The organism is Amycolatopsis sp. NPDC054798 (assembly GCF_053611505.1).
In genome coordinates this window covers 115,344-170,935 of sequence record NZ_JBSHAM010000005.1, presented here as the reverse complement: position 1 = coordinate 170,935, position 55,592 = coordinate 115,344, and the positions used below count along the sequence as shown (strand labels likewise).

Sequence of the window (55,592 nt, the reverse complement as noted above, 5' to 3'; positions counted from 1 at the left end):
GGTGCCGCAGCGCGCGGCCGTCAGGTTGGGTGCGGCCGGCGTTGAGGTCAAAGATCGCGGGCCAGGCATCCGGGTCGCCGAGTTCGCGTTCCGCGATGGCCGAGAGCGTGTCGGTGGGTTCGACGGTGACGGTGCGCCCGCTCGCTGTGGTGATGTCCGAGGGATGAGGCAAGGCGACGGCGTCCGGTGGCAACAGCAGCGTCCATCCCGGTTCCAGGTCTCCGGGGCTGTCGGCGAGCAGGGCGGGGTTGAGCCGCACGATCTCGTGGTAGCGGGTGCCACGGCCGAGGTGGCGTTCGGCCAAGTCCCACAAGGTGTCGCCGTGCACCACCGTGTAGGGCACGGCGTCGTCCGTTCCCGCCGCCGCGGGAGACGGCGTGGTCGGGGTGCCGACGGTCTCCGCAGTCTGGTCGGTCGCGGTGTCCGTTGCGGAGACCCGGGCTGCCGTGACGGGGTGTTCGTGGGGCCATGGCGGCGCGGTGGCCGCAACCGGTGTTGCCGGGGCTGTCGATGCCCCTGCGGTACTGGCGGAGGTGGCCACGAGAACGGCGGCCACCAGTCCGGCGATCCATCGGCCACGCGGCACCCGGCGCAGCAGACCGCGGGCGGTACGGACACCGTGCCCCGTCTGGCGAATCAACTCGACCACGACGGAGAGAGTCAGCAAGAACCAGCCGGCCCACGCCACCGCCACGACCAGCCAGATCACGAGGTCGCCGGTCAGCCACGCCCACCGCAGTGTGTTCCAGATCCGTTCGGGCCATTGGCCGATCGGAGCCGGGTCGGGCCAATGGTCGGGAAGCAGGCGGGCGGGGTCGGCGCCGAGCGCGAGGAGTCCGCACGGTATCCCGGCAATGAAGGCGAGCAAGGCCAGCGCGGCGAGTGCCCCGCGAATCCGCTGTGCTGGTGCGGTGGTCATGGCAGGTCGCCGGTCCGGGTGCCGACGCCGAGTTCGGCCAACGCGGTGCCCGTGGCCTCGGCGGTACCGCCAAGCAACCCGATGGGAGTGGGCTCGGCGACGGTGACGGTCACGCGGACCGCGCGCGGTCCGGCGACGCTGACCTGACCGGGATACCCGGCACGGGCGAGGTAGTCGGCGGCGGTGCGCGCTGCGGTCGTCGTGTCGATGCTGACCGCGGGGCTGCGGGTGTCCACCGCGGTGTTGGCCGCGCGTGCGGCTTCGGCAGCCAGCGCGTCGGCGCGGGCGATGACGCGCAGCCGCGCAGAGCCATCCACCACCAAGGCGAAGACGAGCAGCAGCGCGGGCACCAGGACGGCAACTATCACGCTGACCGAACCCGTGTCCCGCGGCGTTGTCCGGGGCGTCATGGGATGCCTCGGTAGGGGTCGGTGGGGCTGGTGAAGGTGCTCGTAATCGTGTCCGTGCCGCCGGGGACCGGAAGTGCGAGATCGCTCAGCGCGACCTGACAGGTCAGGCTTGCCCGGACCTGTCCGGCACGGCCGACCGCGATCTGGCTGGCGTCGACCGACACGCTGGAGGTTTGACACGTCAGGCCCTCGCGGTCGAGCCGTTCACGGGCGACGCGGGCTCCGGCCTGTTGTGCCGCGTCGGGGCTGCGCGCGATCGAAGCAGCTCGCGCTGCTGCGGCGGCGGCGTTGTCCACCGCTTGCTGTGCCGAGCTGACCCGGGCACCGGCAATGATCAGCAGCCCGACGAAGAGCACAGCAGGCACTAGAACCGCGGCTTCGACGCTGACTGAACCCGTGTCACTCCAGCAGCGCGACCACCCATGGCGTGTCCGGCTTCGGGACCTCATGGGCCGTCTCCAGCCGCCAGCGCGGGCACGGTAAAGCGCTCTTTCACCGCGTGCGCGGATGCGGCGACGCGGATGTCCAGGCCTGGGATGGGTACCAACCGGATGGCGGTGCCCGACACCTCCACTTGCACGGTGTCCGCGGTGACGGTGGCGTGGATCTCGGGGGCGGTGAGGACGCCGCGGCCGGCGCGGGTGGCGAACGAGCGCGCGGCCTCGGCCGCTGTGGCGGTTGTGCCACCGACCGGACGTCCAGCCTCCACTCCGGCCTGGGCGGCTTGCGCGGCGACGGCATGGGCGTGCCACCACAAGCCGCCCTGCACTGCCGAGAGGATCAACACCAGGGCAATGGGAAACAGAATGGCCAAGCCGACGGACTCTGCTCCGCGGTCGCGGATCTGAGCTGTGCCGGTGCTTTTCGTCGCCTGTGGGTGTCCCCGGTAGCTGAGCCCGCTGGTACGCATCACTGGGCCGCCGAGCTACTTGCCGCCAGTGTGTCCGCGGTGGGTGGTGGAGCCGCAGCGAGGGGACGTGGCGTGGGCACCGTCTTCGCGGTGGTGGTTTTCGGCGGCTGCGTGGTTTTCTTCGCGCGGGAGCCGCTACTGGCGGGCTTCTTTCGCTTCGCAGGCGCCGGTTTGCCCGCATCGAGCCAGCGGGCGAGGTCGGTGACAGGCACTTCGGTGAACTGGGCTAGCTCGTCAATATCGATGACGTCGCTGGATTCGGCGAGGACCTCGCCGAGTTCGCGTTCGACGTCGTTCAGCTGGGCAGCGATCTCGGCGTGACGCGTGGCGAGATCGCCGATTCGTTGTGCCGCAGCGGATCGCTTGGCGCTGCGGGGTGCGTCGGCCTCTGCGACACGACGTTCGATCTCCTCGCTGGTGGGCATTGCGGCTCCTTCGTCTCGTCACTTGATCTGGCCTTGGAACTGCTGCACCACGGCGCGGATCGCGACTCCGAGTCCGATGGCCACAGCGAGCCCGATGGCCACCAGGACGGCCTTCTCCACGCTTTCCGATCCGCGATCACCGGTGGTGCGCACACGCTCCCAGCGGGCCGTGACGGTGACGAACAACAGCATCACTGCGCCGCCGAGACTCAGCGCGAGCTGTGCAAGGCGACGCCGCGCCGTGGTGAGGTAATGTTCCAGGATCTCGGTCATGGATGTTCAACTCCTTGGTGTGCAACGTTTTTAGGCGATCGTCTCTGGCTGCGCGGCTAACCACCGGCTGTCAGCAGCCGGAGCAAGGCTGGATAGATGGCCAGCAGGAGAAACGCGACCAGTAACAGGGCAACTGGGAGCGCGAGCCGCTGGGAACGCCCGTTGGCGTCGGCCTTGTCGGCGGCGAGCGCGGCCGAGCGCAGCGCGCTCGCTTTCGCGATCAGCGTGCTGTAGATGGCAGCGCCGTCAGCGGCGGTGGACAGAATGTCGGCCAGGTCGGCGAGTTCGACGACACCCATCCGTTTGCCAAGCCGGGATAGGGCTTCCCACGGGGTGTGCCCGGCGCGCATTGCCCGGCCGAGTGTGCGACTGATCCGCGCGAACACCCACGAGTCCGCCACTGCGGCAGCTTCGGCGAGTGCTTGGCTCGGGGCGCGGCCCGTCGCACGTTCCTGGGCCACCAGGTCGAGATACGCGGCGACCCCGCGCCGGAACTCCTCTCGTGCCCGAGTGGCGTCCTCGCGCACGGCCAGCACTGGCACCAGCGACCCGGCCACCGTAGCGACCAGCACGCCCAGGATCACTACAGTGCCGGGGAAACCGACGCCGCCGAACCACGCCAGCCCCGCCACCGCCACGACGCTTGCTGCGGCGCCGCTAGCCCATGCCAGGCGTCGAACGATGTAACGTTCGGCAGTCTGGTCGAGCACGTCGAGGTCGCCAGCCGGAATGCCCCACCACCGGTTCGATGACCGCGCCGAGTACCCGGCCAGGCGGTGCAGTCGAACCGACCAACGACCCAGCGGCGCAGCTCCGTCTACGCGACGCGCGGCACGGTCGTCCAGCTCCGCGACCGCGGCGGCCAGGTTGACCGGTGCTGGCCGTACCAACGCCAGAATCACGCACACGAGCGCGATCCCGGCGAGGGCACCGAGAACAGCGGCAGCGATACCCGGGCTCATCGCAGGGCCTCCGCGTCGGGCTTGGTGACCACGGTCAGCGAGCGCTTCGGCTTCGGTGCGCCGACTGGGGTCCGGGAGGAGACGCCGAGCAGCCGGGCGGGACGGCGAGTGCGGATCAGGATGTTCATCCACCACCCGGCAGCGCCGAGCAAACCCCCGATCCCGGCCATGACCACCTGGCCCAGCACTCCGTCGAAGGGCGAGAGGAACTCCCGCGCGAACAACACCAACCCGACCAGCAAGACCACGGTGATGCCGAGGATCGCGCGCACATCGGTGCGCGGTTTCGCACGGTCGGCTTCGATGTCCCGGCGGGCCACAACCTCCCGTTCGAGGGCGGTGGCTTTCGCGTCGAGAACATCGACCAGACCGCGTCCACCGGCGCGGGCGCGCAGGATCAGGGCGAGGACGACCTCGTCGGCGGCTTCGTCGCCGACGTCGTCGGCGAACGCGCGCAACGCCTGCTCTAGGCCGCGGGTGCGCAGCCGCACTGCGAGGGTCTCGACCTCGGTGGCCAAGGCGTCAGGGGCGGTGCGGGCCGAGCTGGTGATCGCCTGCTCCAGCCCGCCCGCGCCGGAGGCCAGTATGTCGGCCAGCCGCCGTACCCAGCTTGCCAATGCGTCCAAGCGGGCGATCAGTCGCTGCGCGTCGTGTCCGCGGGCCAGGATCGGCACGGTCACCGCCCCGGCGACGGCCACCATCGCCGCAACCGGCCAGCCAGTGGCCCACCACACCACCACGCCCCCGACCACCGCCACAGCAACCCGCCGCAGCGGAAGCCGCGCCAGGCGCTCCCGCCAGCCTGCCGCTCGCTGCGGCACGGAACCTCGAACGCCACCACCGGCTTTCCGCGGGGCAGGAGGCAGCATCGCCGCAACCGCGCACGCGAGGGCCAGCACGGCGACGACGCCGAGCAAGCCCGGCCACACGTTCGTCATCGCCGGCCTCCTTCCGGGAAACCGGTGATGTTTCCGGCGCCTGCCCCCGCACCGGCGGTGTCGAGCTGGGCGCGGTCGAAGCCGTGCCGCTCCAGGCGCTCTAACAGGTCACGGCTGGGGGCGTACGCGGGAACCGCGCGACCGTCGGCAGGGCGCGGGGCGAAGATCCTGGTGGTGTCCGGGTGGCCGGAATCACCGACCGGACCGACCTCAATGACCTCGGAGACGAACCGCTGTCGGTGGTGCGCTCCGAGGTGAGTGTGGTCGGTGCGGGCGACGTGCACGACCAGGTCGATCGCCGAGGCGGTCCACTGGTGGGCGGCCTCGATCGCCAGCGGCGGGCTAGCCAGCTGCCCGAGCGCCCCGATCCGGTCGAAGACGGCGGACGCATTGGTGGCGTGCAGGGTGCACATCCCGCCTGTCGCGCCGTTACCCAGGGCCCGCAGCATCGCGGTGACCTCTCCGGCGCGGACTTCCCCGACGATCACCCGGCTCGGCGAGTGCCGCAAAGTCTGCTTGAGCAGATCGTCCAGAGTGATTTCGCCGATCCCTTCGCTATTGGCCGGCCGGGCTTCCAGCGGTGTGACCAAGGGGCGCGCGCCGATGTGCAGGCCGAGTTCGTACTCCTCCTCGACGGTCACGACGTGTTCGTAGTCCGGGATCTCGGTGCACAACGCGCGCAGCAGCGTGGTTTTCCCCGCGGCAGGACCGCCGGAGACGATCACGTTGCAGCCCGCGCGCACGGCCGCACGCAGGAACGACGCGATCACCGGATCGAGCGTGCCGTTGGCCACGAGGTCGTCGAGGGTGACGTCGACCAGGCGGTGGCGGCGGATCGCCACTCGCGGCCGGTCGCTGACTTCCATCACGGCCGCGACCCGAGCACCCAGCGGGCCGCCAGCACCGATGCGAAGATTTCCCAGCGGGCGGCCAGCATTGAACTCGCGCGACGTTTGGCCCTGGCGCGCGAACATCGCCGCGAGCATCTCGACCAGCTCGGCGTCGGTATCGGCCACCGGGTGTGGCCACGGCTCGATCGATCCGTCGGCCAGTTCGAGCAACACGCGGTCGCAGCCGTGAACGTGGATGTTCTCCACGTCCTCGCGCTCCAGCAACTCCTCCAGCCCGCCCAGTCCGGACAACGCGGCCACCACCGCGCGAGTCAACCGGCGTTCCGCCTCCACCGACAGCGGTGCCTGTCCGGCAGTGGCGCGACGCTGCACCCAAGAAGCGACTTCCTCGGCCACGTACGCGCGCATGCGTGTCTGCTGCTCCTCCGCAGACAGGGGCGTGTCCAGATGGGTCTCCCCAGCGGCGACGCGTTCCAGCCGGGCCGCGACCGACTCCCGGATTTCCCTTACAGCGTGCGGGTCCAGGTCGCCGCTCGCCGCGTGGTCCTGCGGTTGCCCGAACGCCTGCGGCGGCCTGCCGCTGCCCCTGGTGACGCCGCCGTGTGGCGGTGCCAGCGGCACCGGGTGTGGGTAGCTGGTGGGACCGTTCGGGAGGCGGTATCCGTTGTGTGGCAACGTCATCGTGTTCCTCCGGTGAGCGCGCCCGCGGAGACCGGCGGTGCCGGCGCGCGCAATTCGGCGGGCGTGTAGTTGTGGTAGGTCCCGTGCAGGCGGCGCGCCGCGCGGCGGCCTGCCCGCAGCAACGGCGACCGACGGGGCGGGGCACCTCCGTCTACCCCGTCCGAGAGCACCACCGCCGTCCGCGCGTCCGCAGGGATCTCAACAACGGCGTCGCGGCCCAGCGCCGCGCGGACCTCACGACTGCCGGCAGGCGTGGTCGCGCATACCGCCAGCCCGAGTCGCTCCGGGGCGATCCGTTCGGCGAGCGCGGCCAGCACCGGGCGCGCGGCCAGCACGTGCCGCTGGGTTGGGCGCACCGCGAGCAACACGACATCGGCCGCCAGCAGCAACGGCCACGGCGTAGCCGTGCCGTAGCGGCCGACATCGACCAAGGAGTCGGCTGGATGACCTGCCACGGTCCTGAACGCGGCCAGCGACGCGGTCAGGCGCGTCCATCCCGCAGTCCCGACCGCGGCGTGTTGTTCCGGCGACGTCAACCCGGCCAGCAGGCCTACGTGCTGTGCGGGCGGCACGGTCTGCACGTGGTCGATCAGTGTGGCCGGGTCACCTGCTGTCGCGTGGCGGGTCGCGGTGGCGTGCGACAGGACGCCGAGATCGGTGCGAACCGTGCCGTCCACGAGCCACTGACCCAGCCAGCCCGGCGCGAGGTCGCCGCCAGCCGGGTCGCAGTCGGCCAGCAGCACCGGCGCCGGCCACGCCGCCGCCAACGCGGCCAGTGTCGTGGTCGCGCCCGGTGCTCCCTTGCCCGAGACGATCGTAATCATGGCCAACACCCTCACCGCCCTTCCAGACGAAGACTTGCTTCTATGCGCCTGGTCCGAGCTGGACCACGACAACCTGGCCCGCCGCGGCGCTGGTCGCGGCCTGCGCGGAATCCGCGCCGACGACGACATCGACCGTGACCGCGCCGGTCGAGTCCGGCGGGCCGGTGCCCACCACCCGCGCCCGAAACGGCCCGGCAGTACTCGCCGAGGCTTGTCCCGCATCGGTTCCGGTGCCGCCCGCGACGGCACTGACCTGGACCAGATCGCCGGGCGACAGGCCACGCGCGGGCAGGCGTCCCGGCTTCACCGCGAGCCCGACCAACCGCTCACCCTGCCCAGGAACCGGTTGCGCGGACACCTGTCCGGGTGCCAGCACAGTGCCCGCAGGCAACGCGGAGCGAGCGACCTGCCCCACCACCCCCGCGCGATCACGGGCCGGGATTGAGGACACGCCTTGGTCCGGGACCGCCTTCGCCACCCCGAGATCGCCGTCGCTGATCCGCTGGCCCCAGCCCACGTCCCGCGTCAGCACCACAACATCGATCCGGGCATCCTGGCCCGCGATCAAGGCGTAGTTGCCGAATGCGACGACGGCGGCCAGCACGACCGCGACGCCCAGCAGCCACCACCGCCGCCGCCGCGGTACCCGCGGGCCATCACCGTCGTTGGGCAACTCGATGTCAGCTGAGCCGCCGCTTGCCTGGCGTGGCCCGGAAAAAGACACAGCAGTACCCACTGGGCAACTCCTTACCCATTTTCGGAAATGCAGTTTTCTTATGTCTGACAGAATGCGTCTATCGCATTCTCGGTCCGCTAATTCGCGCGCAGAGCCTGTACCTCGGCAACCGCGAAGCTGGCCCTGGCCCTCGACTGCATCTGCGGGAAGTCCCCACCGACGTCAGCAGTTCCGTCCGATCCGATCCAGCTCACCGACCACTGGATCGCCCACTCCGCGCTGGCCTGATCGTTGGGTTGGCCCACCGAGCTGCGGGTGTAGACGAATCCGCAATCTGGGCTGGCCGCGTGCAGACCAAAGGAGCGGTCGTACGGTGTGCCCGGTCCTGAACATGTCATCGAACCGCCCGTGCCCGAGTTAAACGTCATGCCCACCGGGGTCGCGGTCACCTCGGCCCACACTGGTCCGACCTGCACTCGCTGCACGGCCGGATGCCACACCCCCCGGTCGGTCCATATCCAGGTGTTCTCGCCGACGATCGTGGCGTCCCGTCCGTCCGGCAGCCGCACGTCCGGTGAATGCCGTGGCACCGGCAACGGCAGTTGCAACTGCTCGAACGCCTGTGCCGCCAGCTCAGCCGGAGTCGGCAAGGGCGGTGCCGCAGGCGCACCCGGCGGCGCCGGGGCGTCCGCAGGAAGCGGCGGCAGGCACCGCATCCCGAACGCGCTACCACCCGGCCGACCAGCACCGGGGGCACCTCCGACACCGAAACCACCCAGAAAGCATCCCGGAGGAATCCCGCTCGGCGAATCGGCAGCATCGCTCGAACCGGCCGCGGCCTGCCGATCTTGGCCGGTACCGGCCGATTTCTTCGCCGGACCGCCCGGCCGCACAGGCGCCTGGCCTCGCTGCTCCAAGGCTCGCATGTCGATGTGTGGCGGGGCGACCAGACCGGAGAGGTCACCCGGAACGACGATGACCTGACCATCGTCATTGCTGGGCGGAGGCGGATCTGCCTGGGCTGGTGACGGCAGGCCCGCCACTGATATCCCGCCCAGGCACAGCACGCCTGTTAGGACTTGTGCGACATGTCGGCGGAACATCAGCATGTCCCGCCTGGGAACGTGACTTGAGCGACCTTCCACCGGCCGTCGGTGCTGTCGCGTTTGAGGTCCGCATTGACTGGATTCCGCGGTACGCCGACGGTCTTCCGATCACCCGTCTTGGCATCCGCCTGACCTGCCCTTGAACCGTCCTGGCAGTCGACTACTTTCGCGGAAGCGCCGGTGATCTGAACTGACACGATGCGCGCAGTGACATCGCCGTAGACCTTGATCCCGGCCTGTTTCTGAGATTGCATCGCATTCAAGGTGGTGGTGAGCTGAGGGTCGACTGCTACCGCGGCCACTACGTCATGCCAGGTGTTCTCCGGCTTGTCGCTGGCGTGGAACGTGCTGACCCAGAATTGGGTGTAGGCGGTTTCGACCGCGGGACGTTCGTCCTGGGCGGAAGAGGTCGCTGCCTGTGACGGCGCGGACAGGTTCGGCGAAGACGATGGTGACGGTGCCGGGTTGTTTTCGCCGCTGCACCCCGCCAGCAACATGGCGAAGGCGCCAGCCAGGATGACGTGCAGTCGCCGACGATTGGTACCGATGTTGCTCACAGGGTCCTCCCCAGTGCTCCCGATGCTAATGTCCATGCCGACCCGCGCCTGTGCAGGCCGCCATGCGCCTATGTCAACAGGATGCTTACCAGCGCGCCAGCGAGCAGAGGTGGACCTGCGGGGAACCGCGAATTCATACTCCTGGACGACACTGCTACCGCAAGCGCGACCAGGGCGGTAAGCCCGCTCGCGACCAGCAGACCGCGCAACAGGCCATCCCACCCGAACCAGCCGAGATACAGCGCGAGCGCGGCATACAGCGCGGTATCGCCGCCCCCCGTGTGTTCCGGCGCGCACATCTGGACCAGCAAGGCAAGGCCGAGCACGGCCACCATTGCCATGCAGGCGAAGCCGAACCGGAACCAGGTTCCGTCGATCACCGTGGACCAGAGCATGAACACCGCACCTCCGCCCGCCAGCGCTGCCACCAGCGGAAACGGTAACCTTCGGCAACGCAGGTCCGTGAGCGCCAGGCCGCATCCCAGTGCGCACGCCCAGCACCATGCCAGCCAGATCGGCGTCGCGCCGAGTCGAGACAACCCAGCCCAACACAGCACCGCAGTCATCAGCGACATCGCCGCGGGAAGTGCGAGGCGTGCCAGCCGGCCAGTGACAACCACCGTGCCCGTCGTTCGTTCCGTGGCCGCGAGCAACACTGGTCCCGCCGCGATACTCGCGGCTCCGACCGCAGGCACCAGGATCGACATCGTCAACACCTCCAAGACGAGCACGAAGGCGCTGGCGTAGACCGCGGCATTCGGCCCGGCTCGCGTCGCGGTTGCGCTGGTCCTCATCGTGGTCGACAGACAGATCGGCCTTGATCGTGACGATCCGCGCGTACGGGGTGCCTGAAGTCATCGCGCGTACTGCTCCGATCGGGAAGAGCTGCGGTGTCGTCCGGCGGTGGGTGCCGTGGCAGACGCGGACGCCCCCGCGTCCTCCACCCTGGGCCCGGGTTCGGGGCCAGCAGTTCCCGGGATCTCGTCGAGGCGTGGACCGGAAACCGCCAGGCCGGTCCTCGCCGCGGTGGCAGACGGATCGGTACCGGGTTCCAGGTCGGTCGCTTCGACAAAAGCGTGGAGATTCGGAGGCGGGGCGGGCGTGGTGACAAGTTCTGCGACGGGCTGCCAGGTGACGCACCGATCGCACCAGGCATAGCTGGGAATGGCCTCGGGGTTCTCGGCGAGTTCGGTGAGTTCGGCTTCGCCGATCTCGTCGAGTGCACGCGTATGGGAACAAAGAAGGAGGAAGTGCGCCATCGGTGTGCTCCGTCCAGGACGGTGGGGGCTCGGGATGGGGCGGCGGTGCGGCGGACGCGGAGGCCGGGGTCCTGGCGAACCGCCGCACCAGCCGGTCCGAGCGCGACTCGGCGCCCGGGTTCAGGTGCGGTTGACCGCCCAACCGTGATGGTTCACAGAGGGAATCGGCACGCGTCAGCGCGGTTGAACCAATCCACGAGACGGCCACGGGCATCGAGAAGAGCCGCTGGAATTCCGGAGGCGATATCGCGAAGCGACACTGCGCGAAGAATGCAAATCTGGATTCCAGAAAAAGGTTGTGACTTCCCGGCGTTTCCGCGTTGACGGGATACCCGGATTGAGTTCCGGACGCCGGGGCGACACCTAGGGGGAGGAGTGTCGCCCCGGCAAGCGAGACCGGGCGAGGCGCCGTCGATCCCCCGACTGGGTCGACGGTTCCGGGAGGTGACTCGGTTCGCATACCTCCACAGTGGAGCAACGAGAACGCGTCGGGGCCCGGTAGCCCAGGACAGTCTTGTGCTCTTTTTGTGCTGATTTTGTGCTCGTTTTGTCCAGACGAAAACAGTTTTCATCTAGTCGAGGGATTCGGCGACGTCGCGTGCCTAATTCAGCACATGCTGTTACTTTTGGCGATCGCGCGGGACGAGCGTATCGGCATAGAACGACACCGCACCAGTAGGGCCTCGGCGTGTCCCGAAGCCCTACTGGGTTCTGAGCGGAGAAAGAGCGTTATAGCTGGGTGGCTCAGCTGCCGGGCTTGTCGCGAGTGCTCAGGCACACGTTGATCGTGGCGATCTGGGCCTGAATGTCGAGTGCACGCGGGTCCTGCAGTGATTCGAGGATGTCCCCCGCGGCGCGGTAGGAAGCGCGCGCTCCTTCGGGGTCGCCGAGTTTGGTCAGCGTTTCGCCTCGGGCCACGAGGGTTTCGGCCTGGCCCCAGCGTTCGTGTCCGATGCGGCGGATGGCCAGGGCCGCGTCGAAGTGGGTCAGTGCAGCTCGTGGCTGGTCCTGTTGCAGCAGGACCAAGCCCAGTTGGTGATGGGCGAGGCTGGCGACGGGTTGTTTCGGGGCGAGAGCCAGGGCGCGGGCGAGCGCGTCCTCGGCGAGTGCGCGAGCTTCGTCGGTGTTGCCCAGGTTCTGGTGCACTCCGGAGAGCATGGCGCGGGTGACGGCGACGCCGAGGTCGAGGCCGACGCGCGCGAAGAGCGTCTCGGCCAGCTCGTAGCTGGCTTGCGCGTCGTCGTGGCGGTCGAGGGCGCTGTATGCGGCGGCGAGGCCGAACTCGCTCCAGGCGCGGCCCCGGTCGTCGCCCAGCTCGGTTTGCAGGTCGACCGCGCGCCTGAGGTGGTCGATGCCTTCCTCGGTGCGTCCGAGTTCGTGCAGGACCCAGCCGAGGCTCTGGGTGCTGCGGGCGATGCCCGGGGTGCTGTCGAGGGCTTGCGCGGCGGCGAGTCCCTCGGTGGCCGCGGTGAGCCAGGTACTCCAGTTCTTGGTCAGGTAGAAGTAGGGCAGAAAGAGGGCCGGGAGCATCCAAGCGGCCTCTCCGGCGCCGATGGAACGGGCATGGCGGGCGAGTTCGAGCGCGGTGGTCACTTCGGTCTCGCACCAGGCCAGCGCGCCGTGGTAGTCCGCCGGGGCAAACGGCGCGGCGACCTCCGGGGTGGTCGTGGTGGCGGTGTCGGAGTCGATGTCGAGCGTGAGCCCGGAACCGGCCCAGTTCGGGGTCAGGGCGTTGCTGGCCTTCCAGGCGGTCGCGACATACCAGCGCAGGAGCCGGTAGCGAGCCCGTGCCACCTCGTCAAGGGAGTCTTCGACGACGGCGCGCTGGTAGGCGTAGGCGCGCAGGAGGTGGTTCATCCAGAGGCGTCCGGCGCCGACGTAGGCGTCGTCGAGCAGGTGGGCGTGGCGCAGCACGTCCAGCACTTCGCGGACGGTGCCGACGTCAAGGCTGGTCTGGGCGGCGACCGCCTCGGCGCTCAGCAGCGGGACGGGGATGATGCCGGCCAGACGGAACACCCGCTGCTGCAGCGGTGAGAGCGCGAGGTAGGACAGGTCGATCACGCCATGGATGTTCACCGTGGGATCCGAAGAGGTGAACACGTCCAGGCGCCGTGTCTCGCTGCCGAGCCGGTCGGCCAGGCTCTGCAGCGAGTCGTGCGGGTGCTGCTGGATGCGTTCGGCGGCAATGAGCACTGCCATCGGCAGCCGGCCGCAGCGGCGCACGATCGCCTCGGCGGCCTCGCGCTCGACCTCGACACGTGCCTCGCCGGCGCGCCTGCGCAGCAGGGTCAGGGCTTCCTCGGGCGACAACGGGGGCAGGTCGATGTGGAGGCCGCCGCTGTGCAGCAACAGGGAGGGCTGATGCTCGCGGCCGGTCAGCACCACCACGCTGCCTGCCCCGGGCAGCAGGTGCCGGACCTGTTCGTAGCTGGCGATGTTGTCCAGCACGACGATGGCCGGCCGTTCGGCCAGCATCGAGCGGTAGCGGGCGGCGCGTTCCTCGATCGTGCCGTGCAACGCGTCGGCACCGGCTCCGAGGGCGTGCAGGAAGCCGTCCAGGACGTCGCCGGGGTCGACGGCGCGCCCGGGGGCCAGCCCGCGCATGTCGGCGAACAGGCAGCCACCGGCGAAGCGATTCTGCACCCGCGCGGCCCAGTGCAACGCCAGTGACGTCTTGCCGACCCAGAAGCCGCCCTCGATGACGGCGGTGACCGCAGCTCCCGGGCGGGCGTGCTCGATGAGTGCGGCGTCGAGCCGGTGGAGATAGTCTTCGCGGCCGACGAAATCCGCGGCGGCAGGTGGCAGTTGCATCGGACGAGCGGGGGCACGGCGAATGTCGTCCTGCTCATGGGCGAGCTGTTCCAGCTCGCCGTCGGCGCCGAGCGCGCGGTCGACTTCGCGGACCAGTGCCGGTGCCAGAGGGCGCGCGCCGTGCAGGATCTTCGACAAGTAGCTCGCGCTGTAGTTGGTCTGGGCCGCGATGTCGTCGATCGTCATGCCTCGCTGGCGGCGGAGCCGGTGCACCGCCTCCGCGAAAGCGTTGATGGACCTCAATTCCACGTCTCCCCCTGGATGGATCGACGCGCTACAGCCGCTTGTGGCGGAGCAGCGCGTCGCGGCGTCGTCCGAGGACTGGGCCGCAGGCTGTGGGGACCGGATCGGACGTCCGCCTCACTAAGTGGAGCGACGACCGCGACAGCCGAGATTCGTTTGTCCCGCGCCGACACGCGGAGTGACCAACCCGTTGATGACAGGCAGTCACCGCCCAACGCCCACGCTGGGGGCGCCTCGCCACCGTCACACCCTAAAGCCGTGCAACAGCCACCAGTCACAGCTCTCGGGAGATTTCCCAGCTCATCCAGTCTTGCTTCGCAAGACCTCTCCCCGAAGGTGGAAGATCACCCGATCTTCCCTGGATACCCGCATCGTCCCAGCCGATGCAACTACCGGGTAACCGATTACACCGTTCGGACTAATTGTGACACGCAACACTACTCAACGCAACCGAGTAGAACTACCTGCCGTCACTGAGTGTTATGACGCTTGTGCGAACGACGTACGTCGGTGCGGCGTCGGCAGCGGGTACAGCAGCGCCACGGTCTCGACAGCGCACTCCGGGCAGATCCGCAGGTTCGCCGGACGACGTGGTCCCAGGGATTCGAGCACGAGCTGGCCCTCGTGCAGGTGACGGGTGCACACGGAGACGTCGGTGTCGGGCAGGGCGGTGTGCGCGCGTCCGGGGTGGTACGGGCTGACACCCCACTGCAAGTTGGTCATCGTGAACCTCCTCGGGTCGCGGTGGTGACCTCGGCGAAGCTGGAGTACGCGGCCTCGATCGCGGAGTCCGGCAACGGGTCGAGCCCGACGTCCGCGCGCGCCAGGTTGACCTCGGCCGGACGGTACAGCGGATAGAGACGGCCGGCTGCCTCGGTGCCGAGCCGCAGCCACTGGGTGCCGTAGCGCTGCGCACGCTGTTGGTCGGTCGCGACCCGATCGGCCAGAAACGCCAGATCGCGCGGCGCGGCGTCGCGATTGGCCACCGCGGCGCGCAGCTTCGGCAGCCAGCAGGCCCGATATGGCGCGGGCGCGTGCTGGGCCAGCACCCACGCGGCGTGCGCCCCGTCAACACCGACGGCACAGCGGCCGGGCCAGCCATGCACCGCCACGATGGGCGCGAACCAGCGCACGTTGTCCTCGTCGACGCGGTGAACGGTCGCCCACTGCTCCGGCGTGGGAGCCACCGGATCAAGTTCGGCGCGGGCGCGCTGATCGGCGGCGGCACGATCGATCAGCTCGCCGCGCAGCGCGGCCAGCTCCGGGTCGACGCCCGCCCTGTTCACGGTTGTCCTCCTGCCAGCGCCGCCGATCCGGACGCGGTCAGCGTGAGCGGCCGATCGGCATCGTCGGCAAGATGGCCGGACGCGAGCAGTTCGGCACATGCCTGCGCGATCCACTCCGGCACCGCACGGCCCCCGTCGGTGAACAGCTCGCCGTCGTGACGACGAAGCTCTCCGCGCGCGGCCCGGCGCAGAGCCCACCAGGACGCGACGTCGACCCCGGCGCCATCCACGCGGCAGCTCAACCCGGTTGGCGGTTCGGCGGCATCGAACGAGGTTGCGGGCGTCATGGCTTCTCCGATCGAGCGGTCGGCACCGGAGCGGCCAGTGCGCGGGTGGTGGCCAGCAGTGCGGCCTGCGCGGGCAGATCGGCCCGGGTGGGCCAATCGACCCAGCGCCACAGATCCAGCGCCTCGGTCTCCGGCGACGGCAGCACTACCAAGGCGTTGTCACCGACCACGCTGACGCCCATCGGCACCAGCGCGGCCATGTGCTCCAGCGTCGCGCTCCCCGGCCCGCTCAGGAACGTCCACCGTTCCCCACCCGGATGCACCAGCGCCGGGGCGGGCATGGCCCGTACCCGCAGGCTGGGCGCAACCTTCCGGCCCAGCGCAGCGGGCATCGTGACCGCGCCGAGCAGCCCGCCCAGGCGCAGGGCGATCCGGTTGCCGTCGACCAGCTGGGCGGGCAGCCCGCAGGTGGCCCAGTAGTATTCGCACCACCGCGCCGCTGTGTCCCCGGCCGATTCCGGGGGTGCCACGCAGGAAACGGACATGCCCATCAGTCCCTTCGTGTCTGGCCGTTCAGCGCGGCCCGCGCGCTGGTGTACTCGGGTACGAACCATGCGGTCTCCTGCGGCGTGATCCGCCAGCGCGAGATCTGTCTCGGCACCTGGCTCGGCGGCAGCAGCACGCATCCTTCGCGCACCGAGCGCGGCGGATCACCCGCTCGAACTCCGGTATCGGCGGCGTGGTCGACGATCAGGTGCCAGCGCAGGCCCGGACCGACCACGATCGGGCCGAGACATCCGGCGCTTCGGAGCGCCGCTTCGGCTCCGCTGCCACCAGGACCGAGGTCGATCACCCCGATCACGCCGGGACGCAGGAGAATGGGCCACGGCCGATCAGTCCACGCCTCGAACGCCTCGTCCTCGGACACGGGCCCGCCTCGGCACATCAGATCGGCGATCTCGGGCAACGACTGGTCATCGAGGGCGCCCGGCCTAGGGGACGGTGCGGGAACACCGCGGCAGATCGGCCAGCCGTGCGCGGCGTACTCGGTCGCGGCGCAGCGCATCTCCGTCAACGCGCCCGCCGGATACGGATGAGTGCTCAACACCGAGCATCACCCTTCTGCGGTCCAGGTGCCTCGTCCGCGGGCGTTGGTTCGCCGACTGGCATCGCGGGGGTGAACCAGTCATGGAAGTCCGTCATCGTGCGGCGCGGTGCGTCGGTGTCCCACTGGTGGAGCCCTTCGAGCACCTGCTCGTACAACACAGCACGCTCGGAACCGACATCTCCTGGTTGCCCGACAATCGGCTCGGACGACGTGAGCGGAATGGGCAGCGGCTCAGGCGCACGAACTTCGTCGAGGGCATGCCGACTCACGATGAGGTCCTTGCCTGCACTACGCGCTCCAGCAACGCGACGACCATGCTGCAGGGCGGCAGAAGCTGGTCCGGACCGGGAGGCACTACCCAGTCGTCTCGCGTCCTCACGCCTCGGCCAGGTCTTGGGCTCGGCGTGAGCTGCGCGCCGTCCGGCAGCAGCCGGACCTTGGCGTGGATCAGGGATTCCGGCAGCGCGAAGTCGGCCCGCCGGTGTGGCGCGGTCAGCACCGCCCACCGCCCGGGACCGTGCCGCAAGACAGGCCCCCGAAGGCAACCCGACGCCAGCTCAGCCACCACAGGCCGTGCAAGTTTCTCGGGTATGTCGAGCACATCGACAGGCGCGTCCTCGGTCGTGGCACGGCCCCCTGCGCCGTGCCACGATCCTTGGAGGGGTTGTTGAACCGCTACTTCACAAGGACCGGCCATCACGCTGCCTCCGACATGACCATCGGCGTCGGCTGGAGGGCGTGACGGCCGCTGGGCTCGCGTTCGTCGTCGTCTCGAAGAACGACCGACACCCGCCCAGCGGCTTCCGCAGCGTGCCGCCCTCCCGGTGCCTCGCGATGCGGCGTGGGGGCCGCTCCCGGATGGTTCCGAGGCACGGGGATTCCCTCTCGCGCGGATTCATCGAGCCGCGCGTGCAACTCGATGGCGTCCCGCAACGCGGCACGTAGCTGACCCGCAGCCCGTGGATCGAACACCACCACGGCGCCGCCCCTGTCGATCGTGATCTGCGGTCCGCGCTTCCCAACCGAAACCTCGACATGGGATCGGCGGCCGTCGCGATCACGGCACGGCACCATCCCGGCGTTCCGAAGGGGCTTCCACCCAGCTCTGGTCAGCAGGGTCATGAGCCTGTGTCGGTTGCGCCTCATGCTTGTCACCCACCTTCCGCGACAGCGGCAGCTCGTGGCGTACCGCCGCGCCTCATCGGGCTGTCGGCCTTCGAGAATGCATCCCTGTCTACAGGAATGAACGCGATGGTTGGTAGATTAGCCAGATAATTATCTGACCTATATAGCCCAGACGGGTGTTCTTATCGCTGGAGGCGAGTAATCTCGTGGAGTATGTGCCGCGAGTGATCCAGCAGCAGGAAGGACCGGACCTTGGCGAAGCAACACGCCTCCAGCACGCTGCGAGCGTGGGAGCTGGGTGTGCGACTGCGTCGGGCTCGCGGCGATCTGGGCCTCACGGCCGCCGCGGTCGCCAAGCGGGTCGGGATCGCGCCGAGCAACTTCTCCGCCATCGAGGCCGGCAAGCGCCGCGTCACCGCGAAGAACCTGGCCCAGCTCGTCGAGACCTACGAACTCGATGACGCCGAGCGGGAGCTACTCGAAACCCTGCGCGTCGAAGCCGAGCAGCGGAACTGGTGGCACGACTACACCGAGCTGTACAGCGAGGAGTTCCTCCGCTTCCTCGGCTTGGAAGCCGGCGCCAGCCTGGTGCGCGAATGGGCACCGATCTACGTCGCCGGCCTGCTGCAGACCAACGAGTACGCTCGCGCGACGATCCGCGCGGGCAGCCCCTACATCAAGGCCGTCGACGTCGGCCCCCGACTGGAAACGAGGCTGGCTCGCCAGGCCTTGCTCGACGAGGGACTGAAGATGGACGTCGTGCTCGCCGAAGGCGCTCTGCGCCAGCAGGTCGGAGGGCGTGCCGTCATGTGCCGCCAGCTCGACCACCTCACCGAAGTGATCACCCGGCCCAACAGCACCGTCAGGGTACGGGTGGTGAACTACGAAGCCGGAGCGCACGCACTGACCGGTGGGCCGCTGAGCCTGTTGAGCTTCGACAACGCGCTGCTGCCCGACCTCATCTGGCAGGAAACCGCGATCACCGGCAACCTCATCGACCGAGTGCAGGTCGTCCGCGAGTTCAAGGCCAGCTTCGAAGACGTCTTCGGCTCGGAGGACGTCTCCAACGCGGTTGCGCTCAACGACGCCGACTCGCTCAGCCTGATTCAGCAGATCCGCCACGAAATGGAGGCCGCAGCGTGACCACAGATCCGCGTAACCCCGTCCGCCCACGCACGGGCTGGTTCAAGTCCAGCTTCAGCCCCTCGCAAGGTGGCTGCGTCGAAGTTCTCTTCGAACCTTCCGCCGTCCTGGTTCGCGACACGAAAGATCACGGCGAGGGCCCCGTGCTCACCGTCGACTTAGCCGCGTGGCCCGGCTTCCTCGCCGAGGTCACCGGCACGGCACCCGCTGGCAGCAACCACGCTCTGCGCATCGAACACCAGACCGATGGTGGCGTGCGCCTGCACGCCGCTGACGGCACCGCACTCGCCTACACCGTGGTCGAGTGGACCGCGTTCACTCAAGGTGCCGCAGCTGGCCAGTTCGCACTCCAACCAGCGGCGTAGCGGCTCACGAGGTGGTCCACCGCGATCACACCATTCGCATCACCACCGTTCCGCCCAAGATCGGATAACCAACCACCCACCAGCACACACGGCGAGACGCGATCGCAAAAGACCCCAGTTGTAGGCCGCTTGTAGGACTCGAACCCGACCAGGCGATCGAACTGCGCCGTCGCCCGTGACTCGCGCTGGAACCCGGAAGGAGGACGCGATGACCACCGCAGAAGATGACCATCTTCATCCCCTTGCCGTCGTCTTGCGCGAACGCGGGCTGACGCTTGACAAGCTGGCCTCGTCCTACCGCGGAGAACTCGCGCGCCAAGGGCTGCGATCGGGAGCAGACCGGCAGCTCATATGGAAGTGGAAGTCGGGCAAGAAGACGCCCAGCGACGAATCGCAGCACGTGTTGGCCACGGTGCTCGGCGTCCCGCACACTCTTGTCACAGAGCGCGGATGGCCATCCTGGGTGTGGTGCGCAACCAACACACACGGGCAACTGGTCGAGCCGCCATGGTCGATCGCCGGGACCATGAAGGTACTTCGCTGGGTGACAGGAGATCGAGTGGATCGTCGCGGCTTTCTGACCCTCTCGGGTGCCAGCCTGCTCGGAGTCGCCACCGAGTGGGCTTCAAATATGGCGACAGCCAGAGCAGCGACGCTCGTGGCGCCTGAGACGCGAGGGGAGTACCTCAGCCGTGAGGTCCTCGACCGCCTGGGAAGCCGCCTCGCCGAACTCCGCCACTTAGACGATGTCTTCGGCGGCACAGATCTTCGACACCTGGCTCGCGCCGAGCTTCGCTGGCTCTCGTCCCTCGCGGACACCGCCACCTACGACGAAACAACCGGCAGGACCCTTTTCGCCCACATCACCGAAGCGGCTCGCCTGTGCGGCTGGCTCCACTTCGACGTAGCACAACATGCAGCCGCCCAGGAGCACTATGTCACCGCGCTGCGGTCCTCAGTCGAGGCGAACGCTCCCGAAGCCGGCGCCCACGTTCTCGCCTGCATGAGCTTCCAAGTGATGCTCGACGGGCGCCCGAACGACGCACTCTCCCTCCTGGACACGGCATCAGACTTCCTCGGCCGCAGCGGTAACGCCCGCCTGAGAGCCATGATTGCCAGCCGGAAGGCGCGGGCGTACGCCATCGCCGGAGACGAAAGGGGCTGCGGTCACCAGCTCAACCTCGCCGAGCGGTATCTCGACGCGGCCGATACCGCCCCCGACAACGCCCCGGACTGGATCTACTACTTCGACCAGGCCGAGCTGGACGCCCAGGCTGGCGCCTGCTGGGTGAGTTTGTCCCAACCCGCGCGCGCGAGGCCCCTGATTGACTCCGCGCTGAGCACGATGAGCAGCAACTACGTTCGCGACCGAACGATCTATCACGCCCGCAGCGGGCAGGCGTACGCCGATGCCAACGAACTCGACATGGCGTGCCGCGATTTCACCACCGCAATCGATCTCGCAGCCCAAACCCAGTCAGTCCGATCAATCGAGACAATACGCGTCGGCAGAGCCACCCTCGATCGCTATAAAGGCGACCCGCGGATTAACAAACTCGATCGACAGTTCCAACGGATCGCTTGCTGATATGCCCCCTCCTCAAGATCGGGTCGCCATTGTCACCGGAGCCAACAGGGGCATCGGACGGGAAATCGCCCATCAGCTTTCTGCTCGCGGAATATCGGTGTGCGCGGGCGTGCGCAACCACGGCACCGAATCATCCACAGTGGAAGAAAAATCCGCCGCCTCGGGCCTCTACCGCGAGATCACCCTAGATGTCACCCAGCCAGATTCCGTGCGCGAAGCCGTCCAAGCTGTTCTCCGCATGTTCGGAAGAATTGACGTTCTTGTGAACAATGCAGGAATATCTGACGGGGATCATGACGCGCTGCGGCTCGACGTCGAAGCATTCAAGAACGTCATGGACGTGAACGTACTGGGAGCCTGGCGACTGTGCGAGTCGGTGGTACCAGCGATGACCGAAAATAATTATGGTCGCATCGTAAACATCTCCAGCACCCTCGGGTCGTTGCATCATTTGAACCGGGCGACTGAACCTGCATACCGGGTCAGTAAAGCTGCTATAAACGCCTTGACCCGTGTGTTCGCTGCCCGCTTGAGCGGGACGGGAATTCTCGTCAACGCTGCATCGCCGGGCTGGGTCAGAACAGACCTCGGAGGACCGAATGCACCGCGTTCAGTCCAACAAGGGGCCGACACTCCGGTCTGGCTTGCCACGCTTCCTGAAGGTGGCCCGTCTGGCGGCCTCTTCTATGATCGCGCACCGCTCGAATGGTGAGCGTCGGCGAGCAGAGCCTTCCGTCTGAAGTCGTTCAGCGCCGACCAATCGAAGTCTGCTTTCTGTAGCCCAGCCTGGGGTCCGACCGCGGGTTGGCCAGGCGCGTGGAAATTCTGCGACCTACAAGCGTCCTACGCCTTTCTACTTCCACTTCCGCCCGCCAAGCGCAAAGCTCGCAGTCTCGTTACCCGTGCGATTAGTCAAAGGAGCACGCCAAGCGAGCAAACCCGGCCTGCTGCTACAGATGCCGGCCCGACCGAAGCTAGCAGGAAGAGGTGCGTGATCGCTCTTGTGGCACTTCGGTGGTACTTCGGGGCGACATCCTGCACTTAGCCTCCTGTGTTCGGGCGGGGCCAAGACGACCTACTCCAAGGGGGAAGAGTGACTGTTCGGTTAGGGGTTGAACGCGAGATAGTGCGGCGTCCCCAAGTGACGCGCGAGAAAGACGACGTCGCCCGCTTCCCCCGCTCTGGTCCCGTTTTCTCACACCGCTTAATCACCCTCTGCGCGAGCAGGGGAGGGTCCTCTGCGCGTTCCGGATACCTCGCGGTCGCCGCTGAGAGCGGCGGCGTGGTGACACATCCCCGAATCCGTTGCGCATCGCAACGAGAGATGTCGTGACGGCTCCAGACCGGCCAATGACGTCCTCATCTCGCCCTGGCCAGACCCGTCCCCCGGGGTCGGCTAACGAGGTGGGGCGCGGGGCGGCACGACCATCCGGCGACACGACGACTCCCCCTCCCGCCGATGGTCGCGCCGTCCCATCCTTCACGGGAAACGAGGAACCGCCACCGCTGGTGGTCGTGCTCCCGGCGTGCGCCAATTGCGACACGGTTGCGCTCGTGGCCGAGCACACCGAGCGGGCGGTGTTGGCGTCCGGGCTTTCCCGACCGATCTGCACCGTGCTGGTGGACACCAGTGTCCCGACGGACAAGACATTGCGCGTGGCGTTCCAGAACGCCCGGTTGTGGGGGTCGCGTGTTGAACTGACGCTGCCGGGTGCTGGGTGGGGTGCCGCCGTGGCGCGAGGCTTGCGACACGCAGCTCAGGTCGGCGCCGAGGAAGTGGTGCTGGCCGATCCGATCGTGCCTGCGGATCTTGAGGCACCGGCCGCGGAGTCACGGCTCGCGTCGGCGTTGCGCAGGCTGCGCGAGCAAGAGCGGCCGGGAGCTGTGTGCAGCCCGTTGGCCGCGCCGTGGTGGCAGCGTCTGCTGGCCATCCACGTACTGCGACCTCTGTGCGCGCCTTCGCTGGGTTTGACGCTGGTGGACCCGCAAGCCCGCACGCTGGTGCTGTCCGGCGACGCCGTGCCCGATGTGCTGTCACCGTCCTGGGGTTTGATGCGCATGGGCTGGGAGCACGGACACGGCCTGGGTCTGTTGGCAGCCATTCGCGAGGCCGGCCTGGATGTCGGGCAGACCTTGCCCCGCATTCCGCATCCGGAGGCATTCGCGCGGTCGATGAACCGGAATCCGGTGGATCGGGGTGAAGCGTCCGCCCTGCTGCCGACCGCGCTGCGGTTGGTGTCGGTCGCCTCCTCAGCACGCAATCCGGCCCCGGTGATGCCCTGGGTGGCAGATCTCGGGTTGGTCAAAGGGCAGCTTCCCCCGCCGGAGGTGTTCACCGCGATGCTGACGCAGTGCTCGCGGGCGGCCCAGGTGGTGGCTTCGCGACCGGGCGTTGCCGCGGGCTGGCCCGAGCCACTGCTGAACTCCTGGCACGCCGCTCGTACGTTGCAGGCCGATATTCCCGCGATCGCTGAGCGGTTGTGGCTGACGTACCTGGCGCGGCTCGGGCCGTGGCTGCGCTTCGGTGCCAGCGCCGGTGGCTACACCGTGCCCGCCCGTCATTCGGTGGTCTCGGCGGCGCGCCAATTCTTGCTTGCCACCGGAACACCGGTCATGGCTGAGCAGGCCGCTGCGGACGTCCGCGGTGAGTCCATCGCCTCCTCGCTCCCCGGTGCCGGTTGAGCAGAACCGACGCTCGCCGGTCGCGTACATGCGAAGTCATCTCGAAGAAGAAAGGTTCGGTTCGTATGCCACGCCGACAACCAGCACGCGGCGCTGTGGACTGCACGACGTTCAGAGGCCGCGACTGCGCGGAGGTGTTCGCGGGTGCTGCCGAATGGCTGGCCGATCCGGTACAGAGCGGGATTCAACTGTGGGGCGTCGATCTCGACCAGCCCCGCCGCGTCGATCGCGAGTCCGACGACGCAGACGCGGACGTCTATCTCGAGCTGTTCTACCAGCGCTCCGATAACGAAGCGCGCAGTACGCAGGAGCAAGCAGGATGACCACGGCGGCTCTCCCCGGCAGTGTCGTGGAGCGGGTCGCCCTGTTCGGGGCACTCGCCAGCGCGTTCCACGGGTCGCATCTATGGGCGGATCGCTGGCTCCAGCGCCCGAAAGACGCTGTCCTCAAAGGACTACACGGCGACAAGCCGGTGTACCCCAGCGACGGCAAATCCGCAGCCGAGGTCTCACGTGAGAATGAGACCCCGGTGCCGGCCTGTGTCGTCGGGCGCCGTGCGGCCACGGCTCATGTGTTGACCTACGCGGCCGGGCAACTGGTCATCACCGAGGTCGTCGCACGTACTCTCGGCCTGCGCCTGCCGTGGCGTGCCCGGCTGGCCGGTGCGGTGATCAACTTCGGGACGCACTGGATCATCGACCGTCGTCGTTTCCTGTTGTGGCTGGCGAAGCGGGTCAACCACAAGGACACATTCATTGCGGTCGCCACCGTGATGCGAAAGCCCGATTCCGAGCCGGACACGTCCGGGCCGGGCACGGCGCTCTCCGACCTCGACCAAGGGCTCCACAAACTTCTGGGTGTCATCGCGGCGGCGGTGATGGCTCGCCTCGCCGTACCCGCACGTCGTCGAGTGCGAGGTGCCTCGTGCTGATCACCACTGACGTGGGCGACACCCTCGGCTCGTTCGATCGCCCCGGCACGGCGGAGGTGCTGCGGGACATCGCGCTGGCGCCGGACAACGCGGCCGAGATCGACCGCAACATCCTGCACGTCGTGCCCGAACTCACCGACGAGGTCGCCGAGCTGGTGCGCGAGCGGTTGCTCATCAACGCCTCCGACTGGCCGCAGATATGGCCGACAGGCGGGTTCACCGCCTACCCCGGCACGCTGGCCGCGCTGGAACGCCTCGCGGCCCTGGCACCGGTGGTGGCGCTGTCGAACGTCTCCTGCATCGCCGGGCCCGCCAGAATGGGCGACCTTCTTGACCAGTGCGGGCAGCACCTCGCCGGGATCTACACCAGCTACCAGCTGCGTGCACGCAAACCCCAGCCCCGATGCTGGACCACGATCGCGACCGAGCACCAGGTGCCGGTCAGCGACATCGTGCACCTCGGGGACCGCGTGCCCGAAGACATCCGGGGAGCGCTCGCCGCCGGGTGCCGGGCCGCCGTGCTCGTCAACACCCGCGACGTCGACGTCCCGGACGACGTCCACCGCGAACCGCGTGTCGCCGTGGTGTCGGATCTCGCTGGCGCCGCCGAGCATCTCGCCGAACTGGCAGGAGCACGTACATGAGCGTGCCGGTGTCTCCGATGCCCGAGGAGCGCGGGCACTACTGGAGCTGGCCCGAGCTGGCGGAGACCCGCCACCCCCGCGCGCCCTACACTCTCGCCGCAGTCGGACGTGTTCCCGAACGCCGCGCCGACGCCAGCCGGACGGGCGCACCATGATCCACGACGACCGGTCTGACGATGAGCCCGACCCTCCTCGTCGGCCTTTCGGCCGCGCTGCTGCTGGCTGGCACCGTACTCGTCGTGCGAGCCCGCGCTCGCCGTCGGCGACGGCGCTGGAACGAGCGCCCGGACTCGGTCGCGGCAATAGCCGCGCGCGTCGAAGCCGAGCAGAAACACCCACCACCCCCGGCTTGGCCGGTACACGACCGCGACCTCCGGGCTACCAGTCCGGAACGCGAGCAGCCGACGCTGCGGCTTCCCCCGGTCCGCTCACCACCGGCACGGCCACGAACCCGGCCCTACCTACGACACGCTTCTCGCCCCACACCACCGAACGACGCCAACGCCACTGAGTCCGGGACACGTCCGCCCGAGCCGCACTAACTGCAACGGTCGAGGCTCACGGCTTCATTCCCGACGAACGTGTCTGCTGCCGTACAGCCGACAGCGCACGCGCTCTCCGCCCGAAGTCGCGAAGGCCATCGCCCCTTTGCAGGCCACGCACAGCACCGCCCACCGACACCCCAAGGAAGGCCACCATCGAATGCTCCACCTATTCGACACCATGCTGACCCGTGTCCGGGACGTACTCGACCCGTTCGTCGGGACCGGCCGCCAAGGGCGCCCGCCCGCCGACGACGGAACCGTCGATCCGCTGATCGCTTGGTTTACCTATCGCGGCTGGACAATTCTCGATCGCGACTCGGACGTCGTCGCCAACTTCTACTACCCCGCGAGTTTCGGTGACGCTCTCAACGACGACAACCGTCGGTACCCCGCGGCGGATATCGGCTTGAACGAACTCGAATGCGACCTCTACCGCGACGGTGAGCACTGGATCGTCCGCTTCACCTCGTGCGGCACCATCATCGGCTGCGCTCGTCACCGCAGCACACCACTCGTCATCGGCCTGCACACCGGCGTCTTCCCCGCCGTGCTCGTCCAGCTGGAGCACCATGCGCGCACGCTGCACCCCAACGAGATCTCCCGTTGCCTGATCTTCGGCCCGTGCGGCAGCAACGACAATCCCAGTGAGCCCTGCCGGACCGGCATGCCGGGACACGACAAACCCGCCCTACACGCGGTGACCGAACGCGAAGACGTCGTCGAGTAGCCGGGGCTGGCCGCCGATGCCGTTCAGCCATCCAGGCCGCGGGCCACCGATCCGCCCGGACCGCAACGAATCCATTGTGGACAAACCGTCGCTTTTCTTTCAGAGATGGGAAGACAACCTTCGTGAGCAGAAAGATCGTGTCGTTCACAGCAGCCGTCACGGTGAGCATCGCCGCCGCGCTGACCGCCCCGGTGACCGCAGCGGTAGCCGATACTCCGCCTCCGGTCGGACCGATGATCGTCGGCGGGCACCCAGCCACGAGCGCGCCGGCCGGTATCACCTCGCTGCAGTACGACGCGCCCGCGCACGGCGCCAAGTACGTCGACTACCACACCTGCGGCGGGGCGTTGGTGTTCCGGGGCTGGGTGGTCACCGCCGCGCACTGCGTCACCGATCCGCCAGCAGGTGCTGCTGACAGGTCCACGGCCCGGCGCTTCGCCTCCGACGCGGCGCCGATCCCGACCGCGGACAAGGCATTCCACGTCCGGGTCGGCAGTCTTGATCGGCTCTCCGGCGGAGAAACCGCGATGGTGACCAAGATCGTGGTCCATCCCGGCTGGAACTGGGCCCAAGGCGCGCCCAAGAACAAGGTCTCGGACATCGCCATGCTCAAGCTCGATCACCTGCTCCAGCAGCCGACCGTGCAACTGGCGCGCGACACCGCCCGTCGGGGCAGCAAGATCAGCCTCTACGGCTGGGGCATGACCGAGCCCGACAGCACCAGCGCCGACCTGCCGCTGCACCTGCAACAGCTCGACACACGTGTCACCGCGCCCTCCCACTGCGCGGACGCGGCCATGTCCGTTGGCGAGCTATGCACCGACAATCCCTCGGGCACGGACGGCAGCTGCTACGGAGACTCCGGCGGGCCCGCCCTGGCCACCGTCAACGGCGTGCAGCAGCTCGTCGGCGGCGCCAGCCGCGCGGCGACCGAGTTCTGCGGCACCGCGCCGGATGTCTACACCAGCTCGCCGGACTTCCGGGACTGGATCTACCACGTCGCCCGCACCGGCAACGCCACCTGACCCCACGCCCGGGGTGCCGCGCGTCGTTCACGCGGCACCCCGGGCCTAACCGACCTCACCTTCGGGACACCGACGCCGATGAACCACCCCGCCAGCGGCCCACCGACCGCCGCTCCGCGATGGCTGACGCCGAACTTCCTCCGGTTCGAAGACCCCAACACCGCCCGGACCTACGACTGGGCTGCCGGGGGCAGCTTCAACACCGCCGCCGACCGTTACTTCGGCGAACAACTCGCCCTCGTGCTGCCCCACGCGGTCATGGCGCGCCGCAACCTCACCTTCGTCGCCGAAACACTGCACCACGCCCTCGACCACGGCGTACGGCAAATCCTGGACCTCGGATGCGGCATGCCCACCGGGCCCGCCTGGCACTACCGAACCGCGGACACACCCGGGGTCAGTGCGGTCTTCGTCGACTACGACCCCGTCGTCACCAACGCTTGCGGCATCGCCCTCGAACGGCAGCCCAACCCCGCTGCCGCAGTGCTCAACGCAGATCTGCGCGACCCGGACATGATCCTGGCCAGCCCGCAGGTGCAGGCCACCCTCGACCTGACCCAACCCGTTCTCCTGCTGGTCACCGCCGTCCTCCACCACGTCCCGGACGACCACCACCCCGGCAAGATCCTCGCCCGCTACCGCGACGCCCTCGCCCCTGGCAGCTACCTCGCGCTCTCCCACCTCACCAACCCCGACGACCCCGGCGACCGCATGCGCCTGTCGGCCGCGCTGAACCTCTACCGCGGCATCGGCCAGCCACTCACCGACCGTCCCGCGTTCGTACTTCGCAGCTGGCTGACCGGACTCGACCCGGTCCCGGTCAACCAGGAGGACCCCTTCCTACACTTCGCCGCCGTCCGCGTCCCCGATACCGGCATCCCGGGCCGGTGACGGGCAGCCGGGCCGCCAGCGCCGCTGCCCGGCGCCCTGGCATGCAACTGCCGCCACCGGGACTGGCTGTCCGCTACGAGGCCGGGGCGTCCCTGCAGAGCCTTGCCCGCAGCTACAGGATGTCCGTCAAGACCATCCGTGCGCTCCTGGTCAGCGCCGGGGTCCAGATCCGTCCACCCGGCCGTAGAAAACGCACCGGGCACTCCTCCGGCACGACCGCGAACACCGCACGGGGTCACCCGGCGCCTGCCGACACGGCGGATCTGGCCACCGTCCACCAGCTACGACCACCACCCACCAGCCACGCAGATTCCCCGATCGACGAAGGCCCGCCAATCTGGCCGACCTTCGACTTCGACCCGCCACGTCCGCCGAGGGCACAACCGCTCGCGACGGCTACACCCGGCCGGCTATGCATCGGATACAACACACCGCACCTCGTCCACGTCATCGCCGACAGGCCAGTGCCGGCCAAAGCCGACGAGCACACCGCCGCGATGACCCGATGCGGACGCGTCGGCCTCGTCGACGCACCCATCCCTCCGGAGACTCAGCTCTGCGCCGCATGCCACCAGCTTGCTAATCCGCCGACGCCCGCGTGTCAACGGAGGTTGTGAGCCCCTCTCGAGGTCAGTCAGGGCTTGGTGGCGATCGCGGCCAGTCCCAGCGCGCGGGTCGGTGCCGGTGTGGTCAGGGCAGGGCCGTCGGGCCACCAGTCGTCGAGCGCCACCAAGCCGGGGGGCAGGAGTTGCAGGCCGTCAAGGAGAGCGTCGATCTCGGTCCGGGTGCGATAGCGGCCGGAGCCGGGGCAGCGGGTTTGCCACGCGGTTTCGAGAGCGCGGGCGGCGTCGTGTCCCGCGCCGATTTCGGGGTCGAACCAGTGGCTAACCGCGACGGCGGAGCCGGGGGCGAGGGCGTCGCGGTAGGTGGCCATGAGCTTGTCGGGATGTGCGTCGTCGTCGACGTGGTGCAGGGTATCGGTCAGCAACACCGCGATCGGCCGGCTGAAGTCGAGCAGGGCGCCCGCAGCGGGCAAGAGTTCTTCGGGGTAGGTGTAGTCGGTCTGCACGACCAGTACACGGTCGTTGTCTTGCAGCAGGGCGCGGCCGTGAGCCACCACGATGCAGTCGGCGTCGGCGTAGACCACCCGGGCTTCGGGATCGTGGCGCTGGGCGATCTCGTGAGTGTTGTCGATCTGAGCGGGCAAGCCGACGCCGCAGTCGAGGAACTGGTCGATACCGCTGGCGGCGAGGTAGCGCACCGCGCGGGTGTGCCAGGCACGCTCGGCCCGCACGAGATCAGCGAAACCGGGGGCGGCGTGTTCGAGTTCGGCCAGCAGTTCTCGATCGATGGCGTAGTTGTCCTTGCCGCCCAGCGCCGCGTCCCGCACCCGGGCTACCCCAGCTCGGGTGGTGTCCAGCGAGGGACACCACGGGTGCGTGCTGGTGATGTGCGCCATGACTGGCCTCCCCGAGGGCGGGTTCGTTCACCCGGACTCGAACGAACCCATTGACACTGTAACTTCGCGTGCGGATATGGCACCCGCGCGCCGCTGGAGCGGAGCGAACGGGGCGCTACGGCCCGGGTGCCCCCGCTCGGGCTGAGGATGGGACCGGGATCCGCGACTCCCATGACGGCAGACCGATGCGCGTCATCGCCCGGATCTCCGCAGCGGCGAGCCTCTGCGTCGGGGTCGCCGTAAGCTGGCGGTCGGATCGCGTGTGAACGAGGTGTTACCTGGCTTGACCTGCATGAACATGGCGACTCGACGCCGACGATTCCATCATCCGGGGGCATCCAGCCTTCAGAGCGGTCATTAGCGGGCTCAGACACGGCGGGCGGTGCTCTCTGCAATGTCCGTGGCGGCTGCGACGTAGGCTTAGGCTGGGTCAGGTGATTGACCAGTTGACCGTGGAAGCGGCGGTCGCCGATGCTCGCCTTGCCGCGATGGAGTTCGATGACGCCCAGACGTGGCTCCACGCCCACCAGACGCTGATCGAGCCGCTCGCGGCCGAGGTCTGGGTCACCGACCCGGCCTACAGCCACGTCCTGCTCGTACGGCACCGCGTGCGTGGATGGGTACCGCCTGGCGGCAAGGTCGAGCCGGGCGAGACGCCGCGGGCGGCTGCGGCCCGTGAACTCGTGGAGGAGGCCGGTGTAGCGGGCGAACTGCTGCCTGTGCCGGCCGCGGTGGCTGTCCGCTCCTTCCGTGCCGACTGGGCACCGACGCTGAGCCTGTCCTACGGCGCCGTCGTCGGCCGTGATGTTCCGCTCAGCGGGGAGACCGGGCAGCCATCGAAGTGGGTCGACCTGGACGAGACGTGGGAGAGCGTGTTCCCCGAGGACCGCGAACGTATCCGCGCGTACGTGCGCCGATTGGCGGTGGGGAACGTAGTGGGGGCGCACTGAGGCCCGTTGCCGGTGCACGGTCAGAGGACCTTGTCGATCAGACTCAGGATGTCGTCGGGCAGCGTCACGAGTTGGAGTTCGTGCAGGAATCGAACCCATACCGGCTCCAAGCCGGGGTTCGCGGTGAACTGCTCCTCGCTCAGCCGCCCTTCGGCGTAGGCCGCAGTGCGGTGCGCGTGCTGCTGGAGCTGGTCCTGGTGCAGCCATCGGGGTGCGCGCACCTCTTGGGCGGAAGGCCGGATCGGGCCAGAGGTCTGGGCCCGATAGATCCACCACTGATGGCCCACGTGGTCGCTGGTCGGCCGGCGGCAGTGGTTGGGCCGCCATGCGCTCAGCAGCAGGTGAAGTGAGGTGACGGTCAGGCCGACTTCCTCGGCGACCTCAATGTGGGCAGCTTGCTCGGGGCCGCCGTGCTGGTCGACATGACCGGCGACCGGCGCGATGCCCGCCGGGGGCCTTGCGCGTTCGAAGACCAGCAGCCCGTCCGGTGAGGAGATGAGCACGCCGACGGCCGCGTGGTCGCAGTACTTTGTTCCGCTGACGTGGCTACTCGTCGGAGGCGGGGCGGTCAACGTTGTTCCCCCGGTCGCTGTGCGACCACAACGAGCCAGCTCGTCACGGTGGGCGTGTCGGGCGTGGTCAGCGAGTACGCCTTGTCGAGGATGTCCATCCGCTGAACGTGGGTGAAGTTCCGCTCGGGGCGAGCGAAGACCGGAATCGACAGCCACGCCTTCTTCTCGGCCATTGTGCTGTGCTGGGCGACGACCTCGGTGTCGAGCACGGTCAGCCCGGCGACTGACAGGTGCTCGGCGACCGTGTCCACGGACAGCTTGGGACCTGCCTCGGCGGCTGGAGGCGGGGCGTAGCCGTAGTCACGGGCCGCGACCTGACGGATCAAAGTATTCAGCGACGGTCCGGTGCGCACGCTGGTCTCGTCGGGGTGGCGGACCCCGGCAAAGCCGCCGCCGACGTTGAACACGAACCGGCCGCCGGGTCGTAGGACCTGATGGACGGCGGCGAAGACCTGTGGCACGTCGGTTTTCCAGATCGCGGAGTTGCACACCACGGCGTCCGCTGCGCCGGGAACGTGGTCGGCCAGGTCTTCGGCTGGGGCGGTGACCCAGGTCAGGCGCGGGTCGGCGAGGGTCCGTCGGCCAACGCGCTGCATGGCAGCGGCATTGTCCAGGGAGATGACCTGGGCGTCGATCGGGACGTGTTCGAGGATTGCCTCCGCGGTCGCGCCGGCTCCGCCGCAGAGGTCGACCACCAGGCGGCTGTCGGTGAGATCGGCGCGGCGGGCAAGGTCTCGGCTGGTGGCCGCGTACATGGGGAAGGCACGGGTGAAGGCGGCGTACGCCTCTGCGGTGGTGTCCTCGTTCCAGCCGAGAAGGGCGTCCAGGGGTGCCATCGCGGGTACCTCGCTTCCGGGGGTGGAGGCCAGACTCTTGGCGGACGGACGCGACGAGCCGGCCGGGTTGGTTAGAAGAGGGAGTTCTGGACTGCGGCGGCGGGCGAGGTGAACGGGCCGAGCGTGATGCGGCGGCCCTTGAGGGTGCCGAGGTCGAGCACGTAGTTCACCTCGTCGTCACCGTCCGCGACGGCCAGCACCTGGGTACCGATGCACGAGACGACGGTGAAGCCGTGCTCACCGTCGCGCAGGTCGTGTGGATACAGCATCCGCACACCGTTGGCGGTCCGCATTCGGTCGCCTTCGGCAGGAGGAGTCCACTTCTCCAGCGTTGCCGGGGTGTTCATCGCGGCGAGCGCGTCCGCGGCGCGGGAGACGTGGTGGTCATGGGTCGCGCTCGCGGTGGACAGGTCGGTCAGGTTGGCCAGCGCCTTGAGCTTGGTGGAGGCTCGGACGGTCTGGGACACCTGCAGGCCGCGGGTAATGGCGTCTTCGAGGTGGCGTACGGCGCGGCCGTCGGGGCTCTTGGTCAGGTAGGTGGCGATCAGGGCGCCTTGTTCGTCGAGGCGGGATTGCTTGCGTGGTTCGGCTGCGGTGCCGACCTTGGTGGCGCCGTCGGCGAAGGTGGCGAGGTAGAGCCAGTGCAGCTGGTCCATGTACTGGCGCAGGGCCTCGGGGACGTTGCCGTCCTGGTGGAACTGGTGGGCGAAGCGGAACTCGTCCTGGCGCAAGCACCGGGCGCACTGGTCGCCCTGCTCGGTCGGCGCGCGGTCGGGACACGCGACGGCCTCGACGCGCACCGTGTCGGCGAACTGGTACCGGCCGGTGCACCACCGGCCAGTACCAACCGCAAAGCCGAGTCGCTGGTTCATGATCTCGGCGTAGACCAGCGGCCCGTCGGGCAGCGGGGCGAGCAGCAGCCGGGGATCTCCTGTCGCCCAGGTGATGCCGTGGCACACGTACTCGCCGTCGGTCGGTCGGGTCACTGGCATGGTGCGTTCCTCGTGGTGGCTGCGGTCGGTCAGATGGTGAGCTGGAGGCGGTCGGCGAGCGCGTCGGCGGCGGTCTTGAAGACCGCGTCGCGGTCCATGTCGGTCACGTCCATCGACAGCCATCCGCCGCGCTGCTCGTGCTCGCGCAGCTTCGCAAGAACGGTGTCCTGGTAGCGGATGAAGTCCTCGTCCGCGCCGCCGGAGTGGCCGGTTTCCAGGGAGCTGAATTCGCCCTTGCGGGCGAGCGCGTCGCGGGCGCTGATGCGCAGGAAGAACACCAGGTCCGGTTCGGTGAGGTGGGCGAAGACCTGCTCGGCCAGGCTGGTGGAGACGTCGGGGTTCACCGCGTAGCGAGCGAGGATCTTGTGGTGGGCGTTGTCGAGGATCACGTGTGTTCCGGCGGCGAGAGCGGGCTGGATGACGAGTTTGTCCTGGAGGGTGTACCAGGCGGCCAACGCCAGCAGCCAGTAGTGGTCACCGCACGCCTGGGCGACGCGGGAGTCGCGGCGATAGACCAGGGCGTTGAGCCGATCGACGTAGGCGGACAACTCCGGGTCCATCGGGACTTCGGTGCTGTGCTTGCCGATCAGGATCGTTTCGTGGCCGGCCTCGTTGAGCGCTTGGTGCAGGCGGGCGGCGAGGGTGGACTTGCCCGCGCCGTCGATACCGACCACCGTGATCTCCCGCCCGCGCGCAGGGTTGAAGAAAGGTGCCGCGTTCGTCATGTGATTCTCCTCCAAGGGGTTCAGATCGGCCGGGTGGCCAGTCGGTCGGCGATGATGTCTTGGATCTGTCTAATTAGGACAGCACGCCGCCGGACAACGTCGCGATGACGCTCGTTGGACAAGTCCGCGGCGTAATGGCGAGCGAGGTTGTTGGAAATGACATGCAGATAGCCGAAATCGATCCCGGCATCGCGTGCTGCCACCCCCATGGGGCCGATCTCCGGATCAACGAAGGCGTGCTCGGCGTACTCGGTCAGCCAGTCCCGGTTCTCCAGCAGGATCGAGGGTGAGGTGACGTGGACGCCGCTGTGCACGCCCGGTTGAGCGGTGGCGAAGTCACCGAAGAAGTCGGGCCACGTCACGAGGCTTCCGCCTACGAGGCTTGTGTTTCCGCTGGCAAGTAGCGTGTTGGGCTCGATGTCGGGGTTCAAGGCGCCGACTTTGCCGACGTAGACGACGTCTCGGGCGCCGAGACCCGCCAGGCGCGTGACCACGCGCCCGGCGACGTCGCCCCAGATGCTGTGCAGGAAACCGAGGTAGACAACCCTGCGGCCGTGGATCTCTGTGCGTTGCCAGGCGTAGCCGTGCCCGTGGTTCCACACACCGTCCGGCGGGGCGAGGTGCGCCAGGCCCCAACCGACGATCACGAGGTCGCCGTCAAGTTCGAGGTCGAGCTTCCTCACCGCCTCGCGGGACAACGTCGGGTCGGGCAACTCGTAGGTGACCGTGTCGGCCGTTTTCCCCATCATGGACAGGTACGTGGCGATGATCAGCGCGTAGTGGTGGACGTAGTCGGCACCGGGGAATGCCTTGACGATCAGGTCACGGCCGCGGACCTCGGCGGTGGGGCGCTCGAAGTTGAACAGCTTGCCGGTCTTCTCGTGCTCTGAGATCACCGCTTGGCGGTCGTAACTGCCGACGACGTGAATGCTGTCCCAGTCGTGGTCCTGGATCAGGTGGTGCACCTTGATCTGGAGGTAGCGCAGAAGGCGGTCCGGGGCCATCGTGTGCCCGTCCACCGCGATGGGAGAACTGCGCAACGCTGAGTCGGGGCGTGCGGGCAGGACCGCATTGGCGAGCAGGTTCATCGGGCGGCCTCCGGGATACGGACGCTGCTGCCGGCCGCCTCGCGGACGACTGCGATGTTGCGTCGGATCAGGTCGAACCGTTCCTCGGGGATGGGGCCCAGGTCCTCGATCCGAGGAGTTTTGGGCTTCTCGTAGGGGCCGCCGGGCAGCATCTCGATGCCCATCGCGCCGAGGATGACCGGCGCGGCGCCGTCGACCGAGGCGATCCATTCGTGCTCGCGCTGTTCGACGAGTTCGAGGTGCCCGGTACGGCCGAGGCCGAGCAGCCGATAGACGATGCCGTCTTCGGTCATGCCGTGGTCTTCCAGGTACCGGGTGGCCGCCCAGCGGGTGCGGCAGAGCTGGTCTTCGGGCGCGGGACGCCGGGAGGCCGGTAGCGCGAGCGCTCCGACGTAGTTGCTGGAGGCGAAGTAGTCGTAGCAGTGCAGCCACTCGTGATCGTCTGCCGCGTGCAGCACGACGCACAAGCGGAACTCGTCGCTTAGATCGAGGATCTCGCGGGCGGCTTCGTCGCTGGCCTTGATGGTGGCAAGCCCGTCGCGCATGACGTCCGGGAGGATGATCTCCCGGGCCTCGACCGCGCGGGCCGCCGCGATCAGGTCGGCGGCCGGCAGGGCGTGGCCGAGATCGAAGACCCCGTTGTCGACAATGATCTCCGCGCCCCGCTGCGCCTCGCGGTGGAAGAACGCGCGATAGGCAGCGTCAGTCAGAACACGCTGGGCCGCCACGTGGTGGACGCTGGCGGGCTCCTGCGCGACGAAGGCATCCAGGTAGTCGGGCGGCGCGATCGCGGAGAAGGCGATGCTCTTGGCCATCAGGCGACCCTCCACCTGTCGGTGGTGAGAGTGAGGAACTGTTGGGAAAGCACAGGATCGCTCTCGAACCGTCCGCGGGCCTCCAGAGTGGTGGTACGAGCCGCCTCCATCCGCACGCCCCGCGCGCTCATGCACAGGTGGGTGCCGCGGACCGCGACCGCCACGTCGGTACTGCCGATCACGACGGCGATCTCGTCAGCTACTTGCCGGGTGAAGCGCTCCTGCACCTGAAGACGACCGGCGCACTGCTGTGCGATACGGCCGAACTTCGACAGGCCCATCACCTCGCCCTCCGGTACGTAACCGACTGCGACGTCCAGGTTCATCGGCAGCAGATGGTGTTCACACAGCGACCAGACGCATATACCGCCGATCACGACCAACTGGCCGCTCAGGTGCGGCTCGGTGAAGCAGGTCGGCGCGGACGACGGGTCCGGGGAAAAGAAATCGCTCCACCACGCGGCGACCCTGGCCGGCGTGTCCGACAGGCCCTCCCGTCCGGGGTCCTCGCCGATCGCGGCGAGGAGCTGGCCGACAAGATCGGCAACGCGCTCGGTGTCGACCGGGCCCGGCGACACCAGATCCTGGCTGTCGCTGGAAGCCAGCCTGTCGAGGGTGTTGGTCACGGACTTCGCCTCGCTTCCGGGTTCGGTAAATAGGTCAAAGACGTCAGCAGCGGCGGCTCGTAGTGCCCCGGCGCGCGGAGGTCACTGGGTTTTGGCGCTGACGTGGGAAACCGCGCGATCCAACGCTCGGTCTGGGCATTGGTGTCACCGCGCTCCGGTCAGGATGTGCAGGCGGGTGGAGACGTTCCACCCGCGATCAGTGGCCGGGCCGTAGAGCGCGTCCATACCGGCCAGAACCTTCTCCTGGGTGGTGCCTTCCGGCATCACCCACACCGGAGCCAGCTGATGCTCCTCGACGAGCCGGGCGATCTCGTCGAGGTCGCGATCGGGTTCGGTGACAACGAACTTGAACACCGCGCGGTCTGTCGTGGTCAACGCCGAGAGGGCACCGGGCTTGATTCGGGTGGAGTAGGTCATTCCGGAGTTCGCGAGTTTCGGACTCACCACCCAGAGATCGACCAAGGAGGCAAGTTCCGGTGTGGGCGCAACCGTGCCGTTGGTTTCGACCTGTACCCGCACGTTCGCCAGGCCGCGGGCGAGGGCGGTCATGGCGGGCTGCTGCAACATCGGCTCCCCGCCGGTGATCACCATCATGTCCACGCCGCGCTCGCGCACCCACGACACCAACTCGGCGATGGGGACTCTGTCGCTGACCTCGGCCGGGTTGTATCTGCTCCAGTCCCAGCTTTCTGGGGTGTCACAGAAGCTGCACCGGAGGTTGCACCGGGAGAACCGGACGAACACGCAGCGCTGCCCGGTCCACGGGCCTTCGCCCTGGAACGACTCGAACTTCTCCGTGAGAATCGCGGAACCCTCTACCCGTTCGAGAGGCAAAGCCGGGGTACTCACGACGCATCGCCTCGTTCCCACAGGCCGGTGGTCGTCCCCGAGTCGACCCGTAGGGATACGAGTCGACCGCGGATCTTCGGCTCGACGTTGTCGACGAACCAGCCAGCCAGGTGGGCGACCAGTGCAGGGCCAGCAGCACGTAGCCCCGCGTCGGCGTCAGACGCCTGGAGGTACGTTCCGAACGGCTGCAGGTCACCGAAATCGGTGATGAACCCAACCTCGTTGAGTCCGTCCGCCCCCAGTACCAGCGCGACGTCGCCGTGCCTGGTCTTGAAGGTCTTCGAGATCGTCACCTCGCCGGTGACGCCGTCACAGCGCGCTGACGTGGTCGCGGTCTCCGACACCACCATCTCGACCAGCGTGATCGGCATTGCCGATTCCATGTTGTCCCGGAACCACTCAACAAGGTGTGCAGCGAGAAGCTCGCTCGTCGGATGGAAGGTGACCTGTTCGTTGAGCAACCGGTGGTCGAACGTCGCGGCCAGATGGTCCCCGAGTGGCGACAGGTCTCCGGGGCCGTCATCGTGCACGAGCGCCGAGGCGGTCACCGTGTAGTTGTGGCCGTGATTGCGGCGACACTTGTGACTGGCCGGTAGCTGCCTTAGTTCGTGGCTGGCGCTGAAGCCGAACGACTGCGAGATGGTGATCTGGCCGTCCGCCACACACTTCTCCTCAGTGGCCTTCATGTAGCCCTCCTTCCTCGGTCATGCCGAACGGCACTCGGACGATGTGCGCGGGCGGCCGAACTGTCTTGCCGGCCCGGATGGCGCAGCGGCCGGAATGGTTGGGGGTCGAACGGAGTCGGTGACGATCTGTAGTACCTTCACTACAAGTGAACCTTACTGCGATATCAGAAAGGTGACAAGGTGGATGGATGAGCGTCGAGCGTGGCCTTGCTGCCTTACGACTAAGGTCGACGGTGGGAGTACCTCCCACCGCGAGACACAAGGAGGGCGAGCGATGGCGAGCGCCGGCCCGTGGACGAGCGTGTCGATGCCTTACGTGAGCGGCCAACGGGGCGACGCCTGGGGCGCCGAGGCGGCACAGCGTGGCGGCACGGGAACTCAAAGGTTGCTGAGTGTTGACGAGATGGTCGCCTCCGCGACGGTCGCCGACATGCTGGGCCTGAATGAGGGCGAAGCGGTGGTCGTCCGACGCCGCCTCATGCTGTTCAACGACCATCCGGTCGAGCTTGTCGACTCGTACTACCCCGCGAACATCGCTCGGGGCACCAGGCTGACCGAGCCCCGCAAGATCCCCGGCGGTGCTGTCGCTCTCCTGGCCGACCTCGGACATCCGCCTCGCCGCGTCCGCGAAGACGTCAGCGCACGCTTGGCCACACCAGACGAACGGGCCGTGCTGGAGCTGGACGACCCGTCGTGTGTGCTGCTGCTCGCCCGCGCGCTTGTTACCGAGAACGATCTGCCCGTCGAAGCCAGCGTGATGACGATGATGGCGGACGGGCGACGGTTGCGATACGAGCTGACGCCATGACCGCCCTGACAGCGTCTCCAGGAGTCGGACTTGCCTCGCACCCGTGACATCCGGCCCCGGCATCAGCAGATCGCAGCGGAACTGCGCGATCTCATCATGCGCGGCGAGCTGAGCCCAGGTACGCAACTGCCGTCCACCGCGCAACTCGTCGAGCGGTACGGCGCAGCAAACGCCACCATCCAGCACGCACTGAAGGCGCTCAAGGACGAAGGCTTCCTCGACAGCCGCGTCGGCAAAGGCGTCTACGTCCGCGATCGGCAGCCGTTCATCATCGACGCCTCCGCCTATATCAAGCCTGAACCAGGCCGGTTCCGCTACCAGTTGCTCAACGTCGACAACGTCGTCCCACCCGCGGACATCGCCGACGGATTGCAACTGGCGCCGGGCGCTTCCGCGATCGTCCGCACCAGAATCCTCTTCCACGACGAGCAGCCCGTGGAATTGTCCGCGTCGTACTATCCCGCCGAGATTGCCGCCACCAGCAGCCTGGCCAAGGCCGCGAAAATCCGCGGCGGCGCACCCCAGGCCCTCGCCGACCTCGGCCTTCCTCAGCGGACCTTCGTCGACCGGATTTCGGCACGCCCCCCGACGGTGGAGGAAGCCGAGACGCTGGACCTCCCTGATGGGACGCCGGTGATCCGGCAGTTGCGTGTCATCTACAGCGACAACGAACGCCCCGTCGAAGCCTCGGTCCTCATTAAGGGCGCACACCTGTACGAGCTGCTGTACCGGCAGACGGTAGAGACCGAGTTGGGCTAGAGCCACGATGCCAAGGGTTTCGATTTCTCGTGAAAACCCTTGCCTGGGAACATGTCCTCGTTTGCCGCCGAGGAATGCTCGGCTCAGCCGGTGGCCGGTGACCTCCGTGCGGGAAGTTCCGTACCGGATCGAGGTGATCATCCTCCGGCGAGCTGCCGCGCGGGCGTCACGGGGCGTTGCCGGTGCCGTCCGGCTTGATCAGTGCCGGACGGTGCGTCGTCGCCGATGAGCTGCTGGTGGGCCGTCTCCCACACGGTGCACTCGCTGTGGCGCCATCGGCGCGAGCAGCGGGCGCACTGGCCGCGGGCGTCGAGTGCGTGCTGGTCGAGCAACTGCCGCCACGCGGTGGTCAACCGGGCGATTTCCGTTTCGGCCAAGGCGGCTTTGGAAGGCGTGTCGCCTGTCGCGGCCAGGACCTCGAGGTAGTCCAGGCGGTCAACGACAGCCCGCCGCAGCGTGGCGGTGAGTACCTCGTCCATCGGAATGGCTCCTTCTACTCGTCCGGATATCGTCGCTGCCGCTGGGGCCAGAGGCGCTCGTGCAGCTCGCTCGGCACGAACTCGGCGAGGCGCAACCCGGCGGCCAGCAGTCGTCTGGCCGCGTCGTCGAACAAGCTGCATGGCCACGGATCGGTCGAACAGCACGGGCAGAGGTAAGGCTGATCGGGCGGTGGGCGATGGCGAGCTGCCTGGTCGACAACCTCGGCCATCCGGCCGATCGGACTGTCGAGCGCGACCACGACGGCTACACAGTCCCGCCAGCCTTCCGCCACGGTTCACGCGCCCCGCGCCGACCCCGTCGACGTGCCCGCCGCTGACCAGCTCTGGCGATCGACGGTGCTTCTGGCGCGGCGTGGACCGTGGGCATGCCGGGTGATCACTTCTGCCATGGTTCGACCCTGACCCGGGCCCACTGCGAGGCCAAGGCGCGGACGCAGGATGTCAAGGGGAGGATTCGGGGAGGGTTGCCATCCTCCCCTGTCGACCGATGGTGTTGAGCTGACCACGAGCTGTGTCAGGATGGGGCAGGTCACCACGTGGGAGGGCGGCCCGCACCAATGGACAATGATCAGCTCCGGCAGGCTCGGGAACGCACCGAGTCTCCGACGCAATCGGGCGAGTGCCTGTCTCGTCAGGAGCTTGCTGACCTGGTCAATCAGCACATCGCGGTGCACCACGAGACGCAGGCCGTGACTGATGCCAACTACATCGGCAAGCTCGAACGCGGCGTGATCCGCTGGCCCAGCGCGCTCTACCGGGAAGCGCTGCGAGCTGTACTGGGGGCCTCCACCGATGCCGCGCTGGGCTTCACCAACCGGCGGCGCGCGGTGGTAAAGCTGGCAGACGTGGACCGCAAGCAGTTTCTACGCAGCGTTGGCCTCGGTGTTGGCGCGCTGACACTGGCTCCCGTCGCCGCCCGGCTGCAGGGCAGCGAACCTACCCCCGTGCCCGCCCGGGTCGGCACCGCCGAGATCGGCCAGATCGCCACCGCGGCGAAGGTGTTCGCGGGCTGGGACCACACCTACGGCGGCGGCCTGGCACGCGAAGCCGTCCAAGCTCAGCTGCACTGGTCAGCCGGGCTGCTCGACGCCAGCTGCGACGAGGCGTTGCGCGGTCCGCTGCGCAGCGCGATCGGCTACCTGGCCCACACCTGCGGGTTCATGGCCTTCGACGCCTACGCCCACGACGACGCCACCCACGCTTTCCAGTTCGGCCTCGCCTGCGCCGAAGAGGCCGGAGACTGGCACCTGCGCGCCAAGATCCTCTCCTCGATGGCGCGGCACGCGATCTGGATCGGCAAACCCGACGAGGGGCTGACCTGGATCGAGCACGCCCTGGTACGCGCCGACCGGCTCACCGCGACCGAGCGGGCGATGCTGCACACCGCCCACGCCCGCGCGCTGGCCAAGATGCGCCGCACCCGCGACGCCCTCGCCGCCGTCGGCCGCGCCGATGACGAGTTCGCCCACGCCACCCCGGCCAACGATCCACCCTGGATGGCCTACTACGACCATGCCCAGCACGTCGGCGACACCGGCCACGCCCTGTTCGACCTCGCCATCCACGGGCACCGGCCGCTCGACGCCACCGCGCGGCTCTCGGACGCCGTCACCGGGCACACCGACGCCTACGCCCGCTCGCGCGCGATCTCCCAGACCAAGCTGGCCACGCTGACCATGGCTACCGGTGACCCCGCCGAAGCCGCCGTCATCGGCCAGGCCGCGCTCGACGCCGCGGGCACCGTCCGCTCCCGCCGGGCCGCCGACGACCTGCGCGAGCTGTCCCGCTACGCCCACCGCCACAGCCGCACACCCGAGGTCGCCGCATTGCGCCAGCGCATCCACACGGTGGTCGCCGCGTCGTGACCACGACCGGAACCGAGGAAGCCGAAGAGATTCTGCGCGACGCCTGCGACCAGGCGGGCATCGACGCGCGGGGCGCTGAGCCCATCCGGCTCGGAGAGAACGCGATTTTCCGCCTTCCCGGCGGCATCGTCGCCCGCATAGCCCGCGCCGGCCAGCTCGACGCCGCCACCCGGGAAGTCCGCATCGCCCGATGGCTCGCCGACCACGACATCCCAGCCGTCCGCGCCCTCGACGACCTCGGCCAACCCATCGAGGCGCACGGGCGTGCGGTGACCTTCTGGCACGAGCTGCCCGCCCACCACAACGGCACCCCCGCTCAGGTCGCGACGGCTCTGCGCCGCCTGCACGACCTGCCGGTCACCGGGCAGCACCCGTTCTCCGCACTGGAACCGTTCGTCCGGCTCAAAGAACGCATCACCGCCGCGACCAGCCTCACCGACGACGACCGCGCCTGGCTGCACCAGCACCTGGCCACCCTGCAGGAGAGCTACAACCACCTCCCCGCCGGCCTGCCGCACACCGTGTTGCACGGCGATGCCTGGGTCGGCAACGTCGTCGCCACCAACGACAACCAGGTCGTGCTGCTGGACCTGGAACGCGCCTCGATCGGCCCACCCGAATGGGACCTCGTCTCCACCGCCATCAAGCACACCAGCTTTGCCTGGATCACCGCGGACGAGTACCGCGACTTCTGCCACCGCTACGGCCACGACGTCACCACCTGGGACGGATTCGCGCTCCTGCGCGATATCCGCGAACTCCGCATGACCTGCTACCTCGCCCAACACGCCGCCGAGAACCCCCGCGCGCACCGGGAAGCCGTACTCCGTGTCTCCTGCCTACGCGGCCGGAACGGGCCCCGCCCCTGGTCCTGGTCGCCCGCGGCCTAACCCTTCCCGCCAGACACGTCGCCCGACGTCCCAACGTCGCGACGAAACGGCGTGTGGATGTGGCCAAGGTAGTGGGGCGTGCCACGACCGAAATAGTTTGCGCGGACCCGAAAGGTGTTGCGGTGACTGGATTTCATCGGAACGGGTGGGCCAGCGACCAGGGCCGACCGCAGACGCGTCGCGTACAGGCGGCAGGGTCTCGGCAGTCACCGATGCCCCCGTTCGGAGGGCACTAGCAATGAGCTTGGTTGATCTCGGCGGCGATCCCAGGATGCAACGGACCCGGTTGCTGGTCCTCGACTTCGAAGGACTTACCCCGGCCGGACGTTCGCCGGAACCGATCGAGGTCGCCGCGACCAAGCTCGAATTCCGCAGCGGCGCCCTGGTCGAGATCGACAGGTTCGAGTCGCTCATCCAGCCGCCTGCGGGCATACCGGTGACCTGGCGCGAGCGCGCGGTCGGCTTTACGGCGGCGATGCTCGCCGACGCGCCACCCGCCAGGGAGGTGATGGCCGCCCTCGACCGGCTACTGCCCGCGCCCGATGACGAGACGGCGAGCTGGCCGTACCGGGTTGTGGCGCACGGAGCGGCCACCGAGCGCACCCTGATCTACGGACAACGCCAGCACTGCCCGAACCTGGCGGCGACCCCACTACTCGACAACGTCCGACTTGCCCGCACCGTCTTGACCGGACTGACGCATCACGGGCTCAACGACGTCGCACGCCACCTGGGTATCCCGATACCCGCCGACCGGCACCGGGCGACGGCCGACGTCGACCTCACCGTCACCGTACTGACCCGCCTACTCGAACTGGGTCCGTGGGGCGGTCTGCACGACCTCGAACGCGACGCTCGGCTGGAGCCCAAGCACCCCACGACAGACACCGCCGGGCAGGAGAGCCTGTTCTAACTGACCACGACTCGACAACCGCCACGCGGCTGTGCGAGGTGCTCCTGATGGGTAGTTACGAGCTTGGCCGCGACTGCCAGATCTACACCGTCACACGCTGAGCAAACCGGAGCACAGCGGCGGCGGTCACCCGTCGGTGGCGCTGCCCAGGGCAACAGGAGCGGCCGGGCCGGGGTCTCGTTTGTGCTGCAGGTCGAAGACTTCGGCGAGGATGCGCCCGACAGTGTCCTGCAGGCTGGAGGTCGGCGGGACGAGCTGCTCGCCGTCGAGTCCGAGCAGGTCCCGTTCGCGATACCACTCGCGCATGTGTTCGGGACCGAATTCTGCCGCTTGCGGCCTGGCCGCGTGCCGGCGCAGCGACTCCTCGAACGAGACGTCCAGGTAGTAGACGCCGGTCCGGCCGCGGTGATCGGCGGCGAGGTTGGCGAGCATGTCGCCGTAGCGGTCGGCATGCAAGATGCCTTCCACGATCACGTGAAAGCCATTGTCGAGGGCGTAGCGCGCGACGGTCGAGAGGAGACCGATGTTCACGCCGCCGGGCACGTCGCGTTCTTTGAGGATGGTCCGGCGGACGACATCCTGGGCGGCGACGGCGCAGGTCCGGCCGAGGTGAGAACGGACCGCCAGCGCAACGGAGCTTTTGCCCGATCCCGAGTTGCCGCGCACGATCGCCAGGCGTGTGGACTTCGATCCGGTGGGTGCCATCGGCAGCAGTCTAGGCAGCGAGACGGTCACAACGAGCCCGCCGCGCGGGATGTGGGGCTATCGCTGGGTGTCCTCGCGTGGCCACCAGCGCACGGCGCCGTCGATGAAGTCGGCGGTGTGTTCGGGCGCGTCGTCCGGGTAGTTCTCCCAGCGAGATTCGCCCGGCCCGTCGTGCACGCGGATGCCTTCGGTGTAGACGCCGAACAAGAAGGCTCCGGCGGTGCCGTGGGGGCGCTGGTGGACCCATTCCGGCATCGCGGCGGTCGGCAGAGTCTGCTCGATCCAACGGCGGGCCTCGTCCTCCGTGGCAGCATCATGTTCGGCGACGCAGGCGACGTTGTCGTCATCGCCGATACCCAGCAGGATCGCCGCTCCGAATCCGGTGCGGACCTCGGTGGTGGACGCAGTGCTCAATGCAGTTCCCCCCTTGTGTGCTCCCGGCTGGAACTTTCAGCATGCGCCCGTTCCGGCGATCTCGCTAGTCACCCAGTAACCCTTGTTCTCGGCATCGTGGCCGGTCAACGCAGGGCGCGGTGTGGCACTGCGGTGGTACTTCGCCTCCGCCGTACTGCGGCATTCTGTCGGTTCCCCGTGCGCTCGACGGCGCACGAAACAACCTTCCGAAATATGGATGAGCAGCGGCGTCTGTAGAGGTCGAAGCTAGAAGCCGCGGATGGGGTCCTGGCACAGGCGTTCGCGCATCTGGGTGGGCAGGACGCGGTGTTCCCACCACAGCGAAGCCACATCGGTGTGGAGCGTCTCGCCGGGCACGGAGTTAGCGACACCGCGCAAGGCTTTCCACCCCGGACGGTGTCGTGCCCGGCAGATAAGCGTTCGTATGTTGATCAGTCCCCATACCCGCTGGACGGGCGACGAACTCCACGGCAAGACCCCGGTAATCACGTCCGTGTGGGTGCGGCTGGAAGCTATCTACGTCCGCGTCCCAGGAGTACCGACCCACGTGATCGATACTGGCCTCGACATGACTGGGGAAGTGCCCGGCCGCTTGACCGGCTGGTTTCCAACGGTCAAGGGCGACTGGCTCGGTTGTAAGGACGACACGGAGTTGCCCGTTGACCGGACCGTGCGGGGCAGGCCGGTCAGCGGACGGGTGAGCGACGTTCGATGAAGACTGTGTCGTGCCAGACGCCATTGAGTTGGGCGATGCGTTCGCGGATGCCGACGGTGCGGTATCCGGCGGCGTGGTGGAGTGCGATGCTTGCTCTGTTCTCGGTGAAGATCGAGGTTTGCAGGGTCCAGAGTCCGGCGGCGTCGGCGGCCATGACTTGCTGCCATAGCAACGCTTTGCCGACGCCTCGGCCGCGGTAGCCGTCGGCGACGTAGACGGAGGTTTCGGCGACGCCGGAGTAGCAGTCGCGGGTGGACACCGGGCTGGCGGCGGTCCAGCCGACTACCTCGCCGTTGATCTCGGCGACCCAGCGGTGCTCGGGTAGCCATTTCGCGTCGAGGCTGGCGCGCTGGGGCACGGTGGTTTCGAAGGTGGCTAGGCCGGTGGCGATGCCTTCGCCGTAGATGCGGCGTACCGCGGGCCAGTCGCCCGGTTCGAGCGCCCGGACGGCGACGTCGGCGGGCACGTCGTCGGGGCAGCACGGTCGTGGGGCGAGCAGGCCCATGACGGCGTCGGCGGCGTGCGGCAGTCCGGCGCAGCAGGCTTCGTTGACGGTGACGATGGTGGCGGTGCCTTCTTTGTGGAGGCGAACGAAGCCGACGTCGGCGAGCTTGCGCACGTGGTGCGAGGTCGTGGACTGGCTGGTGCCGAGGATCTCGGTCAGCGCGCCCACGGTGATGCCTTTCGGGCTGGTGGCCACGGCGTGCAGTAGCCGCACTCGCACGGGTTCGGCGAGGCAGGCGAACCAGTCGGCGTAGGTGGTGGCCTCGCCGGTGGGAAGGACCTGGGCTTGGGGCAGCGCGATCGGCATGACGCCCAGTGTATCGATCCGAATCGATGGTTGCATCCATCGAGCGCGGTCGATACTCTCGGCCGAGTTAATCGAGTTGGATCGATGAAAGAGGTGTGGGATGACCGTCCTTCCTGTTGTTGTCGTCGGAGCGGGGCCGGTGGGTTTGGCCGCTGCGGCGGAGCTGGCCGAGCGCGGGCTGGAGCCGTTGGTGCTGGAGCGAGGCGAGCACGCCGGTGCGGCGGTCGAGCAGTGGCATCACGTGCGACTGTTTTCCCGCTGGGCCGAGTTGGTGGCTCCCGCTGCGCGTCGGCTGCTGGAGCCGCGAGGCTGGCGGCACCCGGACGTCGAGAGCTATCCGACGGGCGAGGAGTGGGCGCGGTTGTACCTGCGGCCCTTGGCCGAGGGGTTAGGTGATCGGGTGCGGTTCGGCACCGAGGTGATCGGCGTTGCCCGCCGGGGCCGGGATCGCGTGGTGGATGCCGGGCGCGAGGACGAGCCGCTGAGCGTGCATGTCCGCACCGCCGACGGCCGCGAGGAACGGATCACCGCGCGGGCGGTGATCGACGCCTCCGGCACGTGGACTTCGCCCAACCCGCTCGGTGGTGATGGTCTGCCCGCGATCGGCGAGACCGCCGCCGCGGACCGGATCGTCTACCAGGTCCCCAATCTCACCGATACCGCGGTGGCCGCGCGGTACGCGGGCAAGCACGTGGTGGTGGCGGGCAGCGGGCATTCGGCGCTGACCGCGTTGGTCGCCTTCGCTGACCTCGCGGAGAAGCGCCCGGCGACGCGGATTACCTGGTTGCTGCGCCGGGGCGCGGTGGGGGCGGTGTTCGGCGGTGGGGAGGCCGACCAGCTTCCGGCCCGCGGTGCGCTCGGGCTGCGGGCCAAGGCGGCGGTCGAGGCCGGGCACATCGAGGTGGTGACCGGGTTCCGCACCGAAGCGGTCGAGCGTCAAGGGAACGGGCGGCTGGCGTTGGTGTCGTCGGAGAGCCGGCGGCTGGAGGCGGTGGACGAGGTCGTGGTGCTGGCCGGGTTCCGGCCTGATCTGTCGTGGTTGTCGGAGGTTCGCCTGGCGCTGGATGCGACGTTGCAGGCTCCGGTCGCGTTGGCGCCGTTGATCGACCCGAACGTGCACTCCTGCGGCACGGTCTACCCGCATGGGGTGACCGAGTTGGCGCATCCGGAGCCGGGGGTGTTCCTGGCGGGGATGAAGAGTTACGGCCGGGCGCCGACGTTTTTGGCGATGACCGGGTACGAGCAGGTGCGTTCGATCGCCGCCGCGTTGGCCGGTGATCGGGAATCGGCTGAGCGGGTGGAGCTGGTGCTGCCGGAGACCGGTGTGTGCGGTGGCGCGGGCCTGTTCGACGCACCGGCCGAGGACTCCGGCGGTGGCTGCTGCGGCGCCCCGTCCGGCGCCCAGGACCTGTCGCTGTCCGCACCGTCCGCGCGCTGACCTGGCGTGGCGGCCTCGCGGACGCTGCCCGCCGCGGACCGAGCGCGTCGGGTGGGATTGCGGCGGGTGCTGGTGGTGTTGTGTGCCACGGAGATCACCAGCTGGGGTGTGCTCTACTACGCCTTCCCGGTGCTGGCCGGGCACATCACGACGGCTACCGGCTGGTCGCCTGCCGCGCTGACCGCGGCGCTGTCGGCGAGCCAGTTGGTGGCCGCGCTGGTCGGTATCCCGGTCGGGCGCTGGCTGGACCGGCGCGGCCCGCACACCGTGATGACGGCGGGTTCGGTGCTCGCCGTGCTCGCGGTCGTGGCGGTGGCCTGCTCGCCGAACCTGGCGTGGTTCGTGGGGGCGTGGCTACTGGCCGGGGTGGCGATGGGCGCGGTGCTGTATCCGCCCGCGTTCGCCGCGCTGACCCGCTGGCACGGGCCGGACCGGGTCCGTGCGCTGACGGTGCTGACGTTGGCCGCCGGGCTGGCCAGCACCGTGTTCGCGCCCTTGACCGCGTGGCTGTCGACCCGGCTGGATTGGCGCGGCACCTACCTCGTGCTCGCCGGGATCCTTGCGGTGGTCACGATTCCGGGGCACTGGCTCGGGCTGCGGCTGCCGTGGCCGCCGCGTCCGCCGCTCGAACCACGGCACGCGCACGCCGCTGATCCCGGCCGGGTGGCGCGCAGCCGCCCGTTCATCACCTTGGTCGTGGCGTTGAGCATCGCCGCGTTCGCCACCTTCGCGGTCGTGATCAACCTGGTGCCGCTGCTCGGCGAACGCGGCATCGGTACCGGCACCGCAGCGGTCGCGCTCGGGCTCGGCGGCGCCGGACAAGTCGCCGGCCGACTCGGCTACGCCGCCCTCACGCGCCATACCAGTGTTCGGACCCGGACCGCGTTGATCCTGCTCGCGATGGCCGCCACCACCGCGCTGCTCGGCCTGCTCACCACCGTGCCCGCACTGATCGCCGCGGCGATCCTGGCCGGGATGGCGCGCGGGGTGTTCACCCTCCTGCAAGCCACGGCGGTCACCGACCGGTGGGGAGCCACGCACTACGGACACCTCACCGGACTGCTGTCCGCGCCCCTGACGATCACCATGGCGCTCGCCCCGTTCGCCGGGGCCGCCCTCGCCGGGCTGCTCGACGGGTACGCGACCGCCTTCCTGCTGCTCGGCGCGATCACGGTGGCCGCTGCCCTGCTTTCCCTTGCCAGCACACCGAAAACCACGGAGAAAGACAGACACCCATGAACGACAGTGATATTGACTCTGACGCCCTCGTCATCGGCGGCGGGCAAGCCGGACTCGCCACCGCCCACGCCCTGCGGCAGGCTGGCCGCGCCCCGGTCATCGTGGAAGCCGGTGACGAACCCGTGGGGTCGTGGCCGTCGTACTACGACAGCCTCACCTTGTTCTCCCCGGCCCGCTACAGCGCGCTTCCCGGCATGGCGTTCCCCGGCGACCCCGAGCACTATCCGCACCGTGACGAGGTGATCGACTACCTGCGCCGCTACGCCAAAAACCTCGCCGACGAACGCGGGGTCGACATCCGCACCGGACACCGTGTCGAGACCGTGCACACCGACGACGCGGGTTTCCGGGCGCGGCTGGCCGACGGGACCGACCTGCACGCGCCGATCCTCGTCGCGGCCACCGGCGCGTTCGGACGGCCCTACCGTCCCGCGCTGCCCGGCCTGGACACCTTCACCGGCACCCTGCTGCACACCACCGACTACCGAGAACCCACGCGGTTTGCCGGGCAGCGAGTCGTGGTGGTCGGCGCGGCGAACTCCGCGGTCCAGATCGGCGCCGAACTCGCCGAGCACGCCACCGTCACCCTCGCCACCCGCACACCCGTGAAGTTCGCACCACAACGCCCCCTCGGGCGCGACGTGCACTTCTGGTCCGTGGTGACCGGGTTCGACGCGCTGCCGATTGGGCACCTGCTGCGGACCCCGCCACACATGCCGGTCAACGACGACGGCCGTTACCGGCGCGCCCTGGCCGCCCGGCGGCCAGACCAGCGACGCATGTTCACCGGCATCGACGGCACCCAGCTCACCTGGCCCGACGGCACCCGCGAGCACGTGGACACGATCATCCTGGCCACCGGCTACCGACCGAACCTGTCCTACCTCGCCGACCTCGGCGCGACGACCGCCAACGGCGCACCGCGGCAGCAGCGGGGCCTGTCCACCAGCCACCCGGGTCTCGGATTCGTGGGGCTGGAGTGGCAGCGCAGCTTCTCCTCAGCCACCCTGCGCGGCGTCGGCCGCGACGCCCGCTACGTGACGCGCCGCCTGCTCCGGCAACGTGGTTAAGCGTTGGTGGGCACCAGTTCGGCCAACAGCGCCCGCACCCGCCGGTCGATCTCGTCGCGGATCGGCCGGATCTGCTCGACCGGTTTCCCGGCTGGGTCGTCGAGTTGCCAGTCCAGGTAGCGCTTGCCGGGGAAGACCGGGCAGGCATCGCCGCAGCCCATCGTGATCACCACGTCGGCGGCCTGCACCGCCTCGGTGGTCAGCGGCTTGGGGAACTCCTGCGAGAGGTCCAGGCCGAGTTCGGCCATTACCTCGGCCACGGCCGGGTTGATGCTCTCCGCCGGGGCCGAGCCCGCCGAGCGAACGAGGACTCGTCCGTCGGCGTGGTGGTGCAGCAGCGCGGCGGCCATCTGCGAGCGGCCCGCGTTGTGCACGCAGACGAACAGCACTTCGGGGACCTCGGACACGATCACTCCTTGATTCTTGGCGGTGGCTTCCAGCCGCTGCCGCGCGAAGCGGGCAGCGAGCACCGGCAGATGGGTGTGGACACGGGCGGTGGCGGCGAGCTGGTCGAACGAGGTGCGCACCAGCTCGGTGACGGTCTCGGGCGAGAACGTGCCGTCGAACCGGCGGGCCAGCTCGGCGCCTTCACGCTCGAGCAGGTCCAGGACGTGGGGATCGGTCAGCCGGCAGTCTTCGACATCCCGGCACGGCTCGCCCTCACGGTGCTGGGGGTGATGGGTGGACATGAGCGTGAACCTCCACGGAATCCTTATGGGACAACGGGTGTGAAGCGGCGGCGAAGCGCGAGCGAGACGTACACCAGGGCCACGAGCACGGGCACCTCGATCAGCGGGCCGACCACCCCCGCCAGTGCCTGGCCGCTGGTGGCACCGAACGTGGCGATCGCCACGGCGATGGCAAGCTCGAAGTTGTTGCCCGCCGCGGTAAACGCCAGCGTCGTGGTCCGCTCATACCCCAGGCCCAGCGACTTCCCGAGTGCGTAGGACCCGGCCCACATCAGCGCGAAGTACACCAGCAGCGGCAGGGCGATCCGCGCGACATCCCACGGGCGGCTGGTGATCTGCTCGCCCTGCAACGCGAACAACACCACGATCGTGAACAACAAGCCATACAACGCCGCCGGGCCGATCCTGGGCAGGAACTTGGCCTCGTACCAGTCGCGGCCCTTGGCCTTCTCGCCCAACGTTCGGGTCAGGTACCCGGCCAGCAACGGGATACCCAAGAAGATCAGCACACTCTTGGCGATCTGCCAGCCCGACACCGCGAGATCAGCCTGCGGCAGGCCCAGCCAGCCGGGCAGCACCGAGAGGTAGAACCAGCCCAGCAGGCCGAACGCGATCACCTGGAACACCGAGTTCAGCGCGACCAGCACGGCCGCGGCCTCCCGGTCACCGCAGGCCAGGTCATTCCAAATGATCACCATCGCGATACAGCGAGCCAGCCCGACGATGATCAGGCCCGTCCGGTACTCCGGCAGATCCGGCAGCAGCAGCCACGCCAACGCGAACATCAACGCCGGGCCAATCAGCCAGTTCAGCACGAGCGACGGCCACAACAACCGGCGATCCGAAGTCACCGAGCCGAGCCGGTCATAGCGAACCTTCGCCAGCACCGGATACATCATCACCAGCAACCCGATCGCGATCGGCAACGAGATCCCGTCCACCTCGACCGCGTTCAACCCTGTGTTCAAGCCGGGAATCCAGCGCCCCGCGAGCAGACCGAGAACCATCGCCGCGGCGATCCACACCGGCAGGAACCGATCCAGCCTGGAGAGCTTGCCCACCACACCCGGCGACCCCGCAGTCGAGACCGGCTTGTCCGTCGTGGTCACGCCGACACCTCCGCAGCAACCTGCTCGCCGGGCACCAACACCATCGACAACCGCCCCAACACCTCCGGCGCCGCCCGGTAGTACACCCAGGTCGCACGCTTCTCGCTGGTCACCAGACCCGCCTCCCGCAACACCTTGAGATGGTGCGAGATCGTCGGGCCGGTCAGCTCGAAGGCGTCCGTCAGGTCGCACACGCACGCCTCGCCACCCGCGTGGGACGCGATGAGCGACAGCAGCCGAAGCCGCACCGGGTCCGCCAGCGCCTTGAACGCCCGAGCCAGCTCGACTGCCTGCGGCCCGGTCAACGGCTCACGGGCCAGCGAGGTGGAACAGAGATCGACCAGCGGCAATAACTTCGACATGTGTCTACATTGACAGACATCTACCTAGATGGCAATCGAACCGACCGTGTATGTCCAGGGCCTGTTGGCGCGCGACGACCACAACGACGCGGGCAAGCGAGCGCTCAGCCGCCGCCCCACGGCAGCATCTCCTTCAAGCTGAGACCGCCCCGACCTGCAATGCTCGTCGGTTGTCATGCTCTGCCATCCGTTGACGCCGTCGCGGTCAGGCTCTATGTGATCGGTCTCGGCTCGGCGTGCTCCGGTCATGACCAACTGCAGGCCACATGCTGCCGGGTCCGAACTCTCGCAAGACGATGCATCGGACTGTGGAGACAACGTGATCGACACGCGGGCCGATAGGCGACTAGAACCGCCACCCTTGGCGGGCAACGAATCCGACCAAGTTTAGCCACGGCACGCCGAGCGCGTTGCAAACGTCGGGAATGCGAGGTTTGTCAAGTCGGCCGCTAAGCGTTTCTTCGGTGACGACGATGCCTGACCGGGCAATCGCTAGGCCGATCACGAACGGGTCGGCGCCGTTGCGCCCACCACCGATGCCCATGAGTTTCGGGTGAGACTGTAGGACTTGCGACGTGGCCTGCTGGATGTCGGTCTCAAGCGGGACGAAGAGACCGCTTCGTTGCTTAGCCCATGCGCAAGCGTCATCATCGCGCTTGCCGAGTTCGTCCCGAACGATGTCGACAGCCCGGACAGTTCCGTTGTCGACCATGGCTTCGATGTTGGCCCACAGGGTGCTGAACACGGTTGGGGGCAGCAAATCGCGCCTGCCGTTCAGGATCGAACTGGTGTCGAAGGAATACAAGACCATCCCCTACACCGCTTCCCGCACGGCGGCTGACTCCGCGAGCCGGTCGATCTGGCCAACCTTGACGTTGAGGTAGCTGGCTGCGGTGTAGCTGTCGATGATCCGCCGACGGTGAGCGTCCGCCACTCGTCGCACATAGCCCTTTCCCAGGTCGCGGACGGTGTTGCGGTACCAATCGCCGCCAGAGACCCGCGTCCGGGCTTCCTCATCCTCGTAAGCTCGCAGGAACTCGACGCGACGTGCCTGGTAGAAGGCGGTAGTCACCCTGCCGAGGGTAAGGAGCCTGCGGAGAAACGCCTCGGCGCTGACGCCGAATGGCGCTGCAGCGCCGCGGAGCGACTCGTAACTCCAGCTCTCTTGTTGGTTAACGCGTGCGACGACCTCGGGCCGATTGAGCACCTCACGGGCAGGCATCAGAATGGCGGCGGCGAGTGCATTACAGCGGGCCTCGAGTTGACGTTCGGGCGTCGTGGCTCGGAGATCCGTCGTTGTGTCGCACAGTCCGTTGGTGTGCAACAACAGGTGGGCGTACTCGTGTAGCAGAGAGAACAGTCGGCCGCGGGCGCTGTCGGCTCCATTGACCATGATCACCGGAAGCTTGTCGAAGTACAGTGAGAACGCGCGCATCTCCTGTGGCGAGACCTGACCGCGTGAGGTCGCCATCACAAGAACTCCGGCCCGTTCGAGCGCGGCGACCCACGTGTTGAGGTGGTCGTACGGCGTGCTCGCGTTCGTCAGCCGAAGGGGCGACAGCTCCAGCAGTGTGCGCCGCGCCACCCCGGCGAATGCTTCGTCGTCTCCGGGGGAGGACAGACGCCAGTCCGATGATGGTTCATCATCATCCAGCTCGAAGAGTTCGAGTGCGTTATCCCGCTGCGCATGCGCTCGGCGGTACTCGGTGTGCAGCTCGGGCGACCACTCCCCGGTAGCTGCACCTTCGTGACGTCGGAAGTCACGGAGAGTATCGAAGTCGGTGGGAGGCGCGGCGAGGAAGAACACCCCAAGAGCCCGGTTGTACGCGGTCGCCGCCTTGCGGAGCTGGGCAATCGTGGGCTGCTTGTCCCCAGACTCCCAATGTGACACACGGTCATCGGGGACGCCGATCTTACGGGCCGCGCCTACCTCGGTCAGCCCAATGGACTCGCGAGCCCACCGCAGGACGGCGGGCTCGACGAGCGCGGGGATCGAGGTGGCCACACCCCAATCTTGTCGCACTGGCTCAGCGCCGGCCAGATGCCGCGCCGCCACCGTTCCTGCGCAGGCGAGGGCATGGAGCCCGTCGGAGGAGTTAGGCCACCTCTAGCTCGGGGTTGGTCGTGCTGACCGGCGCATTCTCCGGGCGAACCACTGCTACCAGAGCCCGCGACGTCCTCGCACCGACCCGAAGTTGCTTCCGAAGTGTCTCCGCGGAGATCGGGCGCTGGTGGCGCCGCCAGTGTTCGGCGTCCGCGCGTCGAGCCCGCTCCACGAGTTCCTCGTCGAGGTCAGCGATCCGGCGGGGCACCACTCCCACCTGTTCATCACGCGGCAGCGCCGTGTACCCCGCTGTCTGTTCTGCGCCGTCATCCTTCTGGTCTGCTAACGAGGAGGTGGACAGCTGTACTGATCCGAGATCGGTGCTTGCAGCGCTCAGCGCACGCAGGAGGCCGGGGCCTGCTTCGGCCCACCCGATCAGCAGGAGCGGCCCGACCGAATCGAAGGCAGCCTTACCCCATTGACCAGCGCATATCGGGTCAGCAACGTTCAACAGCAGGGTCACCACGCTCGCTGCGAGCAGCAGGCGTCGTGCCGGCCGCAACACGTCCTCGCTGGCCCCGGACAGGGCCAAGTGCCGCGTACCGACGAGCAACCCCAGCACCGTCAGGTCAACAGCCGGCGCCACCAGCGGCGCTACGAACACAGGGACCTGCAGCTTCAACGCCAAGTTCAACACGTTGCCGAACCCAAAGAGGAACGTGAGCCCGATGACCAGCCCCATCGTGACCGTGACAAACCGAGCAACCGTCTGGGAGTTGGCGGTCACGACGACCTCCCACCCGAGCCCGGAAGCTCGAAGCTCGCCTCGACCACTAATGTGCCGATGAAAAGTCCCTGGTGAACCCCGTTCCCATCCTTTGGTAGTCCCGCCGGGGGCACCCAACCAGCTAGTGCGCGAACCTTTCGCTCCGTAACCGCCTCTCTGGGGTGGCTGCGGGGCGAGGGTTTGGCACGGTGTGATTGCTACCAGGAATCACGAAGGTCGGCTGCGCCGCTTCCCGGCGCTGGCTGCGGCCTCGATGTCGTTCGCGCAAGGCGTCAAAGACAGACGCGTCCGCCATTCCGGAACAGGGGCTTCGTCCACGAGCAGGGCAAGTTCATCTTGGCGGGTACGCTGCTCGGTGAGCTTGGTAGCGAGCTTCTGGACGCGGGCGGAGCAGACCTCCTCCTTCATGGTGCCTTCTCGAACACGGTGTCCTCGTTCTTGCTGATGTTGCGTTCAAGGGCAGTGAGTTCCTCAACATAGGTGGCACGCTGGTCCTCGACCTCACTGGCAGTGTTCGCCGGGCCCTGCTCGATCAGGTCGCTGCGGGCGAGCGTATCCGGCAGCGAGGTCAGCACGGCGTGTTCGAGTTGGGGCTCGCGCCGACCGTTGTTGGTGACGAGCGGCGGGTTCGCCTCAATCCAGCCGCGGTGCCCTCGGCAACGGGGTCGGCAAGAGTAGTTCCAGAATCGAAATGCGGTGGAGCGAACGGCCAGGCGCACCGCGACGATCTCTTTGGCACCGGTC

General features: G+C 68.3%; 65 protein-coding genes and 1 pseudogene (2 of these 66 cut by a window edge). 20 read left to right on the top strand and 46 right to left on the bottom strand.

Translation table 11 applies throughout. The features are described from left to right. The 21 genes from ACWGIC_RS05595 to ACWGIC_RS05495 all read right to left on the bottom strand — a co-directional run. Positions 1-919 carry the start of a BTAD domain-containing putative transcriptional regulator gene (locus ACWGIC_RS05595; RefSeq protein ID WP_452074700.1) on the bottom strand. The gene continues 2,240 nt to the left of window position 1, outside the view, so 919 of the gene's 3,159 nt are visible here — the first part of the coding sequence; it begins with the start codon at positions 917-919; its stop codon lies beyond the left edge, outside the window. Beyond that, entirely contained in the window at positions 916-1,329 is a 414-nt protein-coding gene (locus ACWGIC_RS05590; RefSeq protein WP_452074699.1) for a hypothetical protein, read from the bottom strand. The genes ACWGIC_RS05595 and ACWGIC_RS05590 overlap by 4 nt, the downstream gene beginning before the upstream one ends. After that, a complete protein-coding gene (locus tag ACWGIC_RS05585; RefSeq protein WP_452074698.1) occupies positions 1,326-1,778 on the bottom strand; it encodes a TadE/TadG family type IV pilus assembly protein in 453 nt (150 codons plus the stop codon). Before ACWGIC_RS05585 ends, ACWGIC_RS05590 begins: the two co-directional genes overlap by 4 nt. Continuing rightward, a complete protein-coding gene (locus ACWGIC_RS05580) occupies positions 1,775-2,143 on the bottom strand; it encodes a TadE/TadG family type IV pilus assembly protein (protein WP_452074697.1) in 369 nt (122 codons plus the stop codon). Before ACWGIC_RS05580 ends, ACWGIC_RS05585 begins: the two co-directional genes overlap by 4 nt. 95 nt (positions 2,144-2,238) lie before the next feature. Then, positions 2,239-2,664 carry a hypothetical protein gene (locus tag ACWGIC_RS05575; RefSeq protein ID WP_452074696.1) on the bottom strand — a complete coding sequence of 142 codons (426 nt, stop codon included), beginning with the start codon at positions 2,662-2,664 and terminating at the stop codon, positions 2,239-2,241. 18 nt (positions 2,665-2,682) lie between these two features. Further along, positions 2,683-2,937, bottom strand: coding sequence for a hypothetical protein (locus ACWGIC_RS05570; RefSeq protein WP_452074695.1), 255 nt, complete (start codon positions 2,935-2,937; stop codon positions 2,683-2,685). Between the two features lie 56 nt (positions 2,938-2,993). Continuing rightward, complete coding sequence (locus ACWGIC_RS05565; RefSeq protein WP_452074694.1) at positions 2,994-3,899, bottom strand: type II secretion system F family protein; 906 nt, start codon at positions 3,897-3,899, stop codon at positions 2,994-2,996. Continuing rightward, complete coding sequence (locus tag ACWGIC_RS05560; protein WP_452074693.1) at positions 3,896-4,837, bottom strand: type II secretion system F family protein; 942 nt, start codon at positions 4,835-4,837, stop codon at positions 3,896-3,898. The genes ACWGIC_RS05565 and ACWGIC_RS05560 overlap by 4 nt, the downstream gene beginning before the upstream one ends. Beyond that, positions 4,834-6,309, bottom strand: coding sequence for a CpaF family protein (locus ACWGIC_RS05555; RefSeq protein WP_452074692.1), 1,476 nt, complete (start codon positions 6,307-6,309; stop codon positions 4,834-4,836). The genes ACWGIC_RS05560 and ACWGIC_RS05555 overlap by 4 nt, the downstream gene beginning before the upstream one ends. Before the next feature lie 56 nt (positions 6,310-6,365). Then, the gene (locus tag ACWGIC_RS05550) at positions 6,366-7,193 is read right to left on the bottom strand and encodes a hypothetical protein (RefSeq protein WP_452074691.1); all 828 of its coding nucleotides are present in this window, start codon (positions 7,191-7,193) and stop codon (positions 6,366-6,368) included. Positions 7,194-7,233: 40 nt separating this feature from the next. After that, positions 7,234-7,929: an SAF domain-containing protein gene (locus tag ACWGIC_RS05545; protein ID WP_452074690.1), complete on the bottom strand. Its 696-nt coding sequence runs from the start codon at positions 7,927-7,929 to the stop codon at positions 7,234-7,236. 77 nt (positions 7,930-8,006) lie between these two features. Beyond that, positions 8,007-8,978, bottom strand: a complete 972-nt coding sequence (locus ACWGIC_RS05540) for a hypothetical protein (protein WP_452074689.1) — start codon at positions 8,976-8,978, stop codon at positions 8,007-8,009. Further along, on the bottom strand, positions 8,972-9,532 hold the full coding sequence (locus ACWGIC_RS05535) for a hypothetical protein (protein ID WP_452074688.1): 561 nt from the start codon (positions 9,530-9,532) through the stop codon (positions 8,972-8,974). Before ACWGIC_RS05535 ends, ACWGIC_RS05540 begins: the two co-directional genes overlap by 7 nt. A 68-nt stretch (positions 9,533-9,600) precedes the next feature. Continuing rightward, the gene (locus ACWGIC_RS05530; protein ID WP_452074687.1) at positions 9,601-10,239 is read right to left on the bottom strand and encodes a prepilin peptidase; all 639 of its coding nucleotides are present in this window, start codon (positions 10,237-10,239) and stop codon (positions 9,601-9,603) included. Between the two features lie 1,296 nt (positions 10,240-11,535). Continuing rightward, entirely contained in the window at positions 11,536-13,851 is a 2,316-nt protein-coding gene (locus tag ACWGIC_RS05525) for a tetratricopeptide repeat protein (protein ID WP_452074686.1), read from the bottom strand. Between the two features lie 474 nt (positions 13,852-14,325). Further along, positions 14,326-14,568 carry a class III extradiol ring-cleavage dioxygenase family protein gene (locus ACWGIC_RS05520; protein WP_009155753.1) on the bottom strand — a complete coding sequence of 81 codons (243 nt, stop codon included), beginning with the start codon at positions 14,566-14,568 and terminating at the stop codon, positions 14,326-14,328. Further along, positions 14,565-15,131, bottom strand: a complete 567-nt coding sequence (locus tag ACWGIC_RS05515) for a DUF6624 domain-containing protein (RefSeq protein ID WP_452074685.1) — start codon at positions 15,129-15,131, stop codon at positions 14,565-14,567. The genes ACWGIC_RS05520 and ACWGIC_RS05515 overlap by 4 nt, the downstream gene beginning before the upstream one ends. Continuing rightward, entirely contained in the window at positions 15,128-15,418 is a 291-nt protein-coding gene (locus ACWGIC_RS05510) for a hypothetical protein (RefSeq protein ID WP_452074684.1), read from the bottom strand. Before ACWGIC_RS05510 ends, ACWGIC_RS05515 begins: the two co-directional genes overlap by 4 nt. Beyond that, complete coding sequence (locus ACWGIC_RS05505) at positions 15,415-15,903, bottom strand: hypothetical protein (protein ID WP_452074683.1); 489 nt, start codon at positions 15,901-15,903, stop codon at positions 15,415-15,417. The genes ACWGIC_RS05510 and ACWGIC_RS05505 overlap by 4 nt, the downstream gene beginning before the upstream one ends. Before the next feature lie 5 nt (positions 15,904-15,908). Further along, a complete protein-coding gene (locus tag ACWGIC_RS05500; protein WP_452074682.1) occupies positions 15,909-16,466 on the bottom strand; it encodes a hypothetical protein in 558 nt (185 codons plus the stop codon). A gap of 265 nt (positions 16,467-16,731) precedes the next feature. Continuing rightward, a complete protein-coding gene (locus ACWGIC_RS05495) occupies positions 16,732-16,965 on the bottom strand; it encodes a hypothetical protein (protein ID WP_452074681.1) in 234 nt (77 codons plus the stop codon). Positions 16,966-17,843: 878 nt separating this feature from the next. Here ACWGIC_RS05495 and ACWGIC_RS05490 point away from each other — a divergent pair. From ACWGIC_RS05490 to ACWGIC_RS05440, 11 genes are all read left to right on the top strand, one after another. Further along, complete coding sequence (locus ACWGIC_RS05490; RefSeq protein ID WP_452074680.1) at positions 17,844-18,734, top strand: helix-turn-helix domain-containing protein; 891 nt, start codon at positions 17,844-17,846, stop codon at positions 18,732-18,734. Continuing rightward, positions 18,731-19,099, top strand: a complete 369-nt coding sequence (locus ACWGIC_RS05485) for a DUF397 domain-containing protein (protein WP_452074679.1) — start codon at positions 18,731-18,733, stop codon at positions 19,097-19,099. Before ACWGIC_RS05490 ends, ACWGIC_RS05485 begins: the two co-directional genes overlap by 4 nt. A 208-nt stretch (positions 19,100-19,307) precedes the next feature. After that, positions 19,308-20,687 (top strand): hypothetical protein, encoded by a 1,380-nt coding sequence (locus tag ACWGIC_RS05480; RefSeq protein WP_452074678.1) that lies wholly within the window; start codon positions 19,308-19,310, stop codon positions 20,685-20,687. A 1-nt stretch (position 20,688) separates the two neighbouring features. Further along, complete coding sequence (locus ACWGIC_RS05475) at positions 20,689-21,399, top strand: SDR family NAD(P)-dependent oxidoreductase (protein WP_452074677.1); 711 nt, start codon at positions 20,689-20,691, stop codon at positions 21,397-21,399. Between the two features lie 842 nt (positions 21,400-22,241). Then, the gene (locus ACWGIC_RS05470) at positions 22,242-23,369 is read left to right on the top strand and encodes a hypothetical protein (protein ID WP_452074676.1); all 1,128 of its coding nucleotides are present in this window, start codon (positions 22,242-22,244) and stop codon (positions 23,367-23,369) included. A 95-nt stretch (positions 23,370-23,464) separates the two neighbouring features. Beyond that, entirely contained in the window at positions 23,465-23,692 is a 228-nt protein-coding gene (locus ACWGIC_RS05465; protein WP_452074675.1) for a hypothetical protein, read from the top strand. Then, positions 23,689-24,300: a hypothetical protein gene (locus ACWGIC_RS05460; protein WP_452074674.1), complete on the top strand. Its 612-nt coding sequence runs from the start codon at positions 23,689-23,691 to the stop codon at positions 24,298-24,300. Before ACWGIC_RS05465 ends, ACWGIC_RS05460 begins: the two co-directional genes overlap by 4 nt. Next, on the top strand, positions 24,294-24,944 hold the full coding sequence (locus tag ACWGIC_RS05455) for an HAD family hydrolase (protein ID WP_452074673.1): 651 nt from the start codon (positions 24,294-24,296) through the stop codon (positions 24,942-24,944). The genes ACWGIC_RS05460 and ACWGIC_RS05455 overlap by 7 nt, the downstream gene beginning before the upstream one ends. Before the next feature lie 702 nt (positions 24,945-25,646). Further along, positions 25,647-26,216, top strand: coding sequence for a hypothetical protein (locus tag ACWGIC_RS05450; protein WP_452074672.1), 570 nt, complete (start codon positions 25,647-25,649; stop codon positions 26,214-26,216). A gap of 122 nt (positions 26,217-26,338) precedes the next feature. After that, complete coding sequence (locus ACWGIC_RS05445) at positions 26,339-27,241, top strand: S1 family peptidase (RefSeq protein WP_452074671.1); 903 nt, start codon at positions 26,339-26,341, stop codon at positions 27,239-27,241. A gap of 78 nt (positions 27,242-27,319) precedes the next feature. Continuing rightward, complete coding sequence (locus ACWGIC_RS05440) at positions 27,320-28,132, top strand: SAM-dependent methyltransferase (protein WP_452074670.1); 813 nt, start codon at positions 27,320-27,322, stop codon at positions 28,130-28,132. A 634-nt stretch (positions 28,133-28,766) separates the two neighbouring features. On the opposite strand, the gene ACWGIC_RS05435 is transcribed toward ACWGIC_RS05440, so the two are convergent. Beyond that, positions 28,767-29,591, bottom strand: coding sequence for an SAM-dependent methyltransferase (locus tag ACWGIC_RS05435; RefSeq protein WP_452074669.1), 825 nt, complete (start codon positions 29,589-29,591; stop codon positions 28,767-28,769). Positions 29,592-30,025: 434 nt separating this feature from the next. On the opposite strand from ACWGIC_RS05435, the gene ACWGIC_RS05430 reads away from it, so the two are divergent. Next, positions 30,026-30,541 (top strand): NUDIX domain-containing protein, encoded by a 516-nt coding sequence (locus tag ACWGIC_RS05430; protein WP_452074668.1) that lies wholly within the window; start codon positions 30,026-30,028, stop codon positions 30,539-30,541. A 20-nt stretch (positions 30,542-30,561) separates the two neighbouring features. On the opposite strand, the gene ACWGIC_RS05425 is transcribed toward ACWGIC_RS05430, so the two are convergent. The 9 genes from ACWGIC_RS05425 to ACWGIC_RS05385 all read right to left on the bottom strand — a co-directional run bounded on the left by ACWGIC_RS05425 (position 30,562) and on the right by ACWGIC_RS05385 (position 37,730). Further along, entirely contained in the window at positions 30,562-31,113 is a 552-nt protein-coding gene (locus tag ACWGIC_RS05425; protein ID WP_452074667.1) for an NUDIX hydrolase, read from the bottom strand. Continuing rightward, a complete protein-coding gene (locus tag ACWGIC_RS05420; RefSeq protein WP_452074666.1) occupies positions 31,110-31,949 on the bottom strand; it encodes a class I SAM-dependent methyltransferase in 840 nt (279 codons plus the stop codon). Before ACWGIC_RS05420 ends, ACWGIC_RS05425 begins: the two co-directional genes overlap by 4 nt. A 71-nt stretch (positions 31,950-32,020) precedes the next feature. Further along, complete coding sequence (locus ACWGIC_RS05415; RefSeq protein WP_452074665.1) at positions 32,021-32,941, bottom strand: DUF2797 domain-containing protein; 921 nt, start codon at positions 32,939-32,941, stop codon at positions 32,021-32,023. A gap of 29 nt (positions 32,942-32,970) precedes the next feature. Continuing rightward, positions 32,971-33,666: a dTMP kinase gene (locus tag ACWGIC_RS05410; protein WP_452074664.1), complete on the bottom strand. Its 696-nt coding sequence runs from the start codon at positions 33,664-33,666 to the stop codon at positions 32,971-32,973. Positions 33,667-33,686: 20 nt separating this feature from the next. Continuing rightward, positions 33,687-34,754 carry a hypothetical protein gene (locus tag ACWGIC_RS05405; RefSeq protein ID WP_452074663.1) on the bottom strand — a complete coding sequence of 356 codons (1,068 nt, stop codon included), beginning with the start codon at positions 34,752-34,754 and terminating at the stop codon, positions 33,687-33,689. Beyond that, entirely contained in the window at positions 34,751-35,569 is an 819-nt protein-coding gene (locus ACWGIC_RS05400; protein WP_452074662.1) for a hypothetical protein, read from the bottom strand. Before ACWGIC_RS05400 ends, ACWGIC_RS05405 begins: the two co-directional genes overlap by 4 nt. After that, positions 35,569-36,195 carry a GTP cyclohydrolase I gene (gene folE, locus ACWGIC_RS05395; RefSeq protein ID WP_452074661.1) on the bottom strand — a complete coding sequence of 209 codons (627 nt, stop codon included), beginning with the start codon at positions 36,193-36,195 and terminating at the stop codon, positions 35,569-35,571. The genes ACWGIC_RS05400 and folE overlap by 1 nt, the downstream gene beginning before the upstream one ends. Positions 36,196-36,339: 144 nt before the next feature. Continuing rightward, positions 36,340-37,044, bottom strand: coding sequence for a 7-carboxy-7-deazaguanine synthase QueE (locus tag ACWGIC_RS05390; RefSeq protein ID WP_452074660.1), 705 nt, complete (start codon positions 37,042-37,044; stop codon positions 36,340-36,342). After that, on the bottom strand, positions 37,041-37,730 hold the full coding sequence (locus ACWGIC_RS05385; RefSeq protein WP_452074659.1) for a 6-carboxytetrahydropterin synthase: 690 nt from the start codon (positions 37,728-37,730) through the stop codon (positions 37,041-37,043). Before ACWGIC_RS05385 ends, ACWGIC_RS05390 begins: the two co-directional genes overlap by 4 nt. 274 nt (positions 37,731-38,004) lie before the next feature. Here ACWGIC_RS05385 and ACWGIC_RS05380 point away from each other — a divergent pair, with 274 nt between their 5' ends. Continuing rightward, positions 38,005-38,538: a GntR family transcriptional regulator gene (locus ACWGIC_RS05380; RefSeq protein ID WP_452074658.1), complete on the top strand. Its 534-nt coding sequence runs from the start codon at positions 38,005-38,007 to the stop codon at positions 38,536-38,538. Positions 38,539-38,568: 30 nt separating this feature from the next. Continuing rightward, the gene (locus ACWGIC_RS05375; protein WP_452074657.1) at positions 38,569-39,297 is read left to right on the top strand and encodes a GntR family transcriptional regulator; all 729 of its coding nucleotides are present in this window, start codon (positions 38,569-38,571) and stop codon (positions 39,295-39,297) included. A 137-nt stretch (positions 39,298-39,434) separates the two neighbouring features. On the opposite strand, the gene ACWGIC_RS05370 is transcribed toward ACWGIC_RS05375, so the two are convergent. Together ACWGIC_RS05370 and ACWGIC_RS05365 are read right to left on the bottom strand one after the other, a co-directional pair. Beyond that, positions 39,435-39,776: a hypothetical protein gene (locus ACWGIC_RS05370; protein ID WP_452074656.1), complete on the bottom strand. Its 342-nt coding sequence runs from the start codon at positions 39,774-39,776 to the stop codon at positions 39,435-39,437. 14 nt (positions 39,777-39,790) lie between these two features. Beyond that, entirely contained in the window at positions 39,791-40,036 is a 246-nt protein-coding gene (locus tag ACWGIC_RS05365; protein ID WP_452074655.1) for a hypothetical protein, read from the bottom strand. A 318-nt stretch (positions 40,037-40,354) separates the two neighbouring features. On the opposite strand from ACWGIC_RS05365, the gene ACWGIC_RS05360 reads away from it, so the two are divergent. From ACWGIC_RS05360 to ACWGIC_RS05350, 3 genes are all read left to right on the top strand, one after another. Then, entirely contained in the window at positions 40,355-41,662 is a 1,308-nt protein-coding gene (locus ACWGIC_RS05360) for an XRE family transcriptional regulator (protein ID WP_452074654.1), read from the top strand. Further along, a complete protein-coding gene (locus tag ACWGIC_RS05355; RefSeq protein ID WP_452074653.1) occupies positions 41,659-42,552 on the top strand; it encodes a phosphotransferase in 894 nt (297 codons plus the stop codon). Before ACWGIC_RS05360 ends, ACWGIC_RS05355 begins: the two co-directional genes overlap by 4 nt. A gap of 238 nt (positions 42,553-42,790) precedes the next feature. Continuing rightward, on the top strand, positions 42,791-43,465 hold the full coding sequence (locus ACWGIC_RS05350) for a 3'-5' exonuclease (RefSeq protein ID WP_452074652.1): 675 nt from the start codon (positions 42,791-42,793) through the stop codon (positions 43,463-43,465). 126 nt (positions 43,466-43,591) lie between these two features. Here the strand turns inward: ACWGIC_RS05350 and ACWGIC_RS05345 are convergent, their stop codons facing one another. The 4 genes from ACWGIC_RS05345 to ACWGIC_RS05330 all read right to left on the bottom strand — a co-directional run bounded on the left by ACWGIC_RS05345 (position 43,592) and on the right by ACWGIC_RS05330 (position 46,110). Continuing rightward, positions 43,592-44,170, bottom strand: a complete 579-nt coding sequence (locus tag ACWGIC_RS05345) for a kinase (protein WP_452074651.1) — start codon at positions 44,168-44,170, stop codon at positions 43,592-43,594. Positions 44,171-44,227: 57 nt separating this feature from the next. Beyond that, entirely contained in the window at positions 44,228-44,584 is a 357-nt protein-coding gene (locus tag ACWGIC_RS05340) for a hypothetical protein (RefSeq protein WP_452074650.1), read from the bottom strand. A gap of 246 nt (positions 44,585-44,830) precedes the next feature. Continuing rightward, entirely contained in the window at positions 44,831-44,962 is a 132-nt protein-coding gene (locus ACWGIC_RS05335) for a hypothetical protein (RefSeq protein WP_452074649.1), read from the bottom strand. Between the two features lie 308 nt (positions 44,963-45,270). Beyond that, positions 45,271-46,110, bottom strand: a complete 840-nt coding sequence (locus ACWGIC_RS05330) for a helix-turn-helix domain-containing GNAT family N-acetyltransferase (RefSeq protein ID WP_452074648.1) — start codon at positions 46,108-46,110, stop codon at positions 45,271-45,273. Positions 46,111-46,210: 100 nt separating this feature from the next. Here ACWGIC_RS05330 and ACWGIC_RS05325 point away from each other — a divergent pair, with 100 nt between their 5' ends. Genes ACWGIC_RS05325 through ACWGIC_RS05315 form a run of 3 tightly spaced genes read left to right on the top strand, consistent with a single transcriptional unit; the run spans position 46,211 to position 49,857 of the window. Next, the gene (locus ACWGIC_RS05325) at positions 46,211-47,548 is read left to right on the top strand and encodes an FAD-dependent oxidoreductase (RefSeq protein WP_452074647.1); all 1,338 of its coding nucleotides are present in this window, start codon (positions 46,211-46,213) and stop codon (positions 47,546-47,548) included. Positions 47,549-47,599: 51 nt separating this feature from the next. Then, complete coding sequence (locus tag ACWGIC_RS05320; RefSeq protein ID WP_452074646.1) at positions 47,600-48,787, top strand: MFS transporter; 1,188 nt, start codon at positions 47,600-47,602, stop codon at positions 48,785-48,787. Beyond that, positions 48,784-49,857, top strand: a complete 1,074-nt coding sequence (locus ACWGIC_RS05315) for a flavin-containing monooxygenase (protein ID WP_452074645.1) — start codon at positions 48,784-48,786, stop codon at positions 49,855-49,857. The genes ACWGIC_RS05320 and ACWGIC_RS05315 overlap by 4 nt, the downstream gene beginning before the upstream one ends. Here the strand turns inward: ACWGIC_RS05315 and ACWGIC_RS05310 are convergent. From ACWGIC_RS05310 to ACWGIC_RS05270, 9 genes and pseudogenes are all read right to left on the bottom strand, one after another. Beyond that, positions 49,854-50,264 carry an arsenate reductase ArsC gene (locus ACWGIC_RS05310; protein WP_452074723.1) on the bottom strand — a complete coding sequence of 137 codons (411 nt, stop codon included), beginning with the start codon at positions 50,262-50,264 and terminating at the stop codon, positions 49,854-49,856. The two genes, ACWGIC_RS05315 and ACWGIC_RS05310, sit on opposite strands and share 4 nt — an antisense overlap. 30 nt (positions 50,265-50,294) lie before the next feature. After that, positions 50,295-50,546, bottom strand: a pseudogene (locus ACWGIC_RS05305) (three-helix bundle dimerization domain-containing protein); the annotation flags it as partial. A gap of 23 nt (positions 50,547-50,569) precedes the next feature. Beyond that, positions 50,570-51,655 (bottom strand): ACR3 family arsenite efflux transporter, encoded by a 1,086-nt coding sequence (gene arsB, locus ACWGIC_RS05300; RefSeq protein WP_452074644.1) that lies wholly within the window; start codon positions 51,653-51,655, stop codon positions 50,570-50,572. Continuing rightward, on the bottom strand, positions 51,652-52,017 hold the full coding sequence (locus tag ACWGIC_RS05295) for a metalloregulator ArsR/SmtB family transcription factor (protein WP_452074643.1): 366 nt from the start codon (positions 52,015-52,017) through the stop codon (positions 51,652-51,654). Before ACWGIC_RS05295 ends, arsB begins: the two co-directional genes overlap by 4 nt. A gap of 346 nt (positions 52,018-52,363) precedes the next feature. Then, entirely contained in the window at positions 52,364-52,828 is a 465-nt protein-coding gene (locus ACWGIC_RS05290; RefSeq protein ID WP_452074642.1) for a DUF4411 family protein, read from the bottom strand. Between the two features lie 3 nt (positions 52,829-52,831). Further along, on the bottom strand, positions 52,832-54,022 hold the full coding sequence (locus ACWGIC_RS05285; RefSeq protein ID WP_452074641.1) for an XRE family transcriptional regulator: 1,191 nt from the start codon (positions 54,020-54,022) through the stop codon (positions 52,832-52,834). 91 nt (positions 54,023-54,113) lie between these two features. Then, entirely contained in the window at positions 54,114-54,803 is a 690-nt protein-coding gene (locus tag ACWGIC_RS05280; protein WP_452074722.1) for a hypothetical protein, read from the bottom strand. A gap of 252 nt (positions 54,804-55,055) precedes the next feature. After that, a complete protein-coding gene (locus ACWGIC_RS05275) occupies positions 55,056-55,256 on the bottom strand; it encodes a hypothetical protein (protein ID WP_452074640.1) in 201 nt (66 codons plus the stop codon). Next, positions 55,253-55,592, bottom strand: partial view of a hypothetical protein gene (locus tag ACWGIC_RS05270; protein WP_452074639.1) — the 3' portion only. 146 nt of this gene lie beyond the right edge of the window; 340 of the gene's 486 nt are visible here — the last part of the coding sequence; the start codon falls outside the window, past its right edge — the gene reads right to left on this strand; its stop codon occupies positions 55,253-55,255. The genes ACWGIC_RS05275 and ACWGIC_RS05270 overlap by 4 nt, the downstream gene beginning before the upstream one ends.

Bases quoted from the DNA above. Each gene is read 5' to 3' on its own strand.
- ACWGIC_RS05590 (WP_452074699.1), bottom strand. From the start codon at position 1,329: ATGACGCCCCGGACAACGCCGCGGGACACGGGTTCGGTCAGCGTGATA.
- ACWGIC_RS05585 (WP_452074698.1), bottom strand. From the start codon at position 1,778: ATGAGGTCCCGAAGCCGGACACGCCATGGGTGGTCGCGCTGCTGGAGT.
- ACWGIC_RS05575 (WP_452074696.1), bottom strand. From the start codon at position 2,664: ATGCCCACCAGCGAGGAGATCGAACGTCGTGTCGCAGAGGCCGACGCA.
- ACWGIC_RS05570 (WP_452074695.1), bottom strand. From the start codon at position 2,937: ATGACCGAGATCCTGGAACATTACCTCACCACGGCGCGGCGTCGCCTT.
- ACWGIC_RS05565 (WP_452074694.1), bottom strand. From the start codon at position 3,899: ATGAGCCCGGGTATCGCTGCCGCTGTTCTCGGTGCCCTCGCCGGGATC.
- ACWGIC_RS05560 (WP_452074693.1), bottom strand. From the start codon at position 4,837: ATGACGAACGTGTGGCCGGGCTTGCTCGGCGTCGTCGCCGTGCTGGCC.
- ACWGIC_RS05550 (WP_452074691.1), bottom strand. From the start codon at position 7,193: ATGATTACGATCGTCTCGGGCAAGGGAGCACCGGGCGCGACCACGACA.
- ACWGIC_RS05540 (WP_452074689.1), bottom strand. From the start codon at position 8,978: ATGCTGATGTTCCGCCGACATGTCGCACAAGTCCTAACAGGCGTGCTG.
- ACWGIC_RS05530 (WP_452074687.1), bottom strand. From the start codon at position 10,239: ATGTCGATCCTGGTGCCTGCGGTCGGAGCCGCGAGTATCGCGGCGGGA.
- ACWGIC_RS05520 (WP_009155753.1), bottom strand. From the start codon at position 14,568: ATGACCAACTTGCAGTGGGGTGTCAGCCCGTACCACCCCGGACGCGCG.
- ACWGIC_RS05510 (WP_452074684.1), bottom strand. From the start codon at position 15,418: ATGACGCCCGCAACCTCGTTCGATGCCGCCGAACCGCCAACCGGGTTG.
- ACWGIC_RS05505 (WP_452074683.1), bottom strand. From the start codon at position 15,903: ATGTCCGTTTCCTGCGTGGCACCCCCGGAATCGGCCGGGGACACAGCG.
- ACWGIC_RS05480 (WP_452074678.1), top strand. From the start codon at position 19,308: ATGACCACCGCAGAAGATGACCATCTTCATCCCCTTGCCGTCGTCTTG.
- ACWGIC_RS05475 (WP_452074677.1), top strand. From the start codon at position 20,689: ATGCCCCCTCCTCAAGATCGGGTCGCCATTGTCACCGGAGCCAACAGG.
- ACWGIC_RS05460 (WP_452074674.1), top strand. From the start codon at position 23,689: ATGACCACGGCGGCTCTCCCCGGCAGTGTCGTGGAGCGGGTCGCCCTG.
- ACWGIC_RS05450 (WP_452074672.1), top strand. From the start codon at position 25,647: ATGCTCCACCTATTCGACACCATGCTGACCCGTGTCCGGGACGTACTC.
- ACWGIC_RS05440 (WP_452074670.1), top strand. From the start codon at position 27,320: ATGAACCACCCCGCCAGCGGCCCACCGACCGCCGCTCCGCGATGGCTG.
- ACWGIC_RS05435 (WP_452074669.1), bottom strand. From the start codon at position 29,591: ATGGCGCACATCACCAGCACGCACCCGTGGTGTCCCTCGCTGGACACC.
- ACWGIC_RS05420 (WP_452074666.1), bottom strand. From the start codon at position 31,949: ATGGCACCCCTGGACGCCCTTCTCGGCTGGAACGAGGACACCACCGCA.
- ACWGIC_RS05415 (WP_452074665.1), bottom strand. From the start codon at position 32,941: ATGCCAGTGACCCGACCGACCGACGGCGAGTACGTGTGCCACGGCATC.
- ACWGIC_RS05410 (WP_452074664.1), bottom strand. From the start codon at position 33,666: ATGACGAACGCGGCACCTTTCTTCAACCCTGCGCGCGGGCGGGAGATC.
- ACWGIC_RS05405 (WP_452074663.1), bottom strand. From the start codon at position 34,754: ATGAACCTGCTCGCCAATGCGGTCCTGCCCGCACGCCCCGACTCAGCG.
- ACWGIC_RS05400 (WP_452074662.1), bottom strand. From the start codon at position 35,569: ATGGCCAAGAGCATCGCCTTCTCCGCGATCGCGCCGCCCGACTACCTG.
- ACWGIC_RS05385 (WP_452074659.1), bottom strand. From the start codon at position 37,730: ATGAAGGCCACTGAGGAGAAGTGTGTGGCGGACGGCCAGATCACCATC.
- ACWGIC_RS05380 (WP_452074658.1), top strand. From the start codon at position 38,005: ATGGCGAGCGCCGGCCCGTGGACGAGCGTGTCGATGCCTTACGTGAGC.
- ACWGIC_RS05370 (WP_452074656.1), bottom strand. From the start codon at position 39,776: ATGGACGAGGTACTCACCGCCACGCTGCGGCGGGCTGTCGTTGACCGC.
- ACWGIC_RS05360 (WP_452074654.1), top strand. From the start codon at position 40,355: ATGGACAATGATCAGCTCCGGCAGGCTCGGGAACGCACCGAGTCTCCG.
- ACWGIC_RS05350 (WP_452074652.1), top strand. From the start codon at position 42,791: ATGAGCTTGGTTGATCTCGGCGGCGATCCCAGGATGCAACGGACCCGG.
- ACWGIC_RS05345 (WP_452074651.1), bottom strand. From the start codon at position 44,170: ATGGCACCCACCGGATCGAAGTCCACACGCCTGGCGATCGTGCGCGGC.
- ACWGIC_RS05330 (WP_452074648.1), bottom strand. From the start codon at position 46,110: ATGCCGATCGCGCTGCCCCAAGCCCAGGTCCTTCCCACCGGCGAGGCC.
- ACWGIC_RS05325 (WP_452074647.1), top strand. From the start codon at position 46,211: ATGACCGTCCTTCCTGTTGTTGTCGTCGGAGCGGGGCCGGTGGGTTTG.
- ACWGIC_RS05315 (WP_452074645.1), top strand. From the start codon at position 48,784: ATGAACGACAGTGATATTGACTCTGACGCCCTCGTCATCGGCGGCGGG.
- ACWGIC_RS05295 (WP_452074643.1), bottom strand. From the start codon at position 52,017: ATGTCGAAGTTATTGCCGCTGGTCGATCTCTGTTCCACCTCGCTGGCC.
- ACWGIC_RS05290 (WP_452074642.1), bottom strand. From the start codon at position 52,828: ATGGTCTTGTATTCCTTCGACACCAGTTCGATCCTGAACGGCAGGCGC.
- ACWGIC_RS05280 (WP_452074722.1), bottom strand. From the start codon at position 54,803: ATGGGGCTGGTCATCGGGCTCACGTTCCTCTTTGGGTTCGGCAACGTG.
- ACWGIC_RS05275 (WP_452074640.1), bottom strand. From the start codon at position 55,256: ATGAAGGAGGAGGTCTGCTCCGCCCGCGTCCAGAAGCTCGCTACCAAG.